At 68.6% G+C, this 55624-nt stretch carries 58 protein-coding genes and 2 tRNA genes (2 of these 60 cut by a window edge); 37 read left to right on the top strand and 23 right to left on the bottom strand.

Annotated elements, in window-relative coordinates; all coding sequences use genetic code 11:
• The 4 genes from SM754_RS12910 to SM754_RS12895 form a co-directional block, all read right to left on the bottom strand.
• On the bottom strand, positions 1-677 hold the 5' portion of the coding sequence (locus SM754_RS12910) for an ABC transporter ATP-binding protein (protein ID WP_323676643.1). 484 nt of this gene lie to the left of the window's left edge; the window shows 677 of its 1161 coding nt (coding positions 1-677); its start codon is at positions 675-677; its stop codon lies off the left edge, out of view.
• A gap of 61 nt (positions 678-738) precedes the next feature.
• Positions 739-1635, bottom strand: coding sequence for a carbohydrate ABC transporter permease (locus tag SM754_RS12905; protein WP_323676642.1), 897 nt, complete (start codon positions 1633-1635; stop codon positions 739-741).
• Positions 1632-2645, bottom strand: a complete 1014-nt coding sequence (locus SM754_RS12900; RefSeq protein ID WP_323676641.1) for a carbohydrate ABC transporter permease — start codon at positions 2643-2645, stop codon at positions 1632-1634. Before SM754_RS12900 ends, SM754_RS12905 begins: the two co-directional genes overlap by 4 nt.
• A gap of 24 nt (positions 2646-2669) precedes the next feature.
• Positions 2670-3965 carry an ABC transporter substrate-binding protein gene (locus SM754_RS12895; RefSeq protein ID WP_323676640.1) on the bottom strand — a complete coding sequence of 432 codons (1296 nt, stop codon included), beginning with the start codon at positions 3963-3965 and terminating at the stop codon, positions 2670-2672.
• Between the two features lie 359 nt (positions 3966-4324).
• Between SM754_RS12895 and SM754_RS12890 the strand changes: the two genes are divergently transcribed.
• The 13 genes from SM754_RS12890 to rpsB all read left to right on the top strand — a co-directional run bounded on the left by SM754_RS12890 (position 4325) and on the right by rpsB (position 10504).
• Positions 4325-4408, top strand: a tRNA-Ser gene (locus SM754_RS12890).
• A 74-nt stretch (positions 4409-4482) separates the two neighbouring features.
• Positions 4483-5001, top strand: a complete 519-nt coding sequence (locus tag SM754_RS12885; RefSeq protein WP_323676639.1) for a 30S ribosomal protein S13 — start codon at positions 4483-4485, stop codon at positions 4999-5001.
• A complete protein-coding gene (locus SM754_RS12880) occupies positions 5001-5522 on the top strand; it encodes a 30S ribosomal protein S4 (protein WP_323676638.1) in 522 nt (173 codons plus the stop codon). The genes SM754_RS12885 and SM754_RS12880 overlap by 1 nt, the downstream gene beginning before the upstream one ends.
• 1 nt (position 5523) lies before the next feature.
• Positions 5524-5916: a 30S ribosomal protein S11 gene (locus SM754_RS12875; protein WP_323676637.1), complete on the top strand. Its 393-nt coding sequence runs from the start codon at positions 5524-5526 to the stop codon at positions 5914-5916.
• Positions 5917-5921: 5 nt separating this feature from the next.
• Positions 5922-6668 (top strand): DNA-directed RNA polymerase subunit D, encoded by a 747-nt coding sequence (locus SM754_RS12870; RefSeq protein ID WP_323676636.1) that lies wholly within the window; start codon positions 5922-5924, stop codon positions 6666-6668.
• A gap of 173 nt (positions 6669-6841) precedes the next feature.
• A tRNA-Leu gene (locus SM754_RS12865) sits at positions 6842-6926 on the top strand.
• Positions 6927-6956: 30 nt separating this feature from the next.
• Complete coding sequence (locus SM754_RS12860; protein WP_227131341.1) at positions 6957-7307, top strand: 50S ribosomal protein L18e; 351 nt, start codon at positions 6957-6959, stop codon at positions 7305-7307.
• Complete coding sequence (locus SM754_RS12855; protein WP_323676635.1) at positions 7304-7741, top strand: 50S ribosomal protein L13; 438 nt, start codon at positions 7304-7306, stop codon at positions 7739-7741. Before SM754_RS12860 ends, SM754_RS12855 begins: the two co-directional genes overlap by 4 nt.
• Positions 7735-8130 (top strand): 30S ribosomal protein S9, encoded by a 396-nt coding sequence (locus SM754_RS12850; protein ID WP_323676634.1) that lies wholly within the window; start codon positions 7735-7737, stop codon positions 8128-8130. The genes SM754_RS12855 and SM754_RS12850 overlap by 7 nt, the downstream gene beginning before the upstream one ends.
• Before the next feature lie 12 nt (positions 8131-8142).
• Positions 8143-8337 (top strand): DNA-directed RNA polymerase subunit N, encoded by a 195-nt coding sequence (locus SM754_RS12845; protein ID WP_323676633.1) that lies wholly within the window; start codon positions 8143-8145, stop codon positions 8335-8337.
• Complete coding sequence (locus SM754_RS12840; RefSeq protein WP_227131337.1) at positions 8337-8525, top strand: DNA-directed RNA polymerase subunit K; 189 nt, start codon at positions 8337-8339, stop codon at positions 8523-8525. The genes SM754_RS12845 and SM754_RS12840 overlap by 1 nt, the downstream gene beginning before the upstream one ends.
• Positions 8526-9731, top strand: a complete 1206-nt coding sequence (gene eno, locus SM754_RS12835) for a phosphopyruvate hydratase (protein ID WP_323676632.1) — start codon at positions 8526-8528, stop codon at positions 9729-9731.
• Positions 9728-10504 carry a 30S ribosomal protein S2 gene (gene rpsB, locus SM754_RS12830; protein WP_323676631.1) on the top strand — a complete coding sequence of 259 codons (777 nt, stop codon included), beginning with the start codon at positions 9728-9730 and terminating at the stop codon, positions 10502-10504. The genes eno and rpsB overlap by 4 nt, the downstream gene beginning before the upstream one ends.
• A 211-nt stretch (positions 10505-10715) precedes the next feature.
• On the opposite strand, the gene SM754_RS12825 is transcribed toward rpsB, so the two are convergent.
• Entirely contained in the window at positions 10716-13187 is a 2472-nt protein-coding gene (locus SM754_RS12825) for a methyl-accepting chemotaxis protein (RefSeq protein WP_323676630.1), read from the bottom strand.
• A gap of 258 nt (positions 13188-13445) precedes the next feature.
• Here SM754_RS12825 and mvk point away from each other — a divergent pair, with 258 nt between their 5' ends.
• The 9 genes from mvk to SM754_RS12780 all read left to right on the top strand — a co-directional run bounded on the left by mvk (position 13446) and on the right by SM754_RS12780 (position 21832).
• Positions 13446-14450: a mevalonate kinase gene (gene mvk / locus SM754_RS12820; protein WP_323676629.1), complete on the top strand. Its 1005-nt coding sequence runs from the start codon at positions 13446-13448 to the stop codon at positions 14448-14450.
• Entirely contained in the window at positions 14447-15226 is a 780-nt protein-coding gene (locus SM754_RS12815; RefSeq protein ID WP_323676628.1) for an isopentenyl phosphate kinase, read from the top strand. The genes mvk and SM754_RS12815 overlap by 4 nt, the downstream gene beginning before the upstream one ends.
• 118 nt (positions 15227-15344) lie before the next feature.
• Positions 15345-16883 carry a glutamate-cysteine ligase family protein gene (locus SM754_RS12810; RefSeq protein ID WP_323676627.1) on the top strand — a complete coding sequence of 513 codons (1539 nt, stop codon included), beginning with the start codon at positions 15345-15347 and terminating at the stop codon, positions 16881-16883.
• 67 nt (positions 16884-16950) lie between these two features.
• Positions 16951-17943, top strand: coding sequence for a 2-phospho-L-lactate transferase (gene cofD / locus SM754_RS12805; RefSeq protein WP_323676626.1), 993 nt, complete (start codon positions 16951-16953; stop codon positions 17941-17943).
• Between the two features lie 117 nt (positions 17944-18060).
• Positions 18061-18813 (top strand): tRNA-dihydrouridine synthase, encoded by a 753-nt coding sequence (locus SM754_RS12800; protein ID WP_323676625.1) that lies wholly within the window; start codon positions 18061-18063, stop codon positions 18811-18813.
• Between the two features lie 100 nt (positions 18814-18913).
• Positions 18914-19774, top strand: coding sequence for a triphosphoribosyl-dephospho-CoA synthase (locus tag SM754_RS12795; RefSeq protein WP_323676624.1), 861 nt, complete (start codon positions 18914-18916; stop codon positions 19772-19774).
• 38 nt (positions 19775-19812) lie between these two features.
• Positions 19813-20424, top strand: a complete 612-nt coding sequence (locus tag SM754_RS12790; RefSeq protein WP_323676658.1) for a DUF447 domain-containing protein — start codon at positions 19813-19815, stop codon at positions 20422-20424.
• 89 nt (positions 20425-20513) lie between these two features.
• The gene (locus tag SM754_RS12785; protein ID WP_323676623.1) at positions 20514-20708 is read left to right on the top strand and encodes a 30S ribosomal protein S17e; all 195 of its coding nucleotides are present in this window, start codon (positions 20514-20516) and stop codon (positions 20706-20708) included.
• Between the two features lie 143 nt (positions 20709-20851).
• The gene (locus SM754_RS12780) at positions 20852-21832 is read left to right on the top strand and encodes an aldo/keto reductase (protein WP_323676622.1); all 981 of its coding nucleotides are present in this window, start codon (positions 20852-20854) and stop codon (positions 21830-21832) included.
• Positions 21833-21871: 39 nt separating this feature from the next.
• Here the strand turns inward: SM754_RS12780 and SM754_RS12775 are convergent, their stop codons facing one another.
• The 3 genes from SM754_RS12775 to SM754_RS12765 all read right to left on the bottom strand — a co-directional run bounded on the left by SM754_RS12775 (position 21872) and on the right by SM754_RS12765 (position 24358).
• Positions 21872-22450, bottom strand: a complete 579-nt coding sequence (locus SM754_RS12775) for an NADPH-dependent FMN reductase (RefSeq protein WP_323676621.1) — start codon at positions 22448-22450, stop codon at positions 21872-21874.
• 144 nt (positions 22451-22594) lie between these two features.
• Positions 22595-23374, bottom strand: coding sequence for a helix-turn-helix transcriptional regulator (locus SM754_RS12770; protein WP_323676620.1), 780 nt, complete (start codon positions 23372-23374; stop codon positions 22595-22597).
• Between the two features lie 51 nt (positions 23375-23425).
• Complete coding sequence (locus SM754_RS12765; protein WP_323676619.1) at positions 23426-24358, bottom strand: HhH-GPD family protein; 933 nt, start codon at positions 24356-24358, stop codon at positions 23426-23428.
• Between the two features lie 127 nt (positions 24359-24485).
• Here SM754_RS12765 and SM754_RS12760 point away from each other — a divergent pair, with 127 nt between their 5' ends.
• A complete protein-coding gene (locus tag SM754_RS12760) occupies positions 24486-24806 on the top strand; it encodes a ribbon-helix-helix protein (protein ID WP_323676618.1) in 321 nt (106 codons plus the stop codon).
• A 94-nt stretch (positions 24807-24900) separates the two neighbouring features.
• Here the strand turns inward: SM754_RS12760 and SM754_RS12755 are convergent, their stop codons facing one another.
• On the bottom strand, positions 24901-25047 hold the full coding sequence (locus tag SM754_RS12755) for a DUF8555 family protein (RefSeq protein ID WP_323676617.1): 147 nt from the start codon (positions 25045-25047) through the stop codon (positions 24901-24903).
• 185 nt (positions 25048-25232) lie between these two features.
• Between SM754_RS12755 and ligA the strand changes: the two genes are divergently transcribed.
• From ligA to SM754_RS12740, 3 genes are all read left to right on the top strand, one after another.
• Positions 25233-27152: an ATP-dependent DNA ligase LigA gene (ligA, locus tag SM754_RS12750; protein ID WP_323676616.1), complete on the top strand. Its 1920-nt coding sequence runs from the start codon at positions 25233-25235 to the stop codon at positions 27150-27152.
• 113 nt (positions 27153-27265) lie between these two features.
• On the top strand, positions 27266-27727 hold the full coding sequence (locus SM754_RS12745; RefSeq protein WP_323676615.1) for a hypothetical protein: 462 nt from the start codon (positions 27266-27268) through the stop codon (positions 27725-27727).
• Positions 27728-27844: 117 nt separating this feature from the next.
• Positions 27845-28594 (top strand): MBL fold metallo-hydrolase, encoded by a 750-nt coding sequence (locus tag SM754_RS12740; RefSeq protein WP_323676614.1) that lies wholly within the window; start codon positions 27845-27847, stop codon positions 28592-28594.
• A 69-nt stretch (positions 28595-28663) separates the two neighbouring features.
• On the opposite strand, the gene SM754_RS12735 is transcribed toward SM754_RS12740, so the two are convergent.
• From SM754_RS12735 to SM754_RS12725, 3 genes are read right to left on the bottom strand one after another with little or no spacing between them, the layout of a single operon-like run.
• Positions 28664-29377, bottom strand: a complete 714-nt coding sequence (locus SM754_RS12735; RefSeq protein ID WP_323676613.1) for a hypothetical protein — start codon at positions 29375-29377, stop codon at positions 28664-28666.
• A 51-nt stretch (positions 29378-29428) separates the two neighbouring features.
• Positions 29429-30526, bottom strand: a complete 1098-nt coding sequence (locus SM754_RS12730) for a DNA topoisomerase IV subunit A (protein WP_323676612.1) — start codon at positions 30524-30526, stop codon at positions 29429-29431.
• A gap of 2 nt (positions 30527-30528) precedes the next feature.
• Positions 30529-32979 carry a DNA topoisomerase VI subunit B gene (locus SM754_RS12725; protein ID WP_323676611.1) on the bottom strand — a complete coding sequence of 817 codons (2451 nt, stop codon included), beginning with the start codon at positions 32977-32979 and terminating at the stop codon, positions 30529-30531.
• 359 nt (positions 32980-33338) lie between these two features.
• On the opposite strand from SM754_RS12725, the gene gyrB reads away from it, so the two are divergent.
• The 3 genes from gyrB (at position 33339) to SM754_RS12710 (ending at position 39061) form a co-directional block, all read left to right on the top strand.
• Positions 33339-35264 (top strand): DNA topoisomerase (ATP-hydrolyzing) subunit B, encoded by a 1926-nt coding sequence (gyrB, locus tag SM754_RS12720; RefSeq protein WP_323676610.1) that lies wholly within the window; start codon positions 33339-33341, stop codon positions 35262-35264.
• The gene (gyrA, locus tag SM754_RS12715) at positions 35261-37744 is read left to right on the top strand and encodes a DNA gyrase subunit A (RefSeq protein WP_323676609.1); all 2484 of its coding nucleotides are present in this window, start codon (positions 35261-35263) and stop codon (positions 37742-37744) included. The genes gyrB and gyrA overlap by 4 nt, the downstream gene beginning before the upstream one ends.
• A 243-nt stretch (positions 37745-37987) precedes the next feature.
• Entirely contained in the window at positions 37988-39061 is a 1074-nt protein-coding gene (locus SM754_RS12710; protein ID WP_323676608.1) for a ferredoxin--NADP reductase, read from the top strand.
• 18 nt (positions 39062-39079) lie between these two features.
• On the opposite strand, the gene SM754_RS12705 is transcribed toward SM754_RS12710, so the two are convergent.
• Complete coding sequence (locus SM754_RS12705; protein ID WP_323676607.1) at positions 39080-39895, bottom strand: GIDE domain-containing protein; 816 nt, start codon at positions 39893-39895, stop codon at positions 39080-39082.
• Positions 39896-39973: 78 nt separating this feature from the next.
• Positions 39974-40903 carry an arginase gene (rocF, locus tag SM754_RS12700; protein ID WP_323676606.1) on the bottom strand — a complete coding sequence of 310 codons (930 nt, stop codon included), beginning with the start codon at positions 40901-40903 and terminating at the stop codon, positions 39974-39976.
• Between the two features lie 180 nt (positions 40904-41083).
• Between rocF and SM754_RS12695 the strand changes: the two genes are divergently transcribed.
• Together SM754_RS12695 and SM754_RS12690 are read left to right on the top strand one after the other, a co-directional pair.
• Entirely contained in the window at positions 41084-41500 is a 417-nt protein-coding gene (locus SM754_RS12695) for a hypothetical protein (RefSeq protein ID WP_323676605.1), read from the top strand.
• Positions 41501-41652: 152 nt separating this feature from the next.
• Positions 41653-42024 (top strand): hypothetical protein, encoded by a 372-nt coding sequence (locus SM754_RS12690; protein ID WP_323676604.1) that lies wholly within the window; start codon positions 41653-41655, stop codon positions 42022-42024.
• A gap of 31 nt (positions 42025-42055) precedes the next feature.
• On the opposite strand, the gene SM754_RS12685 is transcribed toward SM754_RS12690, so the two are convergent.
• On the bottom strand, positions 42056-42991 hold the full coding sequence (locus SM754_RS12685; protein WP_323676603.1) for an NAD-dependent epimerase/dehydratase family protein: 936 nt from the start codon (positions 42989-42991) through the stop codon (positions 42056-42058).
• A 117-nt stretch (positions 42992-43108) separates the two neighbouring features.
• Between SM754_RS12685 and SM754_RS12680 the strand changes: the two genes are divergently transcribed.
• Positions 43109-43642, top strand: coding sequence for an Rrf2 family transcriptional regulator (locus SM754_RS12680; protein WP_323676602.1), 534 nt, complete (start codon positions 43109-43111; stop codon positions 43640-43642).
• Positions 43643-43752: 110 nt separating this feature from the next.
• Positions 43753-44922: an NAD(P)/FAD-dependent oxidoreductase gene (locus SM754_RS12675; protein ID WP_323676601.1), complete on the top strand. Its 1170-nt coding sequence runs from the start codon at positions 43753-43755 to the stop codon at positions 44920-44922.
• 183 nt (positions 44923-45105) lie between these two features.
• Here SM754_RS12675 and SM754_RS12670 read toward each other — a convergent pair whose 3' ends face one another.
• Positions 45106-45927, bottom strand: coding sequence for a nucleoside phosphorylase (locus SM754_RS12670; protein ID WP_323676600.1), 822 nt, complete (start codon positions 45925-45927; stop codon positions 45106-45108).
• A 75-nt stretch (positions 45928-46002) separates the two neighbouring features.
• Entirely contained in the window at positions 46003-46401 is a 399-nt protein-coding gene (gene cdd / locus SM754_RS12665) for a cytidine deaminase (protein WP_501993783.1), read from the bottom strand.
• A gap of 111 nt (positions 46402-46512) precedes the next feature.
• Between cdd and SM754_RS12660 the strand changes: the two genes are divergently transcribed.
• Positions 46513-47334 carry a hypothetical protein gene (locus SM754_RS12660; RefSeq protein ID WP_323676598.1) on the top strand — a complete coding sequence of 274 codons (822 nt, stop codon included), beginning with the start codon at positions 46513-46515 and terminating at the stop codon, positions 47332-47334.
• Between the two features lie 34 nt (positions 47335-47368).
• On the opposite strand, the gene SM754_RS12655 is transcribed toward SM754_RS12660, so the two are convergent.
• The 5 genes from SM754_RS12655 to SM754_RS12635 form a co-directional block, all read right to left on the bottom strand.
• Entirely contained in the window at positions 47369-48430 is a 1062-nt protein-coding gene (locus tag SM754_RS12655; protein WP_323676597.1) for an ABC transporter permease, read from the bottom strand.
• On the bottom strand, positions 48423-49718 hold the full coding sequence (locus SM754_RS12650; RefSeq protein ID WP_323676596.1) for an ABC transporter permease: 1296 nt from the start codon (positions 49716-49718) through the stop codon (positions 48423-48425). Before SM754_RS12650 ends, SM754_RS12655 begins: the two co-directional genes overlap by 8 nt.
• The gene (locus tag SM754_RS12645) at positions 49715-51271 is read right to left on the bottom strand and encodes an ABC transporter ATP-binding protein (RefSeq protein WP_501993782.1); all 1557 of its coding nucleotides are present in this window, start codon (positions 51269-51271) and stop codon (positions 49715-49717) included. The genes SM754_RS12650 and SM754_RS12645 overlap by 4 nt, the downstream gene beginning before the upstream one ends.
• A gap of 93 nt (positions 51272-51364) precedes the next feature.
• On the bottom strand, positions 51365-52441 hold the full coding sequence (locus SM754_RS12640; RefSeq protein WP_323676594.1) for a BMP family lipoprotein: 1077 nt from the start codon (positions 52439-52441) through the stop codon (positions 51365-51367).
• Between the two features lie 126 nt (positions 52442-52567).
• Positions 52568-53944 (bottom strand): phosphohexomutase domain-containing protein, encoded by a 1377-nt coding sequence (locus tag SM754_RS12635; protein WP_323676593.1) that lies wholly within the window; start codon positions 53942-53944, stop codon positions 52568-52570.
• 130 nt (positions 53945-54074) lie between these two features.
• Here SM754_RS12635 and SM754_RS12630 point away from each other — a divergent pair, with 130 nt between their 5' ends.
• The 3 genes from SM754_RS12630 (at position 54075) to cysE (ending at position 55542) form a co-directional block, all read left to right on the top strand.
• Positions 54075-54716 carry an RAD55 family ATPase gene (locus SM754_RS12630; RefSeq protein ID WP_323676592.1) on the top strand — a complete coding sequence of 214 codons (642 nt, stop codon included), beginning with the start codon at positions 54075-54077 and terminating at the stop codon, positions 54714-54716.
• Between the two features lie 95 nt (positions 54717-54811).
• On the top strand, positions 54812-54967 hold the full coding sequence (locus SM754_RS12625; RefSeq protein ID WP_323676591.1) for a hypothetical protein: 156 nt from the start codon (positions 54812-54814) through the stop codon (positions 54965-54967).
• A gap of 8 nt (positions 54968-54975) precedes the next feature.
• On the top strand, positions 54976-55542 hold the full coding sequence (gene cysE / locus SM754_RS12620) for a serine O-acetyltransferase (RefSeq protein WP_501993790.1): 567 nt from the start codon (positions 54976-54978) through the stop codon (positions 55540-55542).
• A 77-nt stretch (positions 55543-55619) separates the two neighbouring features.
• Here cysE and SM754_RS12615 read toward each other — a convergent pair whose 3' ends face one another.
• Positions 55620-55624 carry the 3' portion of an acyl-CoA dehydrogenase family protein gene (locus tag SM754_RS12615; protein ID WP_323676590.1) on the bottom strand. Its footprint extends 1132 nt past the window's final position, so 5 of the gene's 1137 nt are visible here — the last part of the coding sequence; its start codon lies beyond the right edge, outside the window; it ends in the stop codon at positions 55620-55622.

Here is a 55624-nt window from a genome sequence, read left to right as displayed (position 1 = left end):
TCCAGGGGCGTCCCCGCCTGCTGGAGGCGACCGTCGTCGAGCACCGCGATACGGTCGCTCATCGTCATCGCCTCCGTCTGGTCGTGCGTGACGTACACCGTCGTCACGCCGAGGTCCTCCTGGATGCGCTGGAGCTCCGTCCGCATCGTCGACCGGAGCTTCGCGTCCAGGTTCGACAACGGCTCGTCCATCAGGAATACCTCCGGGTCGCGGACGATCGCGCGACCGAGCGCCACCCGCTGCTGTTGGCCACCGGAGAGCTCCCGGGGCTTCCGGTCCAGCAGCTCCGCGATGTCCATCAGCTCCACCGCCTCCACGACGCGCTCCTCGATCGCGGCGTCGTCCAGGTCCGTGGACTCCTCCAGCCCGAACGCCATGTTCTCGCGGACCGTCATGTGCGGGTAGAGCGCGTACGACTGGAACACCATCGCGATGTTCCGATCCTTCGGCTCCTTGTCGTTCATGACCTCGCCACCCAGCCGGATCTCGCCGTCCGTGATGGTCTCGAGGCCAGCGATCATCCGCAGGGTCGTGGACTTCCCACACCCGGACGGACCGACGAGCACGAGGAACTCACCGTCGTGGATGTCGACCGACACCTCGTCGACCGCCACGATGTGATTCCCGTCGTCCTCGACGAACACCTTGCTAACGTTATCGAGCGTCAGTTCTGCCATACGTAATCACTCCTGTCGTTCGTCTTCGTCCGTTCTCTCGCCGGGACGGTACGTGTTCGGGTCACGTCGCGACCCCCTCCGCGAACTGCTCGCCGAAGAAGATGTACACGAGCAACGTCGGGAGCGCCGTCAGGAACGCCCCGGCCATCTTCAGGCCGATACCGACGCTACTCAGGTTGTTCCCGAGCTGTGCGAGGATGACCGTCACCATCGCGCCGTCACCGCTCCCGACGAGCACGAGCGCGAACAGGACGTCGTTCCAGATTTGCGTGAACTGGTAGATGAGCACCACCGCGAACATCGGTCCCGACAGCGGCAGGACGAGCCGCCGATAGATGCGTGCGATGCTCGCCCCGTCCAGACGCGCCGCCTCGATCATCTCGTCGTTCAGATCCAGGTAGAACGTCCGGAACAGGAGCGTACAGATCGGGAGCCCGTACGCGACGTGCGTGACGATGAGCTCCAAGATGTTGAAGTGGTACTGCTCGATACCCGGCGTCAACAGCCAGATGGGCTCGAACCACGTCTCCAGGGGAACGATGCTCCCCCAGAACTTCGATACCGGGATGAGGACCGCCTGATAGGGGATGAAGATCCCCGCGATGAACAGTGCGAAGATCCCGACCTGGCCCTTCCAGTCGACGTTCGTCAACCCGTACGCCGCCATACTCCCCAGCAGCGCCGACAGCACCGTCGCCGGGATCGTCAGGAGGAACGAGTTCACGAACCCGTGCCCGAGCGCCTCGAACGCCCGCCCGTACTTCGCGGCCGTGAACCCCTCGACGGGCGGGAGGAACGGCGCGTTCGAGAACGGGTCCGCCTTCAGGGACGTCATCAACCCGGTCTCTATCGGGAGGAGGTAGAACGCGACCAGTCCCCCGAGGACCGCGTACAGTGCAACTCGGTCGGTGTCCACGCCGACGTCCGTCTCCTCCGGCGTGACTGTCTCGGTGCTCATAGCTGACCACTCCGGTACTGGTAGGTGAGGTACGGCGCGACGACGCCGAGCGCGAGCAGGAACAGCATGATGCCGATCGCTGCCGCGTACGCGAAGTTCCCGTTACCGAACGCCTCGCGCATCATCAACGTCGCCAAGATGTCCGTGCCCTTGTACGGCAGGTAGGTGCCGCGGAGCGCGTACAGGAAGTCGAACGCCTTCAACGCGAACACCATCAGGACGACCGTCGCGGAGATCGTCGACCCCTTCAGTTGCGGGACGATCACGCGCCAGTACATCTTGATCGTGCTCGCGCCGTCGACGCGCGCGGCCTCGTAGTGCTCGTTCGGGATCGCGCGTAGTCCGGCGAGGTAGACGACCATCGTGTACCCACTGAACTGCCAGATGAGCGCGAAGATGACCGCCGGAAGCGCGAGTTCGGGGTTCGAGAACCAGCGGACCCTGTCGACGAACGGCAGGACGTCCAGGAACAGGTTCACGACGCCGTTATCGAAGTTGTACATCCACAGCCAGAACTGCGCGGTCACGACGAACGACAGGCTCATCGGGAGCAGGTAGATCGTCCTGAACGTGTTCTCGAAGCGGATGTTCCGGTCGACGAGGATGGCGACGACCAGCCCGAGAGCGAGCGACACGAGCGTGAACGCGACGAGGAGCACGAACGTGTTCACTGTCGCGTTCACGAACGCGTCGTTCGAGAACGCCTGGACGTACATCTCGAAGTCCAGGTCCGAGTAATCCGGCGAGCCGAGGCCGACCGGGTCCGTCAACGACAGCGCGAAGTTCCAGATGATGGCACCGTACACGAACAACGCCATCAGCAGGAACGCGGGCAGCCAGAACGGCATCGACTTCCGGAACTGCTGGTTCGCCAGGTTCCGCTTGAGCGCCGCTACCGGACCGCTCCCCTGGGTATCGACGGGCTCACCGCCGTCTGTTCGGACCTCGTCGTCGTCGGACCCGCTCGAACGACCTACGAGGCGTTTCGCGTCTTTTGCTATATCACGCATAAATGAGGGCGTCGGTGAGCCGCCTTAGTTTCCGACGGCACTCATGAACGCCGTCGCGGTGGCGTCCACGGTGTCGGATGTGTGGTCGAACTTGTTGCTGAGCGCCGTCGAGAGCGCGCTGAGCTGGGCCTTCGGGACGGCGAGGCCGTGCGCGAGCGACGGCGGCTGACTGTCCGAGCTCGTGAACTCCTCGAACTGCTGGGTCTGGAACGCCGGGAACTCGTCCATCGAGACGTCGCTTCGCGGCGGAATCGACCCCTTCTTCTTGTTGAAGCGCTTCTGGGCGTCCTTCGACGCGCAGTACTTGAGCCAGTTCTTCGTGCCCTCCGGCGACGGGTTGTTCGTCGGGTACACCCACGAGTCCATGTTCAGCTGGTAGACGCCTTCGGTGCCCGGGTACGGCACGTGGCCCCAGCCCTTCTCGAACTCGAAGCCGCTCCCCTGGAACATCCCGGCGAGCCAGTCGCCCTGATGCATGAACGCCGCGTCGCCGTCCTGCACCATCGTCCCGGCCTCCTGGAAGCTGATCGAGGAGGCGTCGTCGGGCATGTACTCGGCGTACGACGCGAGGGTCTCCAGGGACTTCGCGACCTGGGCCTTCTTGCCGTTCCCGTTGATGAACTTGTCGTACGCGCCCGAGCCGTGCTGGCCGATGAAGACGCTCGCGAACAGCTGGAGGCTCGTCCACGGGCCCTTCAGCGAGTGCGCGTAGCCGACGGCGTCCGTCTCCGACTCGACCGTCTCGAGTGCGTCGACGAGCGCGTTCGGGCTGTCGATCGACGTCGGGTCCACGCCGGCGTCCTCCACGACCGACTTGTTGTAGAACAGGTTGTTGATGCGGTGGATGTTCGTCGGAACCGCGACGAACGTCCCGTCGACCTTCGCCGCGTCCTTCGGTCCCTTGAGGTACGCGTCGCGGACCTCGTCGGTCCAGACGGAGTCGCCGATGTCGCCGAACGCGTCGGCGTCCGTGAACTGCTGGAGGTTCGCGCCGGGCCAGTCGGACCACGAGCTCGGCGGGTCGTCGTTCTTCACGCGCTGCTGGACCTTCGTGTTGAGGGACGTGTTCGCGGACCCACCGATGGCCTGCACGTTGAGTTCCGCGTCGGGGTACTCCTCCTTGAAGCCCTTCTCCATCGAGTCGAACGCGGCCTTGCCGTCGCCACCGCTCCAGCCGTGGAGGAGTTCGATGGTCGAGGTGCCGCCGGTGAGGCTGCTGAGGCAGCCCGAGAGTCCGGTGAGGCCCGCTGCGCCCGCTGCGCCGGTTATCTTGAGGACGGTGCGTCTGGAGACGTCTGCTGTTGAGTCGTGTTCTGTCATGCCACCACGCGTCTCTGTGAGAGACTTACCCATGCATAATTGCGCCCGTCACTTAAGGTTTCCCCAAATTTATTCGCAACCGAGTGAATAACCAAAGTCTGACGCGACGCATCCGTGAGCGACCCGGCAGCGCCGGAGCCGACACACGTTCGATAGGTACTCGCACCAAAGTAAAAACACTGGCCACCAGCACCGCCTGCCGGTTCGAATCGCCAGCCGACGACAGCCAGCGACCGCGTGCGAAGCCACCACAGGCGACCAGCGTTCCGTGGGGCTTAAGTACAAGACCGGAGTAGCAGAGAGTGCAATCGATGTAGGGGCGTCGGCCCCGAGTCCGAGAGGGCGACGATAGACAGCATGTCGTGGTAGCCTAGCCTGGCCCAAGGCGCAGGGTTGCTAACTCTGTGGCGCAAGCCTCCGGGGTTCAAATCCCCGCCACGACGTCGGACTCCACACCACACCAGGCTGGTCGTGGAACTTCAACCGAGAGTGCACCAGCACTCCATACACGCAACACATGAGCGAAGAACAACCACAGGGCGACACCGAGGACGACGAGGACCTTCGATACTTCGTCCGAATCGGCCAGACAGACCTCGACGGCACCAAGTCCGTCGAGCGGTCGCTCATCGAGATGAACGGTATCGGGCGACGCTCGGCGCGAATCATCGCCCACGAGGCGGACGTCGACCGGACGGCGACGTTCGGCCGACTGGACGAGGACGACATCGACGCCGTCGTCGAAACCGTCGAGAACTACGCTGACGAGGTCCCCGACTGGCTCAACAACCGCCAGAAGGCCTTCTACTCCGGCGAGACCACGCACGAGGTCGGGAACGACCTCAACATGTCCCGCCGCCACGACATCAACCGCCTCAAGATGATCGAGGCGTACCGTGGCATCCGCCACAAGCGCGGACAGAAGGTCCGCGGCCAGCGGACGAAGTCCACCGGCCGCACCGAGGGTACCATCGGCGTCAACGTCGAAGAGATCCGCGAAGAACAGGCCGAAGAAGAAGCAGCGGGTGAGGAATAATGGCCACCGGGAACAACACCAAGGGCTACGAGACGCCGAACCACCCGTTCCAGGGCGAGCGCATCGCCGAGGAACACGGTCTCGTCGACACGTACGGCCTGAAGAACAAGGAAGAGCTCTGGCGAGTCCAGTCCCAGCTCCGTTCGTTCCGCCGCGAGGCCCGAGACCTGCTCGGGTCCGTGCAGATGGACGAGAGCGCAGAGGACGAGGACGAGGAGTTCCTCGCTCGACTCAAGCGCATCGGTGTGCTCGACGACGGCGACGAACTCGACGACGTCCTGAGTCTCGAGATCAACGACCTCCTCGAGCGCCGCCTCCAGACCGTCGCGTACCGGAAGGGTCTCGCGAACACGACCCAGCAGGCGCGACAGTTCATCGTGCACGGGCACGTCACAGTGAACGGCGCTCGCGTCACGCGACCGTCGTACACGGTCGACGTGAGCGAGGAGGACGCCATCGAGTTCGACGAGACGAGCGAACTCGCGGACGAACTCCACCCCGAACGCGCGGAGGGTCAGTAACATGGCAGAGCAAGAAGACGACAAGTGGGGCATCGCCCACGTACACGCATCGTACAACAACACCGTGATGACCGTGACGGACCTCACGGGCGCCGAGACCATCGCGAAGTCCTCTGGCGGGACTGCTGTCAAGCAGAACCGCGACGAGGCGTCGCCGTACGCGGCGATGCAGATGGTCGAGAGCCTCGCCGACGAGATCCGTGCGGCCGGTATCGAGGGCCTCCACGTCCGCGTTCGCGGACCCGGTGGCAACCTCCAGAAGTCTCCGGGACCGGGTGCGCAGGCGGCGATTCGCGCACTCGCTCGCGAGGACTTCGAGATCGGTCGCATCGAGGACGTCACACCCATCCCGCACGACGGCTCCCGCGCCCCCAAGGGCAAGGGCGGATTCTAACAAGCATGGACGAGGAATACGACGTCGAGTTCATCGAACGCGAGGAACGGGCCGCGAAGTTCCTCGTACGTGGCGTCACCCCGGCGTTCGCCAACGGTATCCGTCGCGCGATGATCGCGGACGTGCCGACGCTGGCGATCGACGAGGTGCGCTTCATCGAGAACTCGTCGGTGATGTTCGACGAGCAGATCGCGCTGCGGCTCGGACTCGTTCCGCTGTCGACGCCGCCGAACGAGTTCGACGAGGACGACGTCGTGACGCTCTCGCTTGACGTCTCGGGGCCCGCGACCGCGTACTCCGGCGACATCGTGTCGTCGGACGAGATGGTCCAGCCGGCCGAGGAGAACGTCCCGATCATCGACCTCAAGGACGGGCAGCGGCTCGAACTGGAGGCCGACGCAGTGCTCAGCACTGGGAAGGACCACGCGAAACACCAGGGCGGCGTGTCCGTGGGGTACCGACACCTCCAGCGCGTCGAGACCGTGGGTGACCGTGGCGAGTTCGAGGACGTCGACCCCGAGATCTACCGTGGCGTCATCCAGGAGGGTGACGAACTGGTCGACACTGCGGCGTTCGACCACGACCTCACGAATCGGTATCCCGATCAGGAGGTCGCGGTGGAGGACGTCGAGCACGCGTTCGTCTTCAGCGTGGAGACGGACGGGTCGATGTCCGTCGAGGAGCTGTTCACGCGCGCCGTCGAGTCGCTCGACGCGCGCGCCGCTGAACTCGAAGACGCGGTATCGCTATAACGTAACCATGACCCCTTCCAATCACACCCTGACGGCTGGACGAACGCTCGGTCGACGGTCGACCGGCACCGGGAGTGACGACGCCGACCGTGGCGCCGTCCCCCGTTCGCCCGCCGTAATCGAAAGTGGTTTGAAGGGGGGCACGGAACAAACAGGTGCCTACGAGGGCACGCGCAGGGATAGCCAAGTCAGGCCAACGGCGCAGCGTTCAGGGCGCTGTCCTGTAGAGGTCCGCAGGTTCAAATCCTGCTCCCTGCATCCGTTCTTCTCACATTCAGGAGGAAAGTCATGAGTAAGACGAATCCGAGGCTCAGCAGTCTCATCGCCGAGCTGAAGTCGGTGTCTCGCACAGATGACGCCGACGTTTGGAGCGACGTCGCCGACCGCCTCGAGAAGCCCCGCCGCACGCACGCGGAGGTCAATCTCGGGCGGATCGAGCGGTACGCGCAGGAAGACGAGACGGTCGTCGTCCCCGGGAAGGTCCTGGGGAGCGGCGCCCTGCAGAAGTCGGTCACCGTCGCGGCGGTCGACTTCTCGTCGTCTGCCGAGACGAAGATCGAGCAGGTAGGCGAGACGCTCCAACTGGAACAGGCTATCGAACAGAACCCCGAAGGATCGAACGTGCGGGTGATCCGATGAACACGTCCGAGTTCGACGCGGACGTGGTCGTCGACGCCCGTGACTGCATCCTGGGTCGCGTCGCGTCGCAGGTCGCGGAACGGTCGCTCGACGGCGAGTCCGTCGCGGTCGTGAACGCGGAGGATGCCGTCATCACCGGTAACGAGGACGACATCATGTCGACGTTCCGCAAGCGCGCGGAGATCGGGTCCGATCAGGGTCCGGCGACGATCAAGCGACCGGATCGCATCTTCAAGCGATCAATCCGTGGGATGCTCCCCCACAAGTCCGACCGTGGGCGCGAGGCGTTCTCGAACGTCCGCGTCTACGTCGGGAACCCGTTCGACGACGACGGCGAGGTCCTCGACGGGACGTCGCTCGACCGGTTGTCGAACATCAAGTTCCTCCAGCTGTCGGAGATCTCGGAGCAACTGGGTGCTAACGTCACATGGTAACGAACACGTCCGGGAAGAAGAAGACCGCTATCGCGCGGGCGACCGTCTCCGACGGGGAGGGGCTCGTCCGAATCAACTCGAAGCCCGTCGAGCTGGTGGAGCCGGAGATGGCTCGCCTGAAGATGCTGGAGCCGTTCCGCATCGTCGACGGCGTGCGCGACGACGTCGACGTCGACGTCTCCGTGCAGGGTGGCGGGTTCGCCGGGCAGGCGGACGCCGTCCGCACGGCAATCGCGCGCGGTATCGTCCAGCACAGCGGCGACGCGGAGCTTCGCGATGCGTATCGCGAGTTCGACCGGTCGCTGCTCGTGAACGACGTGCGCCAGTCCGAGCCCAAGAAGTGGGGCGGACCGGGTGCGCGTGCGCGCTACCAGAAGTCCTACCGCTAAGGTGATCGAGTCATGATGGTACCAGTCCGGTGTTTCACGTGCGGTAACGTCGTGGGTGAGCACTGGGAGGAGTTCAAGGCGCGTTCGCGCGAGGGTGACGAGGACCCCGAGAAGGTCCTCGACGAGCTCGGTATCGACCGGTACTGCTGCCGGCGGATGCTCGTCAGTCACAAGGACCTCGTGGACATCGTCTCCCCCTACCAGTGATGCCCGGGAAACAGCGCTACAATCGGTACGAGAAGGCCCGTATCCTGGGTGCGCGTGCGCTCCAGGTGTCGTACGGGGCGCCCGTACTGATCGAGACGGATCAGACGGAGCCCATCCTCATCGCGGCAGAGGAGTACGACGCGGGGGCACTACCCTTTACGGTGCGTCGGGGTCGAGGTGACGAGTAGATGACGCGCATCACGGACGTCCGACTGCGGCGCGTGCTCGATTCGCGCGGGAACGCGACCGTGGAAGCTGACGTGTTGACGGAGAGTGGTGGTTTCGGTCGTGCGGCGGCGCCCAGTGGGGCGTCGACGGGCGAGTACGAAGCGATCGAGTTGCCGCCGTCGGAGGCGATCGCGAAGGCTCGCGAGCTCGCCGTCCCTCGACTCGAGGGTGGCGTGTACGCGGGGAATCAGCGTGACGTCGACGGGGCGTTGCATGCGGCTGATGGTACTGATGACTTCGGTGTCATCGGTGCGAACAGTGCGGTTGCGATCTCGATGGCTGCTGGGAAGGCGGGCGCCGACGTGCTCGGCGCGCCGTTGTTCCAGCATCTCGGTGGGGCGTTCCGTGGTGGGTCGTTCCCGACGCCGCTCGGGAACGTCGTCGGTGGTGGCGAGCACGCGGCGGATGCGACGCACATCCAGGAGTTCCTTGCGGCGCCGGTCGGTGCGCCGAGTGTCGCGGATGCGGTGTTCGCGAACGCGGCGGTGCATCAGGCGGTCGCGGACCTCCTCGACGAACGCGATGTCGCTTGCGGGAAGGGCGACGAGGGCGCGTGGGCGCCGAGTATCGACGACGCGGAGGCGTTCGAGATAGTCGACGAGGCGACGAGTACGGTCGCTGACGAGTTCGGGTTCGAGATCGGGTTCGGGCTCGACGTTGCCGGTGCGGAGTTGTACGACGCCGAGGAGGACGTCTACGTGTACGGCGACGAGTTGCGGTCCACCGAGGAGCAGGTCGAGTACATCGCTGGGCTCGTCGACGAGTACGATCTCGTGTACGTCGAGGATCCGCTCGACGAGGACGCCTACGACGCGTTCGCGGAACTCACGGACCGCGTCGGTGACCGCACGCTCGTGTGCGGTGACGACCTGTTCGTGACGAACACCGAGCGCTTGTCTGAGGGTATCGACGCCGGAGCTGGGAACAGTATCCTCGTGAAACCGAACCAGATCGGGACGTTGTCGGACGCGTTCGACGCGATCGAACTCGCGGTCCGACACGGGTACGATCCCGTCGTCTCCCATCGGAGTGGCGAGACGGAGGATACGACCATCGCACACCTCGCCGTGGCGACCGACGCGCCGTTCATCAAGACGGGCGCGGTCGGCGGTGAGCGAACCGCGAAGCTGAACGAACTCATCCGAATCGCAGACGACGCATTATGACAGCACAAGACGACGAAGGGCTCGATGCCGCCGAAGAGGAGATCGAGGCGGAGCCCGCGGAGGGCGCCGGTCCGGCGGCCGAAGCGGACGACGTCGAGCCCGTGACTGACGAAGAGAGCGCCGAGGCCGCGGAGGCCGAGGCCGAGACAGACGCGGGCCCCGCGCTCGACGACGACGTCATGGGCGACGAGGAGGCGGACCTCCTCATCCCCGTCGAGGATTACCTCGGCGCTGGTGTCCACATCGGGACCCAGCAGAAGACGAAGGACATGGAGCGGTTCATTCACCGCGTCCGAACGGACGGCCTGTACGTCCTGGACGTGGCGAAGACGGACTCTCGTATCCGGACGGCCGCGGACTTCCTGTCGAACTACGCGCCCGAGCAGATCCTCGTGACGAGTTCGCGCCAGTACGGTCGCTTCCCCGCGGAGAAGTTCGCGGAAGCGGTCGGCGCTCGCGCTCGCACGGGCCGGTTCATCCCGGGGACGCTCACGAACCCGAAGTACGACGGCTATATCGAGCCGGACGTGCTCGTCGTGACTGACCCGATCGGTGACGCGCAGGCGGTGAAGGAAGCTATCACGGTCGGTATCCCCGTCATCGCGATGTGTGACTCGAACAACCAGACCAGTAACGTCGACCTCGTCGTGCCGACGAACAACAAGGGTCGGAAGGCGCTGTCGGTCGTGTACTGGCTGCTCGCGAACGAGACGCTCGACCGCCGCGGGGCGGAGCCGGCGTACTCGCTCGACGACTTCGAGTCCGGTATCTGAACCGCTCGGGTTCTCGTTTCTCGCGTTCGTTACTCGTGTAGCGCCGCGGCCGTTGGACGTTTGGGTCGGTTCCGTCGATGTGTCGGTCGCGTCGGTGCCGCCAGTGCGTCAGTCGCGTTGGTCGTGCTTTGTTGGATTGTGTGCCGGGGTTCGTTCGGGAGTGCTGGTGCTGGTTGGTGGCTGAGAGAGAGAGGAGAGGCCGCGAGTTCGGTCAGTCGTCGCCGTCGTCGAGGCTGGCGTCGAGGTCGGTGTCGTTCTCCGGGTCGTCGTTGTCGGTCGGGTCGGCGTCTGCGTCGGCGAGTTCGTCGAGTGCGGCGTCGGGGTCGTCGGGCATCGGGTCGGCGGTGTCGTCGGTGAGCGCACTCGGTTGTTCGCCGGGGAGTTCAGCGTGGTCGTCCGGCGTTTCGTCGGTGCTGGCGTCGGTCGTGAAGCGGTCGAGGGCCTCGCTGAGCGTGCTCGCGTTCGTCGCCAGGTTGCTCGCACTCCGCGAGACCTCGGTGAGTGCGGTGGTCTGCTCCTCGGCGGCGGCGGCGACGTTCTCGGATTCCGCGGTGGTCTCCTCGCTGATGGTGGCGGCGTCGTCGACCATCGCGACGACCTCCTGCGTGCTCGCGGCCTGCTGTTCGGTGGCCGCCGAGATCTCTTGGACGCCCGTGTTCGTCTCCTGGGCGTAGTCCGCGATCTCGTCGAGTGCCGCGACCGCGCTCTCGATGCTGCCGGCGTTCTCTTCGACGCGTTCGCTCGTCCGCTGGACCTCGTGGGCGGTTCGTTCGGTCTGCTCCTGGATGCGTTCGAGGCGGCCCTCGATGTCCTCGGCGGCGTCCTTCGCTTCGCTCGCGAGGTCCTTGACCTCCTGCGCGACGACCGCGAACCCGTCGCCGCCCGCGTCGCCGGCAGCGCCGCCGCGGGACGCTTCGATGTTCGCGTTCAGCGCGAGCATGTTCGTCTCCTTCGCGATGTCGCCGATGAACTCGATGAGCTCGTCGATCTCGCTCATCTCGCTCTCGAGGTCCTCGATGGCGTCGACGGCGTCCGTGGAGTCAGCTTGGAGCTCCCGCATCCCTTCGATCGCGGTCTCGGCGGCTTCCCGGCCCTCGCGACCAGTCTCGGCGGTGCGTTCGGCGAGGTCCGCGACCTCGTTCGAGGCCGCCGCGATCTCCTCGGTGGTCGTCGACAGCTGCTCCATCTCGCCGCTGACGGACTGCAGGCTCTCGTTCTGGCGTTCCGCGCCGTCGCTGATCTCCTGGATGGACTCCGTGACCTGTTCGCTCGCCGACCGGACCTCCTCGCTGGAGGCGGTGACCTGCTCGCTGGCGGTCGCGACCTCGCCCGCGAACGCCTTCACCTCGGCGGTGGTCGACTCGATCTCGGCGACCATCTCGTTGAACTCGACGGCGATGGACTCCATCGCGTCGCTCTCAGACTCTGGACGCATCCGCTCGGTGAGGTCGCCGTCGGCGCACGCCTGCATGACGGTGGCGTACTCGTCGGCCTTCCGTTCCAGGTGAGCGGTGAGGGATTCGGCGTCGGTGCGCGCTTCTTCGGCGTCGGCGCGCGCTTCCTGGGCTTCGCGGATCTGGGTGCGTAGCGAGTTCCGCATGCTGTCGAAGCCGTCGTAGAGCCGGCCGTACTCGTCGATGCGGTCGTGCGTGAGCGAGACGCTGAGGTCGCCGTCCTCCATCGCGGCGGCCTTGTCGCGCAGGTGCTGGAGCGGACGGGTGGTCTGCCGGACGATGACGCTCCCGACGACGAGCAGCGAGACGAGGGCGGCGGCGACGAGCGCGCCGACGTTCGTCGCGACGGTGTCGCGGACGGCGAACGCGGACGCGGCGGGCTGCGAGCTGACGACCACCCAGTCGGTGCTGGGGACGGGTGCGTACGCCTGGACGGCGTCGCCGCGCTCGCGGAACGCGGGCTGGCCGGCGACGGCGTCCTGGAAGCCGCTGTCGACGACGGCGGGCTGGTCGCCGACGACGGGTTCGCGGTCGGACGTGAGGACGTCCGTGGTCTGGTCGCCGGGCGCGCGGAGGTCGGTGACGAAGTCCTCGAAGCTGCCGACGACGACCACGGCGAGGTCCTCGTTCCCGGGGACGGGACTGGCGTACGCCATGACGGCCTGGTTGTCGAACGCGGGGAGGTACGTCCGCTCGGTCGCCCAGACGTCGTCGGCCGACCGGAAGTCGTCGGGTTCGAGGCTGTTCCAGTTGCCGTCCGCCGCGTCGAGCCCCTGATTCCGCAGGGAGGTGGAGGTCGTGGTGACGAGTTCGTTCTCGGCGACGTTCACGACGTGGACGTTCGCGATGACCGCGCGACCGCCGGTGTTGTACCGCGATTTCTCGGTCTTGGCGTAGTCGAGGATGGCGTCGGTGCTCGCGGCGCCGTCCCGGAGGACGTCGCTGTCGGAGATGGCGGTGGTGCTCGCGCGCCTGTCGGCGCTCCACTCGTTGATGGCGTCGGCGTGCATCGTCGCGGTCGCTTTGAGGTTCTCCTCGGTCTGGGTCTGCACCGTCTGTTCGGTCTGCCAGTAGCTGAGCCCGCCGGCGGCGACGACGACGGCGAGGACGAGGAGCAGGAGCAAGAAGAGCTTCAGTCCGAATCGTCTGCGGAGGAAGTTCGGTGCGATGCGTGCGCGCAGGCTCGGTCCGTTCGATGCGTCGTCTTGCTGCCTGTCCCCACTTGACATGCGTTCGTGGTGTATAGTCCGATACTATGTATAAACCCTTGGGCTGTAAAGGGACAGTTTATTGTCGTCTATCAGTACGGTCCGTGACGCACCGCGTCGCTCGGGGGAGTGAGTCGGGCATCGGTCCGTGTCGACTCGTCGGTCGGTGCGTGCTCGCGCGGCGACGCGACGCCGAGAGGTCGCGCGAGACGGTCGAGTCTCGCGGTTGTCGCGTGGGGAACTGGCAACACTCTTTTTCCCGGGTGCGAATGGTCGGGTATGGTAACTGCGAGTGCACCCGGGAAGGTCTACTGTTTCGGGGAGCACGCCGTCGTCTACGGGGAACCCGCGGTGCCCTGCGCTATCGAACGCCGGGCGACCGTGACCGTCGACCGTCGGGACGACGCGCGACTCCGCGTCGAGTCCGAGGACCTCCACATCTCCGGGTTCACCGTCGAGTACGACGCCGTGGGTGGGAAGGCACCGGACGTGAACGCGCCGACGCCGCTCCTCGAGGCGGCGACGGGGTACGTCGACGCTGCAATCGAGCAGGCGCGGGACGCCGCCGACGCCCCGGACGCGGGGTTCGACGTGCACGTCGAGAGCGCGATTCCGCTCGGTGGTGGGCTCGGGTCGTCCGCGGCGGTCGTGGTGGCGACCATCGCCGCGGCGACCGCGGCCCTCGGCGTGGACGTCGACGACCGCGAGCTCGCCGAACGCGCGTACCGGGCGGAGAGCACGGTCCAGGACGGCGAGGCGTCGCGCGCGGACACGTTCTGCTCGACGATGGGTGGGGCGGTTCGCGTGGCGGGCGACGACTGTCGCACGCTCGGGAACCCGGACCTGCCGTTCGTCGTCGGCTACGACGGCGGTGCGGGTGACACCGGCGAGCTCGTCGCCGGGGTGCGCGCGCTCCGGGACGAGTACGACTTCGCGGCGGACACGGTCTCGACGATCGGGGACGTCGTCCGCCGCGGTGAGACGCTCATCGCGGACGCGGCCGCCGAACCGACCGAGGAGACGCTCGCGGAGCTCGGCGCGCTGATGAACTTCAATCACGGCCTGCTGGAGGCGCTCGGCGTGTCCTCACGGTCGCTCGACGAGATGGTGTGGGCGGCGCGGGAGGCCGGTGCGGCTGGCGCAAAGCTCACGGGCGCTGGCGGTGGCGGGTGCGTGGTCGCGCTCGACGCCGACGACGGGACGGAGACCGCGCTCGAACTGACGCCGGGGTGCGAGGACGTCTTCCGTGCGGAGCTCGCGACCGAGGGGGTGCGACTCGAATGATCGTCCTCAAGCTCGGCGGGAGCGTCGTCACAGAGAAGGACCGCGACGAGACCGTCGACGGCGCGGCGCTGGACCGCGCCGCGAGCGCGGTCGCGACGGCCCGGGCGAGCGGTGCGGTCGACGACCTCGTGGTCGTCCACGGCGGCGGGTCGTTCGGCCATCCTCACGCCGAGACGTGGGGGGCGAGCACGACCGACGGCGTCCACGACGTCGACGGCGTCACCGCCATCCACGGCGCGATGACGACCCTGAACAGGTTCGTGCTGCGCGCGCTCCAGGACGCGGACGTCCCCGCGGTCCCCGTCCATCCGTTCTCCGCAGCGCACCGCGACCGCGACGGCGCGCTCTCGCTCCCCAGCGGGCAGGTCGGGACCCTCCTCGACGAGGGGTTCGTTCCCGTCCTCCACGGCGACCTCGTCGCGCACGCCGGCGAGGGCGCGACCGTCCTCAGCGGGGACGAGATAGTCACGAGCCTCGCGGCCTCCCTCGACGCGGACCGCGTCGGCGTCTGCTCGACGGTCCCCGGCGTCCTCGACGCCGACGACGGCGTCGTCGACGAGATACGGCGCTTCGACGACGTCGCGGACGTGCTCGGCGGGAGCGCGGCGACGGACGTCTCCGGCGGCATGGCCGGCAAGGTTCGGGAGCTCCTCGCACTCGGCGCGCCCGCGAGCGTCTTCGACCTCGACGCCCTCCCCGCGTTCCTCGACGGCGACCAGCCGGGGACGACCGTCCACGGGGACGGATCCGGGACGGCCGTCGACGGCGGCCACTGACGGCCGCGTCCGGCGTCCGCGAGGCCCGCTCCGTGGGGGCGACCGGTCGTGGCGGTGCGCACGGCTGCCAACGTATCTGACCATGGGATTGATACGGGTCGGCGTCGCCGTATCGGGCATGCCATCGGACGACCTCGCGTCGCGCGTCGAGGATGCGCTCGCTGTCGACACGGTCGCGTTCGAGGAGCAGGTTCGCGAGGACGCGGCGGTCCTCAAGGAGGAACTCCGCGAGGGGACGTTCGACAACCCGCAGGCGATCGTCGGGTTCGAGTACGAGTTCTACGCGGTGAACGACGAGTCGACGGCGCTGATGCGGGTGCCCCGTCGGCTCCTGGAGTTCATCGGGTTCGAGAAGGAACTCGGCCTGCACAACGCGGAGATGTCGACGAGCCCGCAGCCGTTCAACGAGCACGGCCTGCGCGCCCAGGAGTCGGAGGTGCTCGCGCGGCTCCAGACCGCCCAGGAGTGCGCGAGCGCCGAGGGGATGCGGCTCGTAAGCGACGGGATGTGGACGATTCCGCCCGAGGGCGAGACCGCGACGGGGTACCTCACGGACAGCGTGGAGGACCGCGGCGTCAGGGTCGCGACGAACATGAGCGATAGCGCGCGGTATCACGCGATGGCGAACGCCGGCGACGCGGCGGTGCAGGCGGGGATGCGGCTGGACGCACCGCACGTCGACCTCGCGGCGGACACCGTGATGCCCGAGAGCCTCATCACGAGCATCCAGCCGCACTACCAGGTGCCGCACGCCGCGGACCTCCCGGAGTACTTCCAGTACGCGCTCCGCATCGCGGGGCCGCTGCTCGCGCTCGGCGTGAACTCGCCGTTCTTCCCGCCGGACTGTTACGACGCCGACGTCGACGCCGAGACCATCCTCGACGACGCCTGGATGGGGCATCGCATCGGCGTCTTCGAGACGGTGCTGAACGCGGAGACCGACACCACGGGGAAGGTCCGGTTCCCGCGGGACGTCGAGAGCGTCGAACAGGCCGTCGACCGCATCGCGGCCGACGACACGTTCGTCCCGATGCCCGTCGAGTCCTCGAACCGGTTCGACGACAAGTTCGCCGCGTTCCGCATGAAGCACGGGACGTACTGGCGGTGGGTCCGGCCGGTGTTCGGCGGGCCGACGCGGTCGTCCGCGAACGCTCGCATCGAGTTCCGCCCCATCGCGGGCCAGCCGACGGTCCGGGACGGTATCGCGTTCCAGGCGGTGTTCGCCGGCCTCATGGAGGCGCTGCCGAAGGTCGAACATCCCGTGCTGGACCTCGACTGGTCGGTGGCGCGGGACAACTTCTACGGCGCGATGCGCGAGGGGCTGGCCGCGGACACGGTCTGGATCACGAACGACGGCCAGCACACGCGCGACCTCGCGCGCACCTACGAGGACCTGCTCGCGCACGCCGAGGAGGGCCTCCAGATGCGGGGGCTCGGCGAGGACGAGGCGGCACGGTACACGCACCCGTTGAAGGCTCGCGTGCGGCGACGGATGACGCCCGCGCGCTGGAAGCACGAGCGGGTCGCCGCGGCCGTGGACGACGGGGCGTCGTTCGCGGCGGCGGTCGAGGACGCACAGCGGTCGTACGTGGACGCCCAGCGGAAGACGCTGCTGTCGGCGAGCTTCGCGGAGTGGCTGCAGGACCGCCGGCAGTGACGAGGGCTCACCGGCCGGCGGTTGGCGGGCCGGAACCGTTTAGACGAGCGGGGCGGAACGGGCTGGCATGGTGACGTTTCTCTCCGGTGGCACCGGCACACCGAAACTGCTGGACGGGGCCGCGGGTGCGTTCTCGCCGGACGAGACGACGGTCGTCGCGAACACGGGCGACGACGTCGAGCTCGGTGGGCTCATGGTGTGTCCGGACGTGGACACGCTCGTCTTCCAGGGCGGTGGCGTACTGGACCGCGACCGCTGGTGGGGTATCCGCGGGGATACGACGCGGACGCACGACGCGCTCATGGACGTCGCGAACGCCGCGGACCTCGACACCGGCCCGCAGTTCCTCCCCGACGAGAAGCAGACCGAGGGGCGAGCGCTCGCGCGCTGGCGGCGGTTCTCCGGGGTCGCGGAGTTCATGGAGATCGGCGACCGCGACCGCGCGGTCCACGTGACGCGCACGAGCCTGCTCGATTCGGGGTACACGCTCACCGAGGTCACGGACCGTCTCGCGAGCGGGTTCGGCCTCGAACTCGACCTGCTCCCGATGACGAACGACCCGGTGGCGAGTCTCATCCACACGCCCGAGGGCGTGATGCACTTCCAGGAGTTCTGGGTGGGGCGCGGCGGCGAGCCGACCGTCGAGAACGTCGAGTTCCGCGGGTCGTCGAACGCCGAGCCGGCACCGGGCGTGCTGGACGCTCTGTCCGACGTGGTCGTCATCGGCCCGTCGAACCCGGTGACGAGCATCGGGCCGATGCTGTCGGTGCCCGGTATCGGCGCGGCGCTCCAAGACGCGACGGTGATCGCGGTGTCGCCGTTCCTCGGCGACGAGGCGTTCAGCGGCCCGGTCGCGCAACTCATGGACGCCGTCGGCGGCGAACCGAGCACGCAGGGGCTGGCTGGCGCGTATCCGTTCGCGGACGCGTTCGTCGTCGACGAGGACGACGACGCGACCTTCGACGTGCACACCGAGCGGACGGACGTCCGCATCGACGGGCGCGAGGACGCGAAACGCGTCGTGCAGGCGGTGACGCGCGCTATCGACGCGGTCCAGTGAGACGGCCGCCGGACGCGATGGCGGTGCTTCGAGCCGGTGGGCCGCTCGACGCGATAGCTGGGCTGCGCGTCGGTAGAATCGACGCAGTCGAGTGACTGGCCGCGCGTACGGTTCGGTATGGACGGTCCGTTCGACCCGCCGCTCGCGCTCGCGAGCCTCTCCGGCGACGCTGACGCCGAGTGGGCGCGAGCGGGTGCGCCGTACGCGGGGGCGGCGTTCCTCGGTGGTATCGCGCTCGACGAGCGGTCGCGGGCGGCGGCTCGCGACCTGGTGGCGCGCGACCGGAGCGAGTTCCTCCCCGAGGACCCGTTCGCGTGGATCGACGACCAGCTCGCCGCGCTCGCGGACGTCGACGTCCGCGCGGGCGTGAACGTCCGCGCGACCCGCCCCGAGCCGGTCCGCGAGGCGGCCGCGGTCTGTGCGAGTCACGACGCCATCGTCGAGGTGAACGCGCACTGCCGCCAGGACGAACTCCGCGCGGTCGGCTGCGGGGAGACGCTGCTCGCGGACACGCCACGCCTCCGCGAGTACGTCGCCGCAGCGTCCGAGACGGGTGCGACGGTGTCCGTGAAGGTCCGCGCGGGCGTCGACGGCGTCGACCTCCCGGCGACCGCTCGCGCCGTCGCCGACGCGGGCGCGACCGTCCTCCACGTCGACGCGATGGACAGCGAGCCCGCGGTCGCGAGCGTCGTCGACGCCGCGCCGTCGCTGTTCGTCGTCGCGAACAACGAGGTCAGGGACGAGGCGAGCGTCCGCGAGTACCTCGAGTACGGCGCGGACGCGGTCAGCGTCGGTCGGCCGAGCACGGACCCGGTCGTCCTCGACCGCGTCCTGACCGCCCTGGAGTCCGTGCGTGCGTCGTCCACCTGAACCGAGCCTGCGCTGCTGTCAGGAAGTCGCCGGGACGGGTAGGCGGCAGGCGGTGCCGATACCCGCCGGAGTTTTTCGCGTTGGGCGCGAACAACCGGGCGTGCATTCGACTGCCGCGAACGCCGAGCTCGCGCTCCTCCTCGAGGTCGCGGGCACGCCGAAGCCAGGGAACGTCGACCGCGAGCGCGACCTCGCGGACCTCCGCTTCGAGCAGTTCCTCGCCGGCGCCGTCGGCGCGCGCCCCGGCCTCGACGCGTGCTGCGACCCGAACTTCGCGCTCGGTGACGGGTTCGAGCGCGCGGTCGCCGGGATGAGCGACCGGGCCGGGTCGAACACGCAGTTCGGCGCGCTCCTGGTGCTCGCGCCGCTTGTCCGGACCGCGGCGACCGGCGAACTGTGCCGGGACCGCGTCCGCGAGGTCGTCGCCGCGACGACGGTCGCCGACGCGGCCGGGTTCTATCGCGCGTTCGACCACGTCGACGTCTTCGTCGGGGACCCGCCGGCTGACGCGCCCGACCTCGACGTCCGCCGGGGGAGCGACGCCGTTCCCGCCGTCGAGGACCGCGACCTCACGCTCGCCGCGCTCATGCGCGACAGCGCGGACCGGGACGGCGTCGCCGCGGAGTGGGCGAACGGGTTCGAGCGGACGTTCGCCGCCGGGGACCGAATCGCCGCGGGCGACGGCCCGCTCGCCGACCGCGCCGCCGACGCCTTCCTCGCGCTCCTCGCGGCCGAACCCGACACGCTCGTCGCCGAGAAGCACGGCGACGACGTCGCACGCGACGTCACCGAGCGCGCCGCCGCCCTCCGGAATGACGCGCCCGCCGACGGTCCTGACCCCGACGCCGTCAGCGCGTTCGCCGAGGACCTCGTCGACCGCGGCGTCAACCCCGGGACGACAGCTGACCTCACCGCCGGCGCGCTGTTCGTCGCGCTCGAACGCTACGGGGTGACGCCGTGACCGCCAGCGACCCACCGGTCGACCGTGGCGCGTGGCCGATGCGCCTCCGCGGTGTCACCGAGACGGTGGTGGCGACGCTCGGCCCGAACGACCGCTGGAACCAGGCCGCGCTCGGCGTGCACGCCGACGGCCCCGCGTCGACGCGCGACGACGACCGGCTACACGCGGTCACGGCGTTCACGTACGGGAACACGCGCACGCGTCGGAACCTCCACGGGCGCGGCGAGGGCGTCGTCCAGTTCACGACCGACGCGCTCGACTTCGCGAACGCCGCGCTCGACGTCTTCGAGACGGACGCCCCCGTCCTCGAGTCGGCGGACGCGTGGGTGCGCGTCGACGCGACGCAGGTCGACGCGCGCGACGAGGACGGGACGCGCATCGAGACGTGGCGGCTCGACCCCGTCGAGTCGACCGTCCGCCGGCGCGTCGTCCCGGTCGTCAACCGCGGGCACGCCGCGGTCGTCGACGCGACCGTCGCCGCCTCCCGCCTCGGCGTCGACGGGTTCGACGACGACGCGCTCCGCGAGCGCCTGGAGCGCGCCGTCGACGTCGTCTCGACGTGCGGCGGGGACCGCGAACGCGCCGCCATCCGTCGCTGCGCGGCGCTCACCGCCGACTGGTCGCCCACCAGCGACCTCCCGGAGGACTGACCGCGGACGACCCGCCCGAGCGAACCGTCGAACGCGTCCGACGCCCGGAGAACGAACCCTTTTTGGGGGCGAACGGGGAACGAATCGGTATGGCCATCAAACCCGATTACGTCAAGAAGACGGGTACCATCCTCCTCGAGCGGTACCCGAAGGCGTTCACGACCGAGTTCGAGACGAACAAGGACAGCGTCGCGAAGCTCACGAACATCGAATCCAAGGGCGTCCGCAACCGCGTCGCCGGCTACGTCACGCGCAAGAAGAACACCGCCGCCGCGCAAGCCTGACGCGCCGATTCTGCCGAGCTCTCTCCACAGATAGCGACAGCGCAGCGAGTGACCGGCGTCTCTCAACCGCTGCCTCCGCCCGACGTCCCCCGAAGCCTGCCGCGGGCGACACGCTTACGCGACGAGGGACGCTCGCCTGCCGCATGGACGAACGACCGCTCGGGTCGACGGGCGACTCGGTCACGGAAGTTGGACTGGGGACCTGGCAGATCGGCGGTGACTGGGGCGACGTCCCCGCGGAGCAGGGACGCGACGTCGTCCGCGCGGCACTCGACGCGGGCGTCACGTTCCTCGATACCGCGGACGTCTACGGGGACGGCCGGAGCGAGTCACTCATCGCTGACGTGCTCGCCGAACGCGACGCCGACCCGTTCGTCGCGACGAAGGCCGGCCGCCGTCTCGACCCGCACCGCGCCGCGGACTACGACCTCGCGCACCTCCGCGAGTTCGTCGACCGGTCGCGCGAGAACCTCGACGCGGAGACGCTCGACCTCCTCCAGCTGCACTGTCCACCGACGGACGTCTACTACCAGCCGGAGACGTTCGACGCGCTCGACGCGCTCGTCGACGAGGACCGCATCGCGCACTACGGCGTCAGCGTCGAACGCGTCGAGGAGGGCCTGAAAGCTGTCGAGTACGACGGCGTCGAGTCCGTCCAGCTGATCTTCAACCCGTTCCGCCAGCGCCCCGCCGAACACCTCTTCGACCGTGCCGTCGACGAGGACGTCGGCGTCATCGTCCGCGTCCCGTTCGCGTCCGGCCTCCTCACCGGTGCGCTCTCGGCCGACGACGAGTTCCCGGAGAACGACCACCGGAACTTCAACCGCGACGGCGAGGCGTTCGACGTCGGCGAGACGTTCGCCGGCGTCCCCTTCGAGACTGGGCTCGACGCCGTCGACGCCCTCCAGCGCCGCACCGGCGTCGACGACCCGGCCGCGTTCACGCTCCGGTGGATCCTCGACCACGACGCCGTCACGACCGTCATCCCGGGGACGACGACGCCCGCGCACGTCCGCTCGAACGTCGCCGCCGCCGACCGCGCCGCCCCCACCGCCGAGGAACGCGCCGCCGTCGACGCCGTCTACGACGAGTACGTCCGCGAGCACGTCCACCACCGCTGGTGAGGCGCTCCGCGGCGGCGGTCCGGCCCCCACGGCCGTCGCTCAGCGCGCGCCGACGTTCTCCTGGCTCTCGAAGGAGTCCGGGTCCGGTTCGATGTTCGCGTACTGGACCGCCTGCCGGCCGAGCGTCCGCACGCGCTCCGCGAGCCCGTCGTCGACGAACGCACCGTCCTCGAACGCGTCGTACGCGCTCGGTACCGCGGCCTGATGCGGGATGACCCACGCGTCGAGCGCTCGACACACCGACCGCAGATGCTCGAGCGCGGTGACGGGGAATCCGCCGCCGGCGACGGCGAGCAGCCCGACGGTCTTGTCCTCGAACTCGTCGAACCCGCAGTAGTCGAGTGCGGTCTTCAGCGGCGACGAGTACGACCCGTGGTACATCGGCGTTCCAAGGAGGATGGCGTCCGCGCCCGCGACCGTCGCCCGGAGGTCGGCGGCGTCGCCCGCGCCGTCGGCGTCCGCGTCGAACACCGGCAGGTCGAGCGCGCGCAGGTCGACGAGTTCGGTGCTCGCGCCCGCCGCGCTTGCCGCGTCCAGCGCGACCTCGAGCGCGGTCCGCGTGTGACTTCCGTCCCTGAGACTCCCGCACAGCGCGACGACGTGCACGTCAGAGGTCATGTCCGCTCCGACGGCCGGCCGCGAGAAAAAACCACGTCCCGCAGGTCGAGACGACGCGACCGCGAACGACCTCCGGTATCAGCCGGCCGGTCAGAGCGGAATCCGGTCGCCGGTCGGTCAGAGGGGAATCCGGTCGCCGGCCGGTCAGAGGGGAATCCGGTCGCCGGCCGCGTACCGGTCGTCGACGAGGTCGCGCGCCCACGCCACGGCGCTCGGGTCGTCGTTCGTCACGACCGCGTCCAGGCCCGCGCCGTCGTGGACGCCCATCGCGGCCACGGTCGGGGCGTCCGCACGCTCCATGACGACGAGTCCCGCCGACGGGAGGTCATCGACGCGGTGGACGGTCACGCGACCCGTGTTCGCGGCGCGGACGATGGCGTCCCGGTGCGTGGTCGTCAGTTCAGTGAGCGCCTCGTCGCTGAACGCCAGCTCCGCCGTCAGTCCGTCCTCGACGACGCCGCGCTCGAACGCGTCGACGTACGCGCCGTACGCCGTCGGCGAGAACCCGCGTGCGTGGGTCGCCTCCGCGACGAGGTCGACGAACGCACGCACCGGGCGGTCGGGCGCGGAGACCGTCGCGCGCACGACGTCCGCTCCGTCGAAGAACGCGGGGTCGGCCAGGTCGGGGCCGGGGAGGTCGGCGAGGACGTCGCGCGCGTCCCATACCGCGTCCAGACGCGTCGCGAACTCCCCGTACACGTCCAGCGCGAGCGCGCCCGCCGTCGTCAACGCCACGCCCTCCTGACCGCGTTCGGCGAGTCCCTTCGCCTCGAGCTGGCGGACCGCGCGGTCGACCGTCGACCGGGCGACGTCCAGCTCCCGGGCCAGCACGGGCTTGTGGACCGGTTCGTCGTCGATCGCTTCGAGGATGGCGCGACGCCGGGTGAGGGTCTCGACGAGGTCGGTTCGATCACCCGGTTCCATACCACCGTGATTCGCCGGGTCGTGCTTACGCCTTATGGCAGACGCCGCCGGCTACCGGCGGAGGCTCGCGACCGTCTCGCCGTCGCGTTCGGCGAGCGCGACGAGGCCGTCGTCGTCGAGGTCCGCGAGGAGGCCGCGCAGCCACTCGCGGCCGTACTCGCCGTCCGGCGCGTAGTCGACACGGATGCGTGGGCCGAGCTCGTCCAGGCCCAGTTCGTCGTGACTCCCGAGGACGTTCACGACGCGCCCGCGGAACTGCCGCCTGCTCCCCTCGAAGCTCGGCTGCGTCGGGACGTCCGGCGCCGTGAAGTCCCCGGTCTCGTACGCGTGACACCAGGTACGCCACGGACAGCCCGCCTCGTCGCACTTCGGGGTCTTCTCGCACGCCACCCCACCGAGCTCCATGACGGCGTTGTTCCACACGCGCGACTCGCCCGCCGGCAGCAGCTCGCTCGCCGCGGCCTCGAACGCGTCGTCGTCGTCCGGGACGTCGAACGCCCGGTACAGTACGCGCTTGACGTTCGTGTCCACGACCGCGTCCCCCTGGTTGAACGCGAAGCTCGCGACCGCGTTCGCCGTGTACGGCCCGACGCCCATCAGCTCCTGGAGGCCCTCGGGGGTCTCCGGGAACGTGCCGTCGTGCTCGGCCACTACCTGGTTCGCCGCCTCGTGGAGGTACTTCGCGCGGTTGTTGTACCCGAGGGAGTGACTCGTCCAGAACGCGACGACGTCCCCGCGGTCCGCGTCCGCGAGCGCGTCGACGTCCGGCCAGCGGTCGAGGAAGTCCGCCCACGCGTCGACGACGCGGTCGAGCTGGGTCTGCTGGCTCATCACCTCCGAGACGAGTATCTCGTACGCGTCCTCCGTCCGCCGCCACGGGTAATCGCGGTGGTCGTCCTCGTACCACGCGACGAGCGCGTCCCGGACCGCCGCGACGTCCGCCGGCAGCGACCACGACACCTCAGCGTCGTTGCCTGCACTCATCTATCCCCACTCGGGAACCGACCGACAAGGGAGTGCCGGTCTCGACACCGCGAACGCGGCGAGCGACCCGGCCGTGTAACCGGGAGAGAGCGAAAGGCGTAGGCGTCCACGGCACCCACCTGACGCTATGACTCTCGACGACCTCGCCGACGACGTGCAGGAGACCGCCGACGACCTTGAGACCGAGACGTTCCACCTCGACGCCGAGGCCCGGACCGAGCTCGCGATGCTCGCGGCGGCGGTCGACAACGACGACCCGAGCACGCTCGTCGAACGCGCCATCCACGCGCTCTTCGAACAGACCGTCGAAACCGGGAAGCTCGACTTCCACCTGCGCGCGAACTACGACGTCACGTACGACGAGTACCTCTCCGGGATGACCTACGACGAGATGGCCGGCGGGTCGACGTACCCGACCGACGACGGCGACCGCCGCTACCAGTTCTGAGCCGGGTGCGACGACGGCGACCGCCGCTACCGGTTCCGAGCGCCGCCACGACCGGCACCGCCGCTGGCGCGTCGGTCCCCGACTCCCCGAGCGGTCACATGTGTTCCTCTTCGAGCACCCACCCGATAGCGCGCTTGTAGTACGTGAACATCTGCTTGACGCCCTCGTGGTTCATGTCCTCGTCCTCGAGTTGCTCCTTGAGGAACTCGTACTGCTCGCGGACTTCGTCCTCGTCTCGCATACGCTCGGGTTACGGTCGCGGGGACAAAAGTCCAACCACGCTACCGCGTCGAGCTCGCCACGCCGCTACCGACTCGGTGACGCGAACCCGAGTTGTGGTCGGTGCCGATGCGAACCTGAGAGCTGGCGTCCGTGCCGACGCGAACCCGCGAGGCTTTTGCGGTCGCCGCCGGTAGACCGAGGCGAATGGAGTTCGCTGCGTTCGCAGACCGGGCTCGCGCCATCGAGGAGACCGACGCGGACCTCGCGGTGGTCGCGGCGGTCGCGGAGCTGTTCGCCGAGGCCGACGCCGACGACCTAGAGACGCTCGCGCGGTTCGTGCAGGGACGAGCGTTCCCGGCGTGGGACGACCGGAAGCTCGACGTCGGCCCGTCGCTGTGTCACGAGGCGCTCGCGCGCGCCGCCGGCCCGAACGTCACCGCGGCCGACGTCGAGGACCGCCTCGCGGAGGTCGGCGAGATCGGCGCGGTCGCCGCGAGCCTCGACCTGGACGGCCAACAGGGATTGAGTGCGTTCGGCGCGGGCGGCGGCGACGACCTCACGGTCGCGGACGTCCACGACGCGTTCGTCGCCATCGCGACGGCGACCGGGAGCGGGTCGGCGGGCGCGAAGGCCGACCACCTCTTCGGGTTGTTCAACCGCGCCAGCCCCGCGGAGGCGCGGTTCGTCGCGCGACTCGTCCTCGGTGAGATGCGTATCGGTGTCGGCGACGGCACCGTCCGGGACGCCATCGCCGCCGCGTTCCTCGCGGAGGACGACGACGACGAGGACGGGGACGTCGAGACTGGTAGCAGTGAGGACGAGGACGAGGAGGCAGGTCCCGACGGCGCGCAGTTGACGCTCTCGGCCCTCGGCGACGGAGCGGACGCGGGCGACCACGAGAGCGATGAGGACGCAGACGACGCCGATACCGACGGAGACGGCGCCGATGTCGACGGAGAGGCGGCCGACCCAGACGCGGACGACGGGTTCGGGCGGCCGCCGGCGGACGCGGTGGCGGCGGTCGGACGCGCGCTCCAGGTGTCGAACGACGCGGGGCGGGTCGCGGCGGTGGCGCGCGACGCGGGCCGGGACGGGCTCGCGGACGTCCACCTCGATGTCGGGCGTCCCGTGGGCGCGATGCTCGCACAGGCCGGGACGATAACGGACGCGGTCGAGGCGTGGGACGCCGTGGCGGTGGAGACGAAGTACGACGGGGCGCGCGTCCAGGTGCATCACGACCCCGACGGCGACACGCGACTGTTCTCCCGGAACATGGAGGACGTCACGGAGGCGCTCCCGGAACTCGTCGCGTTCGTCCGCGAGCGCGTCGACGTGCCGGTCATCCTCGACGGCGAGGCGCTCGCGGTCGACGACGACGGCGACCCGCTCCCCTTCCAGCGCGTCCTCGAGCGCTTCCGGCGGAAGCACGACGTCGCGCGCGCCGCCGAGGACGTCGCCGTGGAACTGCGCGCGTTCGACTGCCTGCATCACGGCGGCGAGGACCTCCTCGACGCACCGCTCACCGAGCGCCAGGCGAGACTGGAGCGCGTGCTCGAGGACGGCGTCTCCGAGTCGTTCCTGACCAGCGACGCGGACGCGATCGGCGCGTTCGAGGCCGAGGTCCTCGACGCCGGCCACGAGGGCATCATGCTGAAGGACCCGGCGTCGACGTACTCGGCGGGCAAGCGCGGCCAGGAGTGGTTGAAGCGCAAACCGGACGTGGAGACGCTCGACGTCGTCGTCACGGGCGCGGAGTGGGGCGAAGGCCGGCGCGCGAACGTCTTCGGGACGTTCGAAGTCGGCGTCCGCGCACCGGAGCGCGCCGATGAGTCTGGGAACGCCGGCGGGTACGCGACCGTCGGGAAGGTCGCGACCGGTATCACGGACGCCGAACTCGACGCGCTCACCGAGCGACTGCGAGCGCATGTCACGACCGAGACCGGCCAGACGGTGCGGTTCGAGCCCGCGGTCGTGTTCGAGGTCGGCTACGAGGAGATCCAGGCGTCGCCGACGTACGACTCCGGGTACGCGCTCCGGTTCCCGCGGTACGTCGCCGTCCGCGAGGACAAGGCGCCCGCCGACGCCGACACCCTGGAGCGCGTCGAGGCGCTCGCCGACGACTGACCCTCGCTCGCCCTCGCACGACGAGGCAGTGTGGTGCGGTGTGATGCGTCAGCACGCCTCGAACGGCCACAATCGTAATGTGGCCGGCTATCGGGATTCCTACCCAGAGAGGTATGAGTCCGGGGGAGACACTCGACGGCCGCGACCGGGGGGTCGCGGCCGTCGTCGATGGGGGAGCCAAGCATCGTGAGGCAGCGAGACGACTGGCGCGAGCGTTCGACGCGCACCTCGACCGCGAGAACCTCGCCGACTGCTCGCGGGTCGTCGTCCACGAGACACGGTCGTCGCGGTACGAGTACGTCGACGGCGTGCACTACGTCACGGGCGTCGACGACGCCGTCCGGGACCGCATCGAGGCGTTCGTCGACGCGCGCGACCTCGAGGTCGTGATGGACGGCCACGTCGGGTTCGCGTTCAGGCACTCGCGGCCCCGCGGGCCGGCGGACGCGCACGTCGCGGGCGCCGTCGTCGCGCTCGCGTTCGACGCCACGTTCACGGACCTCGACGACGTCGTCGAGGTCGTCGACGGGGCGACCGAGATATCCTGGACGGAACTCGACGCCCGCCCCGCCTGACGCGACGGCCTGTTCGACGACAGCACGCAGTCGTCGACGGCACTCAGTCGTCGACGGCAACCGGTCGTCGAGTGTCGTCCGTCAACCCTATCGGCGCCACTCGAGTACGGTCACGGGATGACAGTCACGCACGACGACCTGACCGTCGAGTGGCTCGGGTACGCGACGCTCAGGGTCGTGGACGCCGACGAGGACACCGTCGTCTACTTCGACCCCGGCCGATACGGCGTCTTCACCGGCGAGTGGACGCCGGACACGCCCGGCGTCTCCCATCCACCAGCCAGAGACTACCGCCCCGAGGACGCGGACGTCGTCTGCGTCACGCACGACCACCACTACGACCCCGACGGCATCCGTCGGGTCGCGGGCGGGGACGCGACGCTCGTCGTCTTCGACGGCGTGAACACGCACCGTATCGAGCGCGTCGACGACCGCCCCGTCGACCTCGACGTCGACGTCCGGTGGGTTGACGCCGAAGCGGACTTCGCCATCGGCGACGCCATCCTCCGCACGATTCCCGCGTACAACACGCCCGACGGCCACACGCGACCGGACGGCGACCCGTACCACCCGGAGGGACGCGGGTGCGGGTTCCTGCTGACGCTCGACGGGACGACCGTCTGTTGGCCGGGCGACACCGACGTCCTCGACGGTCACGCGATGCTCGACGTCGACGTCCTCTGCCCGCCCATCGGCGGGAGCTTCACCATGGACCGCCACGAGGCCGCCGACCTCGCCGCGGACATGAATCCCGAGGTCGTCGTCCCCATCCACTACAACACGTTCGGGGCACTCGAGACGGACTCGACGGCGTTCGTCGACGACCTCGAGTCTCGCGGGGTCGAGGTCGTACTCGACGAGAGCTAACTGCTCGCAGGAGCATACGGCGACCGTCAGGTCGCCGTTTCTGACGAGTAGGGGTCTCTGTATCGCTCCTCAGTTCTCCTCGTAGGCGACGAGCGTGAGCGACATCTCGAGGGTGCCGTCCTCGCCGTAGTACGCGGCGTAGGGTGCGAGTCCGAGGTCGGGCGAGAAGCACGCTTCGTGGAAGACGCTGCCGTTGACGCGCATCTCGCTCGTCCAGCAGTCGACGCCCGCGATGGTGTCGGTGCCGGTGACCGCGAAGCTCGCGGAGCCCTGTGGCGTCGAGTACGACCACTTCGTGCCCGTACTGAGGTCGCGGCCCTCGTACCACGCCGACGGCTGGGACATCGTCGTCACGAGCACGGCTCCGCCGGGGTTCGTGTAGAACTGCTGGACGACGGTGTCCTTCGTGCCGGTGGCGGTCGTCTCGTAGCGCTCGCCGTTCATCTCGTAGACGAGCGTGACGGTGTACTCGCCGTCGTCGACGGACTCGACGTCCCACACGATGGTCCCCTCGCCGTCGCCTTCCATGAACACCTCGTACTCGTAGCGCGCCGGCGTCTCGAACGCGAACGGCTCCCACTCGCCGCTCGCGGCGTCGGTGCTATCGGACGTATCGTCACCGCTCGCGCCGTCACCGCTCCCGTCACCACCGTCGGCGCTCGCACCGCCACCGTTCGCACCGTCGGTTCCGACGGTCGTGGATTCGGGGGCACCACCGCCGCCGGTGAGGCAGCCTGCTGTGAGGACGAGCACTGCGACGACGAGGACGAACCTGGCCTGCATACGGGCTAGACGACCTGCGAAAAGATAGTAATGCGTACGCTACTGGCCGCGTCAGATGATACCCATCGTGTCGAGGCGCTCCGGGAGGTACGTCTCCGTCACGAAGTCCAGACCGCGCGCTGCCAGCGCCTGCTGCTCGGCCTTCTTCCCGATGTCGAGCTGGAGCTCTATCTGCTCCGTCCAGAACTCGTCCTGGAACCGCGGGTCCTCGAGTTCGCTCTCCAGGGCGTTCTCGTCCGAGTCCGCGAGCGGGTCCGTCGGCAGGTCGTACTCGACGATATCCTCCGGACGGATACCGACGAACCGCGCCTCGGGCGTCGCGAGGTACTCCGAGAGGTGCGCGGACTTGATGGAACCGTACGAGACGGACCCGAAGATGCGGTACGACCACGGGTCGCCGTCCGTGAACACCATCACGGGCAGGTCGAGTTCGTCGTGCAGGCGCTTCGTGATGCGCCGCGTCGCCCGCGCCGGCTGGCCCTTCAGGTGGACGACGAGACAGTTGTACTCCGTGTCGAACCCGTTCTCGACGAGCCGGTCGCGCATCCCGCCGGTCTCCACGCACAGCACGAAGTCGATGTCGTGGTCGATGAACTCGATGGTGTCCGGGTTGTTCGGGATCTGGTAGCCGCCCTCGCCGACGTCCTTCTGGCAGTGGATGACGCGCTCACCGCGCCGCGTCTGCTCGCGCAACTCGAGGGGGCCGATGAGCGTCGCCCCGGACTCCTCGGGCCGCATGTGGAAGTCCTCGCGCTTCACGTCGCTCACGATCTCGAGGTCCTCCACGAGCTTGTTCGACTCGTCCTGCCCGTTGAACTGCGCCTCCTCGTTGTCCCACGACTCCGAGAGGTAGTACAGTTCACGCAGCGTCGACGACCGGTCCTCCTCGAGCTGGCGCGCGAGGAACTCGATCGTGTACGCCGCCTTCAGGAGCTTCCGCGCACCACGCACGGAGTTCGCCGACCGCGTCGACGTCCGGTCGCCGTACACCCACACCTGCTTGTCCTCGTCGAAGACGATGTTGCTCTTCGTCCGCGTCGGCAGCGTCATCTCCGGGATGTCGCCGCGCTCGAACTGGTCGTAGAACTCCGCCGCCAGGTCCACGAGCTTCTGGCGGGCCTCCGCGTTCGAATCCTGTGTATCGCTCATTGTCAGTCACTCACCGTCAGCTTCGGGCCCTCGACCTCCGACACCGACAGGTCCAGGGTCGCGTCCGTCTCGACCGTGTACGTCAGGCGGGCCTCCTCGCCCGCCGGCACGTCCGGCGTCCACTTCACGAACCACTCGCCGTCCATCTCCACGACGTTCGCACCGTCGCTCACGTCGCGGGGCTCGCGGTCGACGATGTCCGTCACGTCCGGGGACTCCGACCGGTCGGAGTGATTCTCGACCACCACCGTCACCGTCTGCTCGCCGTCGCCGTCGCTCACCTCGCGCTCCACGAGGACGTTGTTCATGATGCGCGCCAACGCATCTCCGATGTCCGGGTCGGGACGCCCCGTCACGTCCGCGACCTTCTTCGCCATCACCGGGAGGATGTCCGCGAGGACGTTCTGCTTCTTCTGGCGCTTGCGCATCGACTGCTGCTTCTTCAGGTAGGACTTGAGTTCGCGCGCCGCCTCGCGGACCGCGAGCTCGATCTCGTCCTCCATCGCCTCGACGCTCGCCACCGCGTCCTTGGACTCGCTCGTGAACGGGACGTTCGTCGACGCGACGTGCACCATGATCACGACCGGCCCGTTCGGGATGCCGGACCCGCCGGGCTGGTCGAGGTTGTAGTTCCGCCACCCGATGCCCTTGATCGTCTGCGTGATCGCACAGCCACCGCGCTTGTAGACGAGCGGCACGCGGTTCGCGAACCGCAGCAGGTCCGCCTGCCCTTCGGCCTGGATGTCGCCGCCGTACGCGATCCCGGCCTCCGCGATGAACGGATCGCCGGCGTGCACGTCGGCGTCGCGCGACGACGACGCGTAGAACTCCGCGTCGTACTCCTTGCGCAACCCGGCCTCCACGAGGTCCGCGCTGATGGGCGAGAGACACGACGTCGGCGGTGCGATGATGTCCGTCTCCCGCATCCCGTTGACGAGCCGACTGACCGCGTCGCGGTCGCCGACGAGGTCGCTCACGAGCGGCGCGTCGTCGGGGACCGTCCGCATCACGCGCCAGAACGCGTCCGTGACGTTCTCGCGAGCGGTGTCGCCGAACGTCGCGTCCTCGCGCTCCTCGGTCATGTCCGCCGAGCGGTCGACGAACTCGCGGACCGCCGCCCGCGTGTACCGGCCGCGCCACGCGTCCGCGTCAGCCGGCTCGGGGACGAACTTCGCCGCGAGCCGCTCCGCGAAGGCACGCACGGTCTCGTCGTCCTTCCGCTTCGACGTCGCCTCGTCGGCCAGCGCGTACGCGTCCGCGATCAGGTGCTCGCTCGCGCCCTGCTCGGGGTCGTCCGGGTCGAACCCCGTGATGGCGCGCCACGCCGCTTCGACGGCGTTCTCGCGCACCGTCTCCCCGAAGTTCTTCCCGTACTCCTCCTCGACGCTATCGGCCTCCTCGTCGACGAACCGCCGGACGTGCTGGTGCGCAACGCGGTCCATCTCGTCGACGCGCCCGGCGACCGCGTCCGCGAACGCCGCCGTCGCGTCCGCGCCCTTGTTCGACACCGCAGCGGAGACGGCGCGCGCCACGTCACCGTCCTCGTGACCCGCCGGCGGCGTCCACGCCATCTCCCGCCCGAAGTGCCGGTCGCGGAACGCGTCGATGACCTTGTCCGCCGTCTTCTTCCCGACGCGCGTGAACTCCGTCTGCAGGAACCCCGACACCGTCTGCGAGTTCGTCGCGTCCAGCATCTTCAGGACGTTCCCCAGCTCCACGCCGTGAGGATGCGGTTTTATCTCCTCCGTCTCCTCGGGAAGCTCGTCCGTCGCGCGCTCGAACTTGAAGTGCTCCTGGGGCTCCTTCAGCTCCAGCCGAGCGTGAGGGTTCACGACTGCCGTATGCTTCACGTAGTCGTGGAGCTGCTGGCGAGCGCGCATGTTCCCCTCCATCTCCAGCTCGATGCGCGTCCCGTGCGGGCGGTCCCACGACGCCTCCGACTCGTCGCGGATCTCCGGCTCGTTCGTGTCCGTGTCGATGACGAGCTCGAAGTACTGCGCGGTGTCGCTGCCCTGCGTGCGACTCGTCACCTTCGCGGGCTTCCCCGACGTCAACTGCGAGTACAGCACCGCCGCGGAGATCCCGATCCCCTGCTGTCCGCGACTCTGCTCGCGAGCGTGGAAGCGACTCCCGTACAGGAGCTTCCCGAAGATCTTCGGTATCTGTTCCTTCGTGATGCCGGGGCCGTTGTCCTCGACGACGAGCCTGTAGTAGTCGCCGGCCTCCTCGATCTCGACGTAGATGTCCGGGAGGTGCCCGGCTTCCTCGGTCGCGTCGAGCGCGTTGTCGACGGCCTCCTTGACGGCCGTGACGAGCGCTCGGGCGCCCGAGTTGAACCCGAGCATCTGCTTGTTCTTCTCGAAGAACTCGGCGATGGAGATGGCGCGCTGGTTCTCCGCCAGTTCGGCGGCCATCCCCTCGTCCTCGCCGAGTGTCGACTGGAACGAGGTCATTCTGTATCGCTCCATACCTCCCGCGGGATTAAAAGCCGTTCCCTACCCGAGTGAAAGTGAAATCGCCGACGGCGTCGCCCCGAACGGTCCGTCGCTGCGAGCCGCCGACGCACGGCTCGGCGCCCTCGGACTCCCCGTGGTGCGACCGTCGACTTCCCCGACTTCCCCGACCGCTGACCGTTCTCACCGTCGCGCCAGCGGACCGACTCGAACGCCGCCGAACGTCGCCGGTCGACACCGGCGAGCACCGACTCCAACAGGCACCCGGCGTCCGCATTCTCGCGGGACCCACGCGCGTGGGCGAGCGCGCACACGGTATCTTTATCAGTAGGTATCGTCTATGCCAGGACAGGTATTACATGTCCGAAGAAAGTGACTACAGCGCCGGGCAGATTCAGGTCCTCGAGGGCTTGGAGGCCGTCCGCAAGCGTCCGGCGATGTACATCGGCTCTACAGATTCTAGGGGGTTACACCATCTGGTGTACGAGGTGGTGGACAACTCCATCGACGAGGCTCTCGCCGGGTACTGCGACTCCATCGACGTGCGCATCCACGAGGACGGGTCGGTGACCGTCAGCGACGACGGCCGCGGCATCCCCGTGGACACGCACGCCGAGTACGACCGACCGGCGCTCGAGGTCATCATGACCGTCCTCCACGCGGGCGGGAAGTTCGACAACAAGTCCTACCAGGTCTCCGGTGGCCTGCACGGCGTCGGCGTGAGCGTCGTGAACGCCCTCGCCATGCGCCTCGAGGTGGAGGTCAAGCGCGAGGGTGCGGTGTGGACGCACGCGTTCGAGCGCGGCGAACCGCAGGGCGACATGGAGCGCGTCCGCGACATGCGCGACGGCGAGGAGAACGGGACGAGCATCCGGTTCTGGCCGGACACGGACATCTTCGACGCGACCGAGTACAAGTTCTCGACGCTCGCGAACCGTCTCCGCGAGCTCGCGTTCCTGAACTCCGGGGTCGCCATCACGCTCGACGACGAGCGCAGCGACAAGTACCAGACCTTCGAGTACGAGGGCGGTATCCGCGAGTTCGTCGAGTACCTCAACGAGACGAAGACGCCGCTGCACGACGACGTCATCTACTTCGACGACGAGGAGGCGGTCGACGACGGCGTCATCCAGGTCGAGGTGGCGATGCAGGCGACGGACGAACTCCAGGGTTCCATCCACGCGTTCGCGAACAACATCAACACGCGAGAGGGCGGGACGCACCTCACCGGGTTCAAGACGGCGCTGACGCGGGTCGTGAACGACTACGCGACCGACCAGGGGATGCTGAAGGACATCGACGAGAACCTCAAGGGCGACGACATCCGCGAGGGCCTCACCGCGGTCATCTCCATCAAGCATCCGGACCCGCAGTTCGAGGGGCAGACGAAGACGAAGCTGGGGAACGGCGAGGTGCGTGGCGTCGTCGAGTCGGCGATGCACGACAACCTCGACACGTACTTCGAGGAGCACCCCGACAGCGCGAAGCAGATCGTGCGGAAGGCGGTGGAGGCGGCGAAGGCGCGGAAGGCCGCGAAGAAGGCCGAGGAGCTCACGCGACGGAAGTCCGCGCTCGACTCGACGAGCCTCCCCGGGAAGCTCGCGGACTGCCAGACGAAGGACCCGAGCGAGTCCGAGATATTCATCACGGAGGGCGACTCCGCGGGCGGGTCCGCGAAGCAGGGCCGGAATCCGGAGTTCCAGGCGATCCTGCCGCTCGGCGGGAAGATCCTGAACGTGGAGAAGCATCGCCTGGACCGCGTGCTGGAGAACGAGGAGATCCGGAACATGATCACGGCGCTCGGGACGGGCGTCGGCGACGAGTTCGACGCGGACGACGTCCGCTACGAGAAGATCATCTTCATGTGCGACGCGGACGTCGACGGGGCGCACATCCGCACGCTCCTGTTGACGCTGTTCTACCGGTACATGCGGCCGTTGATCGAGGCCGGGTACGTGTACGCCGCGCAGCCGCCGCTGTACCGCATCCGGTACAACGGGGAGACGTACGACGTGATGACCGAAGCGGAGCGCGACGAGGTCGTCGAGGAGAAGTGCAACGGGAACCCGACGCAGGTCCAGCGGTTCAAGGGCCTCGGGGAGATGAACCCCCAGCAGCTCTGGGAGACGACGATGAACCCGGAGAACCGCGTGCTGAAGCAGATCACGATCGAGGACGCGGCGGCCGCCGACAAGATGTTCAGCGTGCTGATGGGTGACGCGGTCGGGCCGCGCAAGCAGTTCATCAAGGATCACGCCGCCGAGGCGGAGTGGGTGGACATATGAGCTCGGAACCGGTCGACGACCCCGACATCCCGGCGGACCACGTGGAGAACGTCCGCATCGAGGACGAGATGGAGCAGAGCTACATCGACTACGCGATGAGCGTCATCGCGGGCCGTGCGCTCCCGGACGTCCGGGACGGCCTGAAGCCCGTGCATCGCCGTATCCTGTACGCGATGCACGAGATGGGCGTCTCCAGTCGCTCCTCGCACCGCAAGTCGTCCTCCATCGTCGGGGAGACGATGGGGGACTACCATCCCCACGGCGACCAGGCGATCTACGACACCCTGGTGGGGATGGCCCAGGACTTCTCGATGCGGAACCCCCTCGTGGACGGCCAGGGGAACTTCGGGTCGATGGACGGCGACCCGGCGGCGGCGATGCGGTACACGGAGGCGCGGATGGCGCCGATCGCCGAGGAGCTCCTGGAGGACATCGAGAAGGACACCGTCGACTTCTCGTCGAACTACGACGACCGCCTGACGGAGCCGAGCGTGCTGCCGTCGGCGTACCCGAACCTGCTCGTGAACGGGAGTACGGGTATCGCGGTCGGGATGTCGACGAAGATACCGCCTCATAATCTCGGGGAGGTCATCGACGCGACGATCGAGGTCATCGAGAACCCCGAGTGCGACGTCTCGGACCTCATGGAGCACGTGAAGGGGCCGGACTTCCCGACGGGCGCGAATATCGTGGGGAAGAACGCGGTCCGGAAGGCGTACGCGACCGGCCGCGGTCGGCTGCGCGTTCGCGCGGAGTACGAGGTCGAGGAGTGGAAGAACGGCCGCGAGCGCATCATCGTCACCGAGCTGCCGTTCCAGGAGAACAAGGCGCGGATGGTCGAGCGCATCGCGAACGACGTCAACGACGGGAAGCTCGAGGGCATCACGGACCTCCGCGACGAGTCCGACCGGAACGGCGTGCGCGTCGTCATCGAGCTGAAGCGCGGTGCGAACGCGGACGTCGTCGAGAACATGCTCCTCGAGCACCACCTGGAGAAGACGTTCGGCGTCATCAACCTCGCGCTCGTCGACGGGCAACCGCAGGTCCTGACGCTCAAGGAGACCCTCGAGCACTACGTCGAGCACCGGAAGGAGGTCGTGACGCGGCGCTCGCAGTTCGAGCTCGACGAGGCCGAGGACCGCGCGCACATCCTCGAAGGCCGTCTGAAGGCCCTGAAGAACGTCGACGACGTCGTCGACCTCATCCAGGACAGCGAGGACCGAGACAGCGCGAAGACCAACCTCCGCGAGGCGTACGACTTCAGCGAGTCCCAGGCCGAGCACATCGTCCGGATGCAGCTCGGGTCGCTCACGTCGATGGAGCGCGCCGAGATAGAGAGCGAGTACGAGGACGTGATGGACACCATCGAGTACCTCGAATCCGTCCTCGGGAGCGAGGAGAAGCTCCTCGAGGTCATCACGGACGAGCTCCGCGAGGTCAAGGACGAGTACGACGACGACCGGCAGACGAGCTTCGTGGAGGACACGGGGACGGTCACGCACGAGGACCTCATCCCGGAGGAGGAGGTCGTCGTGGTCGTCACGGAGGACGACTACGTGAAGCGGATGCCCGTCGACCAGTTCGACGCGCAGAACCGCGGTGGGAAGGGCATCATCGGCGCGGACGTCAAGGAGGGCGACCGCGTGTCGAAGGTGTTCCGCGCGAACACGCACGACTACGTGCTCGCGTTCACGAACCACGGCCAGGTCTACCGGTTGAAGACCTACGAGATTCCGGAGGTCTCCCGGACCGCGCGCGGGAAGTCCGCGGTGAACCTCCTGAAGCTCGACGACGGCGAGGAGATAACCGCCGTCGTCACCACCGACGAGTTCGAGTCCGACGAGTGCGTGACGATGGTGACGCGGAACGGGTACGTGAAGCGCACGACCGGCGAGGACTTCTCGAACATCCTCTCGACGGGTATCATCGCCGCGGACCTCGACGAGGACGACGCGCTCGTCGACGTCGAGGTCACGGACGGGTCGAAGGACCTCGTCGTCGCGACCGAGGGCGGGATGACGATCCGGTTCGACGAGCAGGAGGTGCGGACGATGGGGCGGAACGCACGGGGCGTCCGCGGCATCGACCTCGAGGGCGACGACAGTGTCGCGGGACTGGTCGCGACCGACCACGAGGACGACAAGAGCCTCCTGACCGTCACGGAGAACGGGTACGGGAAGCGGACGCGGCTCGCGAACTACCGCCAGCAGGGCCGGTACGGGAAGGGCCTCATCGACATCAAGACGAACGACCGGAACGGGCGCGTGACGAGCGTGAAGGCCGTCGCGGACGACGACGACCTCGTCGTGATGAGCGACCAGGGCCAGATCATGGTCACGCACGCGAGCGACGTGAGTCTCGTCGGCCGGAACACGATGGGCGTCACCATCATGGACCTCGAGGACGGCGACAACGTCGCGAGCGTCGACGTCCTCCCCGCCGCGACCGGTGCGGCGGACGCCGTCGACGCCGACGACTGACCCGACCGGCGCGGAGCATCGCCTCGGCCGACTGACCGCTTTCTTCGGTCGGCGTCGCTGCGACCGTTCGTCAGAACCCACCGCAGTCGGCGAGCGGGACGGTCGCGGCGAGCGCGAGGACCTGTCGTCGCTGTATCGCCGCGTGATACACGAACGCCGGGTATCTGCTTTGGGTACGAGCCCTCGCGACGCCCTCTTTCCCGGCCCCCGTGGCTTATCATTGCCACGTGAGTACCCGCCGACATGGACGTACCCGAGCACCTCGGGCATCGCGAGGCCGCCGAGGCGCTGCCGCTCGTGACGGAGTCGGCGGTGGTGACCGAGGTGGCGGCGATGGACGAGAACCGGACGGAGGCGGTCGAGGGTGCGCTCGAAGCGCTGTTCGCGCGCAACGGCGTCGGCGACTGGTATCGCGACCCGGCGGGCGAGGACGGCGAGGGCCTGCAGGGCGCGGACGTGGACTGGGACCGGGTCGAGTCGCGCGCCAGGGACGCCGGCTTCCCGAGCGACGACCTGGACGCACTGAGCGACCTCGTGGCGCGCTACGAGCGCCCGTACCCGTCGCTACTCCGAGTTCGCGTCCGCATCGAGGACGACGTCCCCTTGGACTTCGCGCCCGGCCAGTACGCGACCGTGACGTTCGACGGGCACCCGCGACCGTACTCAATCGCGAGCTCGCCGACCGCCGACGAGCTGGAGTTCTGCATCCGGCGCGTCCCCGGCGGGACGCTCACGAGCGACGTCTTCCAGTCCCTCGAGGTCGGCGACGAGGTGACGGTTCGGGGGCCGAACGGCGAGCTGGTTCTGGGGGACCCGAGCGAGCGCGACGTCGCGTTCCTCGCCACCGGCACCGGCGTCGCGCCGTTCAAGAGCATGCTCGACTACGTCTACGAGACCGACCGGCACGTCGTCGACGGCCACGAGCGCGACGTCTGGCTGTTCCTCGGCGCCGCCTACGAGGACGACCTCGCGTACCGCGAGGCGTTCCGCGAACTCGACCGCGAGCACGACGGCTTCCACTTCGTGCCGACGCTCACGCGCGAACGCCACCTCGGCGAGTGGACCGGCGAGACGGCGTACGTCCAGCGCGTCCTCCTCGAGTACGTCGCCGAGGACGCCGTGGACGCGAGCGCGCTCCCGACTGCACTCCGCGAGTACGCGAGCGCCACCCCGGCGCTGGACGTCGACACGCGCATCGACCCCGGGAACGTCGACGTGTACGCGTGCGGCGTCACCGCGATGGTCGACCAGCTCGTCGCCGCGACCCGTGCGATCGGCGTGCCCGACGACCGCACGCGGTTCGAGGGGTTCGGGTAGGTCCTCGACGACCGACCGTCACCCGATGAGTAGCTGCGAGAAGAAGAACAGCGGAATCGACGCGAACAGCGCGCCGAACAGGAGCGTCCCGACACCGAGCTTGAGGTACCGCCGCTGTGCCTCGCCTTCGCCGGCGTCGGCGACCACGAACGGCGCCCCGAGCGCTCGCGCCAGGACGCCACCGTCGTCCGAGCCGGTGACCGTCGGCGACGCGCCGTCGACGGCGGTCGTCGGCTTCGCCCGCCCGGCGACGTACGCGGTCGTCCCGGGGTCGAGTCGGCGTTCCGTGAACCGACGCCGGTCGCCAGTTCCGATGGAGACCGGCCCGAGGTCGAACGACCCCGTGTCGTGGTCAAGGTCGCTCCGCCCCGCGAGGAACTCGCGAACGCGCTCGGGCGGCTGCTCGCTCCGCCCGACGTCGATGCGGTAGTCGCGTTCCACGGAGAGACTCGACTCGGTCGGCACCACGCCGACCTGGCCCGTCCCGTCCTCGATGCGGAACGGCACCGTCTCCGTGCCCTCCACCTCCGTCCGCCAGTTCGAGCCGTCGTCGTCGTGGTGGTACTCCTCGACCTCGAACTCGTAGGCGAGACAGTCCTCGCCCGTGAACGGCGCCTCGACGGTGCGCTCGCCGACCGCGGCCTCCCCCTCGACCTCGACCATCCCCGACCCGACCGCGTGCGCGTCCGTCGGCGTCATCGACCGCAACTGGAGGTACGTCCGGAGGTTCGCCACCCCGTACGCGACGAAGCCGAGTCCGACCAGGAGGAACACGCCGAGGATCGCGACCGGTATGAGCCCGCCGTCGCCGAGCTGTAAGAGCGGTTCGAGCATACGCTCACACTCGACCGTCTGAAAGAAATATGTTCGGGCGCTATCGCGACGCTCCCGCGGCGACGAGCGCCGCGCTACTCAGTCGCGGCCGAGGATGCGCTTCCCGAGCGCGCTCGCGGCGAGCTCGGTCGCGAGACGCGCGGTCTCGTTGTGCTCGTCGAGGATGGGGTTCACCTCGACCGCCTCCATCGACCGCAGCGAGTCGTGCTCGCGGTCGTGCTCCGCGACGATCTCCATCGCCCGATGCGCCTCGCGGTACGTGACGCCGCCGCGGACGGGCGTCCCGACGCCCGGCGCCTCGTTCGGGTCGAGCCAGTCCAGGTCGAGACTGACGTGCACGCCGTCGACGCCGTCGGTCGCGATCGCCATCGCGCGTTCGGCGATGTCGTCGATGCCGTGCTCGTCGATGTCGCTCATCGTGAACGCCGTCCCGGCGCTGTCGCGGACGTCCGCGGCCTCCTGGTCGTCGACGCTCCGCAGGCCGACCCAGACGACGTTCTCCGGGTTCAGGCCGGACGCGGTCGCCCAGTCCACGCCCGCGAAGTCGCGGTGGCCGAGTGCCGCCGCGAGCGGCATCCCGTGGACGTTCCCGCTCGGCGACGTCGACGGTGCGTTGTAGTCGGCGTGCGCGTCGAACCAGACCGCTCCGATGTCCGCGTCCGCGGCCGCACCGCGCAGCGACCCGATGGCGACCGAGTGGTCGCCGCCGACGACCAGCGGCGTCGACCCCTCGGCGATGGCGGACGCGACCTCCTCGGCGAGTTCGTGACTCACGGCCTCGATCTCCTCGACGAACTTCGCCTGGCCCTCCTCGGGCACGCGCTTGTCCGCGTCCTGGGTCTCCGCCGGCGGTGCGGTCACGTCCCCGACGTCGGTACAGGTGACGCCCGCCGCCTCGAGCTGGTCGGCCAGGCCCGCGTACCGGACTGCCGAGGGCCCCATGTCGACGCCTCGCCGGTTCGCGCCGTAGTCGATCGGTGCGCCGATGATGCGCGCTTGCTCGGTCATACCGAGCGCTACTCGCGGTCCCCGTATCAAACCCCTCGTTCCGACCAAGCGGGTCCTCTCGTTCCGGTCGGGCGGCCCCCGGTTCCGACCGAGCGGGTGCGACTCGCGGGGTCGCGTGTGACAACAACGGACGTTTGAGGTACCGAGCCTTTTTAACCACTCTCCGTGGTACGTGGCGTCATGACGACGGCAGGTCGCTACGAGGGGTGGGCGTACGCGCCGCTGCGGTTCGCGGTCTGGGTGCTCGCCGCTATCTACCTCGGTCGCATCGGATACGACAACACGCTATACGACCTCGGAGAGCTCACCGCGCTCCGCGTCGTGGTTCGAACGGTCTCCATCGCCATCACGCTCGCGTTCGTCTACTGGAACCTGTTCATCGTCCCGGGGCAACTCCGGGGCATCATCTGGGCGACGGTCGCCCTCCTCGCCGGCGCCGTCCTCGTCTGGAAGTACATAATCGAGACTGGCGTCGAGTACCACGACGCCCGCGACCCCCTCAATCGCCGCCGGCCCCACGATTCCGACATCGAGTCGCTCGACCTCGGCCGGCGCGTCGCCGGGAAACGACTCGGCGACACCACCGACGACGACTGACACCGGGACCGGCACGGATCGGAGCGGCGCCGTGTCGTGGCCGGACGACGCCGTGTCGGGCCCGAACGACGCCGTCTCGGGCGCGAGGGACGACGGGACGGCTAGCCAGTACGGAACGTGTTTTTACTCTCTGCGCACGAACGCTCCCGTAGATGTCGCACACGTACCGGTACGACGGCTGGGAGTACGCACCGCTTCGACTCGCAGTGTGGATACTCGCCGCCGTCTACCTCGGTCGCGTCCACTACAACAACACGCTCTGGGACCTCCGCCGGCTCTCCGCGTTCGAGATCGCCGTCAAGACCCTCGCTATCGCGGTCGTCCTCGCGTTCGCGTACTGGAACGTCGCGCTCGCCGACCCCGACATCATCGCGATGATCTGGGGCGTCGCGTTGTTCTTCGCCGCGAAGGTCCTCGTCGTCGCCGGCGTCGTCAGGGTCGGCGGCGCGCTCGCGGACCACGAGCAGCGAAAGGAACGACGCCGGTTCGAAGCCGCCACCGCCTCCGACGCCGACGACGACTGACCGCCCGCTCGACGCCGCAGCGAGCCCGCAGTCAGTCCTCGAGGTACGGCTCGCAGACGAGCTCCATCCCCTCGCGGAACGACACCTCGGGCTCCCACCCGGTCGCCTCGTGCATCTTCGAGTAGTCCGCCATCGTGTGCTGGACGAACACGCTCTCGTCGATCGGGTTCTCGACGTGCTCCGGTTCGACGTCAGCCCCGAGGACGTCGTTCAGCGCCTCGACGACCTCGTTCGCCGTGTACTGCTCGCCCGTCCCGAGGTTGTAGATGCCCGTGAGCTCGTTGTCGGCCGCCAGCTCGCACCCGCGAACGATGTCCGAGACGTGCGTGAGGTCCCGCGAGTGCGTCCCGTCACCGTAGATGACCGGTGACTCGCCGCTCGCGATGTCGTCCGCGAACTGCGCGACGATGTTCGCGAACTCGCCCTTGTGCGCCTCCGCGCCACGGTACCCCTGGTACACGGAGAAGAACCGCATGCCGGCCACGGACATGTCGTGGTAGTTCGAGAAGTACTCCGCGTACCGCTCGCGGGCGAGCTTCGACGCCTCGTAGCCCGTGTTCGCCTCGACGGGCATCGTCTCCGGCGACGGCTCGTGCCGCGACCCGTAGATGGACGACGTCGTCGCGTACACGACCGTGTCACAGCCCGCTTGCCGGCACTGCTCGACGGCGTTCGCGAACCCTTCGACGTTCACGCGAAGCCCCTCGATGAGGTTCTCGCGGGAGTCCTCGTGCATCTTCAGCGAGGAGAGCGCCGCGAGGTGGAAGAGCACGTCCACGTCCTCGACCGGGAGGTCGTCGTCGAGCACGCTCGCCTCGACGTACTCGACGTCGTCGTCGAGGTTCTCGGGCGTCCCGAGGTAGCCGTCGTCGAGCGCGACGACGTCGTTGTCCGCCGCGAGATGGTTCGCGAGGTTCGACCCGATGAAACCGCCACCGCCCGTCACCAGAACCCGCTTGTCTTGCATACCGGGAACCGCACTGCGAACGGACAAATGGTTGTCGTTCCGCGCGCATCGACGCGGGCCGCAAGCGGGCGTCGGGGTCCCCACGGTTTTAAGGCCGGACGTGACATACCCGACGCTATGTCGTCGATCGAGCTCACCCCGAGTCAGAAGAACATCTTGCAGGCGCTCATCAACCTGCACCGAGAGAAAGAGGACGCCATCAAAGGCGAGGACATCGCGGAGCAGGTCGACCGGAACGCGGGCACCATCCGGAACCAGATGCAGTCCCTGAAGGCGCTCCAGCTCGTCGAGGGCGTCCCGGGCCCGAAGGGCGGCTACAAGCCGACCGCGGCCGCCTACGAGGCCCTGGAGATCCAGCAGATGGACGAGCCCGCGACGGTTCCGCTCACGCACGAAGGCGAGTCCATCGAGGACGTCATCGTCGACGAGATCGACCTCTCGAGCGTCCACCACCCCGAGCTGTGCCGCGCCGAGATCCACCTGCAGGGGTCGGTTCGCGACATCCACGAGGGCGACGCGGTGACGGTCGGCCCGACGCCGCTCTCGAAGCTCGTCATCGACGGGACCGTCGACGGGAAGGACGACACGAACAACATCATCATCCTCCGCATCGACAACATGGAAGCGCCCGCGGAGGCTCCCGAGCACTGACCGGCTGCCCGCCCGCGACGACACGGACCGCCCGACGACGGGGTGACAACGTATCGCACGACGACTCGCGTTTCAACACCTTTGTACCGGAGGGTTACTGACGAGACGATATGGCCACGAACGTCACCGTGCTCGGCGCCGGCTACGCAGGCGCTGGCGCGGTCAAGGAACTCCAGAAGCGCGCCGGCTCCAACGTCTCCATCACGTGGGTCGCGGACGTCGACTATCACCTCGTTCTCCACGAGTCCCACCGCATCATCCGGGAGCCGTCCGTCGCGGAGAAGATCAAGATTCCCGTGCGGGAGATCGCCGACCACAGCACGGAGTTCGTGCGTGGCGAAGTCGTCGGACTCGACGAGGAGGCGCGCGAGGTCGAACTCGACGACGGCGACACCATCGAGTACGACTACTGTCTCGTCGCCCTCGGCAGCCAGACGGCGTTCTTCGGCATCGACGGGCTCGAAGAGCACTCGCTCACGCTGAAGTCGGCTGACGACGCGCTCGCCATCCACGACGCCGTCAGCGACGCCGCCGCGGACGCGACCCGGAGCGACCCCGCGGACGTCATCGTCGGCGGCGCCGGCCTCTCCGGCATCCAGTCCGCCGCGGAGATCGCGAAGTTCCGCGACGAGAAGCGCGCACCGATCGACGTCCATCTCGTCGAGGGCTTGGACTCCGTCTTCCCGGGGAACGACCCCGAGGTCCAGGGCGCGCTCCGCAAGCGCCTAGAGGCGCTCGACATCAACATCCTCACCGGCGAGTTCATCGGCGAGGTCGACGAGGAGACGGTCTACATCGGCGAGGACGCCGAGATGGACTACGACGTCCTCCTCTGGACGGGCGGCATCACGGGCCGCGACGCGCTCGGGGAGACCGAGGTCGACAAGGAACACAACCGCTTCCAGACCGGGCAGGACTTCCAGACGACGGACGACCGCGTGTTCGCCATCGGCGACTCCGCGATCATCGAACAGCCCGGCGAGGACCCCGCGCCGCCGACCGCGCAGGCCGCGTGGCAGGCCGCGGACGTCGCCGCGGAGAACGTCGTCCGGACCATCGAGGGCCGCCGCCTCACGTCGTGGGTGCACGAGGACAAGGGTACCGTCATCAGCGTCGGCGACAAGGCCGTCGCGCACGACGTCCAGGCGTTCGGCGTGAGCGCGCCCGTGACGACGTTCGGCGGGTTCCCCGCGAAGAACCTCAAGAAGGCCATCGCCGCGCGCTGGATCGCGGACGTCGCCGGCTACGGCCGCGCCGTCTCCGCCTGGAGCATGCTCTAACGCTCGCAGCAGACCACAGCTCTCGCTCTCCGTCTCTCGGACCAAACGTTCAACTGCGGAGCCGCGGCCACACGCGGCGTGCGCTGACCGTTCGCGACGCGAGGGCCGAGGCGGGAGTGCGACGACCCCTCGCGGCGACCGTCTCGTCGCCTGTTCGCCAAGACCTTCCGTCGACGAGCGCCGTCAGTCGAGACTGAGGCCGGGATGCCAGTGGTCGACGCCGGCCTCGGCCTTCACCGCATCCATCTTCCGGAGGAGCTTCACGGCGAGGCTCGCGGTCTCGGCGGCGCGAGACTCGCCCTCGGTCCGGAACTCCCCGGTGACCCGGTTCGCGTACACCGAGCAGACCGCGCCCGCACGGAGCCCGTAGACGTTCGCGAGCGTGAGGATGGCCGCGGCCTCCATCTCGATGTTCTTCACGTTCGCGTCCTGGAGTTCCTCGACGAGCGAGTCCGCGCCAGCGGCCTCGAACCCCTCGAACCCCGGGCGGCCCTGGCCGGCGTAGAAGCTGTCCGCGCTCATCGTCAACCCGGTGTGGTAGTCGTAGCCGAGGCGTTCGGCGGCGGCGACGAGCGCCGCGACGACCTCGTTGTCCGCGACCGCCGGGTAGTCCTCGCGGACGTACTCGTCGCTCGTCCCCTCCTGGCGGACCGCGCCCGTCGTGATGACGAGGTCGCCGACGTCCATCTCCGGCTGGATGGCGCCACACGACCCGACGCGGATGTACGTCTCAACGCCGACGCGAGCGAGCTCCTCGACCGCGATGGCCGCGGACGGCGACCCGATACCCGTCGACGTCACCGAGATATCGGCGTCCTCGTAGTGCCCGGTCGCGGTCCGGTACTCGCGGTGATACGCCTTCTCCTCGTGGTCGTCCCAGAGGTCGACGACCTTGTCGACGCGCTCGGGGTTCCCCGGGAGGAGCACCGCGTCGCTCACGTCCTCGGGGCCGACCTCGACGTGGTACTGGACGTCCGCGTTCGGGTCTTCGCTGTCGCCAGTCATACCCTGCTCGTAGCGCGAGCGACCCTAAAAGGCTGCTGCGTCACGTCCACCGACCGCGTACGGGGTCCGGGACCGCTACCTGTCGAGGGTCTCCCGGCTGATGGTCTCCGGGATGAGGTCGCCGAGCGCGTGCTCTCGCACGTCGCCGTCGCCGGCGTCACAGATGACGCGGAAGTCCTCGTCGCAGAACTCCGCGAGCGTCTGCCGGCACATCCCGCACGGCGTCACGGCGTCCCGTTCGCCGGACGACACCGCGATCTTCGCGAACGATTCGTGGCCGTTCTTCAGCGCTTCGGCGATGGCGACCTCCTCGGCGTGCAGGCTGTTCGAGTAGTTCGCGTTCTCCAGGTTACAGCCCACGTAGACCTCGCCGTCCGCGGTCTCGATCGCTGCGCCGACGGGGTACTCGGAGTACGGCACGTACGCTTCGGACTGGACGGCCCTCGCGGCGTCGACCAGTTCGTCGTCTTCCATACGCGTCCGGACTGACGCCACGGGCAAAGAACCATCCGGTCCGCGGGTCGCGTTTTCTCGGTCCGAAAACACGTCTGAGCGTTTACGTGCTTTGCGGCGCGACGATGAGGTATGACTCGGAACTGGTATCGGTGGACGCTGTTCGCAGGGATCGGCGTCTGGGTCGGTGGCGTGCTCGCGACTCTCCTCGGCGTCGGCGCGGTCGCCCTCGCCCTCGGACCGTGGTGGGCTGGCGTCGCGATCGGGCTCCTCTCGGGGGTCGCCGGCGGGGTCGCCGGCGGCCGGGCGGCCTACGACCGGTCGATGCACGACCGCCTGCACGGGACGCTCGGGGTCGCGTCCTTCGTCGGTATCCCGGTCGTCTTCCTCGCCGTCGTGCTCGCGTACGTCGTCTTCGTGACCGCTCCGTCGGACGCCATCGTGGGGGCGCTCCTCGCCGGCGCGATCGCGTCGACAATCGGTGGGCTCGTCGCGCTCCTCGCGAACGTCCCGCTGTGGAAGTGGAGCGTGCAGGAGGGGTCGACGCTGTACGCGTCGTGGTCGGCGCGGCAACCGCCGACGCAGCGTCGCCACAGCAAGTACGCCGCCGGGATACTCGCCGCGATCGCCATCGCGTGCGTCCCAGCGGCGCTGGTGCTCGACCTCGAACTGGCGTCGACGAACTGGTGGCTCGCCCTCGCGCCGTTTACAGCGGTGGTCGCGAGCATCGACGGCGAACGAACCGTCGAGGTGCGGGACGGCGGCGTCCTCGTCGATTCGTCGCTCGTCGCCTGGCCGGACTTCGATGCCTTCGAGCTCACCGACGACGCGCTCGTCCTGCATCGAGCGAGTCGATACTTCGAGCGCGCGGACCGCTTCGACCGCGAGGACATCGAGGACGTCGACGCGGCGACCGAGGCACTCGAGCGGTTCCTGGACCGTCGAGAGCGGTGAGCGACGGCGAGTGGCCGTCACTCGAGGCCGTCGGTCAGTCGTCGCCGGACTCGTAGTGGTCGCCGGCGGCGTCGGGGATGCGGGTCTTCCCGACGAGCGCGAGGACGACGATGACGGCGACGAACGGCACCATCTGGACGAGCGACGGTGCGATGTTCAGTTCCGCGATCTGCTGGACGCGGAACTGGAGCGCGTTCAGGCCGGCGAACAGGAACGACGACGCGAACGCGCCGATGGGGTTGTAGTTCCCCATCAGGTACGCGGTGATCCCGATCCAGCCGCGGCCGGAGACCATCGTCTGGCCGCTCCCGATGAACTGCCCGACCTGACCGAGCGCGAGACCGGCGCCGCCGATGCCGGAGAAGACGCCGGAGAGGAGGACGCTCGCGTACCGGACGCGTCGAACGTTCACGCCCGCGGTGTCGAGCGCCTTCGGGTTCTCGCCGCTCGCGCGCACCCAGCGGCCGAACGCGGTGCGGTTGAGGACGTACCACGAGACCGGGACTGCGAGCAGCATCAGGTACACCGTCGGGTTCGAGTCGAACACGGCCGGGCCGAGGACGGGTATCTCGACGAGGCCGGGGACGACCCAGTTCTCGAGCGTCGGGACCGCCGGCGAGTTCACCGAGTCCCAGATGATCTGGCTCGCGAACGGCGCGAACCCGAGCGCGACCAGCCAGACCGCCAGCCCGGCGATGATCTGGTCGGCCTCGTACCGGATGGTGACGATCGCGAACAGGAGCGCGAGCAGCGTGCTCGCCAGGACCGCGCCGGCGAACCCGGCCCACGCGGCCGTCGACGGACTGACCGACCCCTGGAGTCCCCACGCGACCGCGATGCTCGTGAACGCGGAGGCGATGAGCAGGCCTTCGAGTCCGATGTTGATGACGCCGGACTTCTCCGCGAAGATTCCGCCGAGCGCCGCGAACCCGATCGGGACGGAGAGACGGAGTGCCGCGGAGAGCAGGCTCGTGTCGAGCTGGTCGACGAGCGCGACCACCCAGTCCACGGGGAACACGAACGCGAACACGAACAACGCGAGCACGACGACCGCGCCGCCTGCGGCGCCCGCGACGTACGCGTTCCGGTCAACCATCGTCCTCACCTCCGTCGGTCGCGACCGCGCGGTCCGCGTCCGGCCCGAGTGGCGTGTAGCGCGCGAGCATCCGGAAGAACTCCGGCATCGCGACGAAGAGGATGACGAGCCCGCGGAGGACGCCGACGAGCTGCTTCGGGACGCCGAGACTGAAGTCGATGGAGAGGCTCCCGGCCTTCATCACGCCGAACAGCAGTGCGGCGGGGATGACGCCGAGCGGGTTGTTCCCGGCGAGGATGGAGACGGTGATGCCGTCGAACCCGAGCGACGGGACGCCCGTCCGGTACCGTGTCATCACCATCATGACGTAGACGGCGCCGCCGACGCCGGCGAGCGCGCCCGACAGCGTCATGCTGGAGACGACGAGCCGCTTCGGGTCGACGCCCGCGTAGTCGGCGGCGGCGGCCTGCAGGCCGCTCGTCCGGACGTCGTACCCGAACGCGGTGTTCGCGAGCACGTAGTACGTCCCGCCGGTGAGCGCGAGTCCGAGCGCGAGTGCGAGGATAGAGAACTGCGCGCCCTCGAAGAACGGAATGATCGGTTTCAGGCGTGCGGCCTCCGGGATGGCGACCGTCTGGACGCTCCCGCTCCCGGGGTCCTGGTAGTACGTCGAGATGAGGAAGAACGCGAGGTTCGTCGCGACGAAGTTCAGCATGATCGTCGTGATGACCTCGTTCGCCTCCGCGTACGCCTTGAGCGCGCCGGGGATGGCGGCGTAGAGGCCGCCGAAGACGGCGCCGACGAACAGCGCGAACGGGACGAGGACGAGCGTCCCGAGGACGCCACCGGGTGCGAGCGGCGCGACGAACACGAGCGCGAGCGCCGTCGCGAGCCCGCCGAGGACGAGCTGCCCTTGCGAGCCGATGTTGAACAGGCCCGCACGGAACGCCACGGCGACCGACAGCCCAGTGAACAGCAGGAGGACGGCCTCCTTCATCACGAGTGCGACGTTGAACCCGCCGATGAACGGGTCGACGAACAGGTAGTAGTAGACGAGGAACGGGTTGTAGCACGACCCGAGGAACCCGCCGCTCGCACAGTCGACGACGAGCCCGGAGAGGTACACGAGGACGCTCCCGACGAGGACGCTCGCGACGAACGCCGCGACGCTGATGAACACGCGCTCCTTGGCGTCCGCGGTGACGATCCGGGACGCCGCGGACTCGGACCACGACGGGATGTCGCGGTCGTCGACCTCGGTGGTCGCCGGCTCGTCGCCGGCGCCCCCGGCAGGTGCGTTCGACGGGTCGGCGTCGTCGCCGGACCGGTCCGGCTGGTCGTCGGTCATGCGTCGTCACCTCGTGCCGGCGCCGCGTCGACGGTAGCGACGGTCTCGCCACCCATGAGGAGTCCGAGCTCCTCCTCGGTCGTCGTCGCCGGGTCGACGACGTCGACGAACTCGCCGTCGTGCACGACCGCGAGCCGATCCGAGAGCGACTGGACCTCGTCGAGCTTCGAGGACACGAGCAGTATCGCCTTCCCGCGCGCTCGCAGGTCGAGCAGTTGCTCGTGGATGAACTCCACGCTCCCGATGTCGACGCCGCGCGTCGGATGCGACGCCACGACGACCTCGGGGTCCTGACTGAACTCGCGACCGACGATGAACTTCTGCTGGTTCCCGCCCGAGAGGCTCTTCGCGCTCGCACTCGGGTCCGGCGGGCGAACGTCGTACTCCTCGATGACGTCGGTCACGTGCCCGTACGTTCCCTCCCAGTCGATGCGGCCGTTCGGCGCGAACTCGGGGTCGTGTTGCTTCCCGAGCAAGCCGTTCTCGACGAGGTCGTAGTCCATCACGAGGCCGCGCTCCTGGCGGTCCTCCGGGACGTACGCCATCCCGCGAGCGATGAGACTCCGACGGGACGCGTCCGTCACGTCCTCGCCGTCGAACGCGACCGTTCCCGACTCGGCGTCCCTGAGGCCCGTGACGGCTTCGACGAGCTCGCTCTGACCGTTCCCGTCCACGCCGGCGATACCGAACACCTCGCCCTCGTGGACGTCGAAACTCACGTCGTCGACCGCGACGACGTCGCGCTCGTCGCGGACCGTCAGGTCCGACACCGAGAGCGCGGACGCACCCGTCGACGTCGACGCCTTGTCGACGTCGAGCAGGACCTCACGGCCGACCATCAGCTCCGCGAGCTCCTCGCGGCTCGTCGCGTCCGCGTCAACCGTCCCGACGTTCACGCCGTCCCGGAGCACGGTGATGTCGTCGGCCGCGCCCATCGCCTCGTCGAGCTTGTGCGAGATGAAGATGATCGTCTTCCCCTGCGACGTCAACTCCTCGAACACCGCGAACAGCTCCTCGACCTCCTGCGGCGTCAGCACGGCCGTCGGCTCGTCGAGGATGAGGACGTCCGCACCGCGGTACAGCGCCTTCAGTATCTCCACGCGCTGCTGTTCCCCGACGCTGATGTCCTCGATGGCGGCATCGGGCTCCACATCGAACCCGTACCGGTCGGCGAGTTCGACGACCGCCTCCCGGGACGCCTCGCGGTCCACCGCGAGCCCGCCCCACTTCCGGGGTTCGTTCCCGAGGACGACGTTCTCCGTCACCGTCATCGGGTCGACGAGCATGAAGTGCTGGTGGATCATGCCGACCCCCGCGTCGATCGCGTCCCGCGGCGAATCGAAGTCCATCGCCTCGCCGTCCAGCCGAACGACGCCCTCCGTCGGCTCGTAGAGCCCGTAGAGGACGTTCATCAGCGTCGTCTTCCCGGCGCCGTTCTCCCCGAGGAGGGCGTGCACCGAGCCCTCCTCGACGCGGAGGTCGACGTCGTCGTTCGCGACCACGCCCGGGAAGCGCTTCGTGATGCCGTCGAGATGCACCGCGAGCGAACTCACGGCCACGTCCCTCCCCGGACTACGCGCGCGTCACTTCCGTGCCTGCCCGTCGTCGTGGATTCGGTCATGAAGGAATCGGTGAGAGGTAACCGCTCAGGCCTTTTCCGGGTTCGTCGGCACCGAGATGTCGCCGTCGACGATACTGGACTTGGACTCCTCGAGTGCGCTCGTGACCTCGCTCGGGATCTCCGACCCGAGCGCCTGTCCGAGCACGGCCTCGACGCCGCCTCGCTCCAGGCCGAGTGCACTCACTTCACCACCCGCGTGCTCGTCGTTCACGACGTTCTCGACGCTCGTGAGGACCGCGGTGTCGACGTGCTTGACCATGCTCGCGAGGATGACGTCCTTGTACTCCTTCGCGGACTTGGACTGGTCGGAGTCGACGCCGATGGCGTACCGACCGCGCTCCTGGGCCGCACCGAAGACGCCCGTCCCGGTTCCGCCCGCGGCGTGGTAGACGATGTCCGCGCCGTTGTCGTACATCGAGAGCGCGATCTCCTTGCCCTTCGCGGGGTCGCTCCACGAGCCCGCGTACGCCGAGCGGACCTTCACGTCGCCGGCGTGCTTCGCGCCGGCGATGAAGCCAGCTTCGAACTTCTTGATGAGCGAGTTCTCCTTCCCGCCGACGAACCCGACCGTCGCCGCGTCCGTGTTCGTCGACGCGTCGGTCATGTCGTCGCCGCCCGTCGAGAAGTCACGCTGCGTGAGCAGGCCCGCCATGTGCCCAACCTGGAACGAGCCGAGTTGCTCCTTGAAGACGTAACTCGCGACGTTGTCGCTCTCGACGACGGAGTCGACGATCATGAACTGCTGGTCGGAGTACTGGTCGGCGTTCTCCGAGAGCGCCTCCGACTGCGCGAACCCGACACAACACACGAGGTCGTAGTCCGGGTTGCTCGAGTCGGCGAACTTCTTCTGGAGCGTCGGGAACTCGCTGTTCCCCGAGGGCTCGGCGCCCTGGTAGTTGATGTCGTGGTCCTCGATGGCCTGGTCGATGCCCTGCTTGGCCATGTCGTTGAACGCCTTGTCGCCGAGACCACCGAGAGCGTACACGACGCCGACGTTCGTGCCGTCACTTCCAGAGCCGCCGAGACTCGAGAGACAGCCAGCGGTTGTCGCCGCGCCGATGCCAGCCGCACTCGCCAGGAACTTCCGCCTGTTCGAAGGCATTACGTCCAATTCATGCAGGATGCCGAATTAAACCCGTCGGAACGCAATCCAATGGTTGCAGCCCCTAACTATATATCCGCCACCGGCTTCGATACTTTATTTAATTCTGAAAAATGGGGAAGAATCTTAGTCTGAGGCGCTTTCGACCGCGGATTCGACGACGCCCCGGGCGCGCTCGACGAGCGCGTCGACGTCGTCCGCTTCCGCGTAGATGCGGACGTACGGCTCCGTCCCGCTCGGCCGCACGAGCACCCACGACCCGTCAGGCCGGTCGACGCGCACGCCGTAATCAGTGTCGACATCACCGTCCGCGAACGCCTCCGGGAGCGCGTCAGCGAGCGTTCCCATCGCCGCGTCCTTCGCCTCGTCCGGACACGAGACGCTGACCTTCCGGTACGGACGCTCCGTGACCGGGGCGCGGAGCGCGTCCAGGCCGCCCTCGGTGGCGACCAGCGCCGACAGCACGCCAGCGCTCGTCACACCGTCGATCCACCCGCCGAACGCCGTGTGCACGTGCTTCCACGGTTCCGCCGCGAACGCCACCTCGGTATCCCCGTCGCCCGCCTCGCGCTCCCGGGCGATACCTTCGTGGAGCGCGCCCAACCGAACGCGCTCGGTCCGACCGCCCGCCGCGTCGACGCGCTCGTCGATGCGTCCCGACGCGTTCGGCGTCGTCACCACCACCGGGTCAGCGGCGTCGCTCTCCCGGACGTAGTGCTCGGCGAGCATCGCGAGGACCGTGTCCTCGTGGACGACGTCGCCGTCGGGCGTCAGCACGACGATGCGGTCCGCGTCACCGTCGTGCGCGAGCCCCACGTCCACGTCCGACTCCGCGAGGAACGCCGAGAACTCGGTGAGCGTCTCCGCGGTCGGCTTCGACGGCCGTGCCGGGAAGTGCCCGTCGACGTTCGCGTTCGTCGCCCGGACGTCCGCGCCGAGCGCGCCGAGCACCTGCGGGGTCGCGACGCTCGCCATCCCCGTTCCGCAGTCCACCGCGACCGTCACCCCCTCCAGGGGCTCGGTCGCCCCGTCGGCGACGGACTCCCGAACGAACGCCACCACCGCCTCCCGGTACGCTTCGAGGACGCTCCCCTCGCGTCCCGACCCGAACGCGTCCCACGCCGCCAACGCCGGCCCCGACTCGACGCGCTCCTCGACGCGCTCCTCGGCCGCCCGGTCGTACTCCTCGCCGTCGACGAACAGCTTGATACCGTTGTCCTCGGGCGGATTGTGGCTCGCCGTCACCATCACGCCCCGACGCCCCCGGGAGGCGTACGCGAGCGCCGGCGTCGGCACCTGCCCGACGCGCTCGACGTCCGCACCCGCGCTCTCCAGCCCCGCTTCGAGAGCCGCCGCGAGCGCCGCGCCGGTCTCCCGGCCGTCGCGACCGACGACGAACTCGGCGCCATCGACCCCCGCTGCCTGCCCAACTCGCAACGCCAACTCAGGCGTGACCCGCGTCGCGACCGGGCCACGGATACCAGCCGTCCCGAACAGTGTCATACCACCCGCTTCCCTCGGCCAGCACTTAGATGATGGCATACGCACGTCGGACGACTCCCATGGGTTTATACAGACGTACACGCAAGTCAACACCAATGCAACCGGCCGTGGGTACGGGTTCGGGGGGCGTATGTACGGAGTAGCGGACTCCCTCCCGGTCGCGGAGGTTCGACCGGGGACGAACCTCCTCGTCATGGGCCCACCGATGACGGGCAAGTACGACCTCCTCTGCGAGGTGCTCGCCGACGGCCACGAACAGGGAGACGCGGGGCTGGTCGTCACCACACAGCACAGCGCTGACCGGCTCCGCGGCGACATCGGCGAACGCCTCCCCGACGACGCCGACCCACAGCTCGGGATCGTCGACTGCGTCTCCCAGGAACGCGGCGTGGGCCAGGAGGAGCATCCGCTGACCCGGTACGTCTCCTCCCCCGGGGACTTCACGGGTATCGGGATGGCGTCCTCGAAGCTCCTGGAGCAGTTCGCGAACCAGGGCTACCAGACGCGGGTGGCGCTGGACTCCATCAGTCAGCTCCTGATGTACGCGGACGTCAAGACCGTGTTCCGGTTCCTCCACATCCTCACGGGTCGTATCAGTGCCGCGGACGCGCTCGGGTTCGGGACGCTCGACGCGGACGCGCACGACGACCAGACCGTCAACACCATCCGCCAGCTGTTCGACGGACTCGTCGAGACGCGAACCGGCGAGCACGGACGTGAACGTCGCGTGCTCGGTCTCCCGGACTCCGTCAGGGAGTGGGAGTCGTTCTGACCGCGAGGAGCCGTCGACGCCACGGCGACCGCCGCCGGCGCGCTCGCGTTCACCGAACCGATTCGTTTTAGACGATGGCTCGGCGATTCCGAGGCATGCCTGTGGTCGTCACCGCGCCCGACCGCATCGCCGTCGAACGCCCCCGTGGTTCGACGCGGCGGTGCTGTCGCGGCCGGTCGCACGCGACCGGTGCGAGCCGGCGGTCCACGAGCGTGCGCGACGGCGACCACGCGTCGCGTGATGCGACGTGATCCGACGAATCCTCCGGCGCGTCCGCGCGGACGCGACCGCCGTCCACGACGCCGACCCGGCCGCGAAGTCGAGACTCGAGGTCCTCCTGTGCTATCCGGGACTGCACGCGGTCTGGGCGCACGCCGTCGCGAACGCCGTCTGGAACGCCGGCTTCCGGCTGTCGGCGCGCGTACTCTCGCAGCTCGTCCGGTTCCTCACCGGCGTCGAGATACATCCCGCGGCGACGGTCGGCCGCCAGGTCGTCGTCGACCACGGGATGGGCGTCGTCGTCGGCGAGACTGCCGAGGTCGGCGACCGCGTCCACATGTACCACGGCGTCACGCTCGGCGGGAACTCGCCCGAACCGGTCAAACGACACCCGACCGTCGAGGACGACGTCACCATCGGCGCGAACGCCACCATCCTCGGCGACCTCACCGTCGGCGAGGGCGCTCGCGTCGGCGCCGGTGCGGTCGTCGCCGACGACGTCCCACCCGGCGCGACTGTCGTCGGCGTCCCAGCCGAACGCGTCGACGACGCGAACCCCACCGACAGCGGCGGCGAGGACGACCGAGCGACCGCGAACGACGACTAGGGAGGCGTCGCGAACGGCAGGGTCGACCGACGCACTCGGGGACTGCGACGACCTGAGCAAGAGGGAGTCCCCGGTCCTCAGT

Source organism: Halorubellus amylolyticus (genome assembly GCF_034808145.1).
Taxonomy (GTDB): Archaea; Halobacteriota; Halobacteria; order Halobacteriales; family Natrialbaceae; genus Halorubellus.
Note: the sequence above shows the minus strand (reverse complement) of the source record. Positions and strands in the feature narration are given on the sequence as shown.

Bases quoted from the DNA above. Each gene is read 5' to 3' on its own strand.
- SM754_RS12660 (WP_323676598.1), top strand. From the start codon at position 46,513: ATGACTCGGAACTGGTATCGGTGGACGCTGTTCGCAGGGATCGGCGTC.
- gyrA (WP_323676609.1), top strand. From the start codon at position 35,261: ATGAGCTCGGAACCGGTCGACGACCCCGACATCCCGGCGGACCACGTG.
- SM754_RS12740 (WP_323676614.1), top strand. From the start codon at position 27,845: ATGACAGTCACGCACGACGACCTGACCGTCGAGTGGCTCGGGTACGCG.
- SM754_RS12880 (WP_323676638.1), top strand. From the start codon at position 5,001: ATGGCCACCGGGAACAACACCAAGGGCTACGAGACGCCGAACCACCCG.
- SM754_RS12685 (WP_323676603.1), bottom strand. From the start codon at position 42,991: ATGCAAGACAAGCGGGTTCTGGTGACGGGCGGTGGCGGTTTCATCGGG.
- SM754_RS12725 (WP_323676611.1), bottom strand. From the start codon at position 32,979: ATGACCTCGTTCCAGTCGACACTCGGCGAGGACGAGGGGATGGCCGCC.
- SM754_RS12760 (WP_323676618.1), top strand. From the start codon at position 24,486: ATGACTCTCGACGACCTCGCCGACGACGTGCAGGAGACCGCCGACGAC.
- SM754_RS12675 (WP_323676601.1), top strand. From the start codon at position 43,753: ATGGCCACGAACGTCACCGTGCTCGGCGCCGGCTACGCAGGCGCTGGC.
- SM754_RS12710 (WP_323676608.1), top strand. From the start codon at position 37,988: ATGGACGTACCCGAGCACCTCGGGCATCGCGAGGCCGCCGAGGCGCTG.
- SM754_RS12845 (WP_323676633.1), top strand. From the start codon at position 8,143: ATGATGGTACCAGTCCGGTGTTTCACGTGCGGTAACGTCGTGGGTGAG.
- SM754_RS12745 (WP_323676615.1), top strand. From the start codon at position 27,266: ATGAGTCCGGGGGAGACACTCGACGGCCGCGACCGGGGGGTCGCGGCC.
- SM754_RS12670 (WP_323676600.1), bottom strand. From the start codon at position 45,927: ATGACTGGCGACAGCGAAGACCCGAACGCGGACGTCCAGTACCACGTC.
- SM754_RS12855 (WP_323676635.1), top strand. From the start codon at position 7,304: ATGAACACGTCCGAGTTCGACGCGGACGTGGTCGTCGACGCCCGTGAC.
- SM754_RS12815 (WP_323676628.1), top strand. From the start codon at position 14,447: ATGATCGTCCTCAAGCTCGGCGGGAGCGTCGTCACAGAGAAGGACCGC.
- SM754_RS12785 (WP_323676623.1), top strand. From the start codon at position 20,514: ATGGCCATCAAACCCGATTACGTCAAGAAGACGGGTACCATCCTCCTC.
- SM754_RS12630 (WP_323676592.1), top strand. From the start codon at position 54,075: ATGTACGGAGTAGCGGACTCCCTCCCGGTCGCGGAGGTTCGACCGGGG.
- SM754_RS12735 (WP_323676613.1), bottom strand. From the start codon at position 29,377: ATGCAGGCCAGGTTCGTCCTCGTCGTCGCAGTGCTCGTCCTCACAGCA.
- SM754_RS12850 (WP_323676634.1), top strand. From the start codon at position 7,735: ATGGTAACGAACACGTCCGGGAAGAAGAAGACCGCTATCGCGCGGGCG.
- gyrB (WP_323676610.1), top strand. From the start codon at position 33,339: ATGTCCGAAGAAAGTGACTACAGCGCCGGGCAGATTCAGGTCCTCGAG.
- SM754_RS12650 (WP_323676596.1), bottom strand. From the start codon at position 49,718: ATGACCGACGACCAGCCGGACCGGTCCGGCGACGACGCCGACCCGTCG.
- SM754_RS12640 (WP_323676594.1), bottom strand. From the start codon at position 52,441: ATGCCTTCGAACAGGCGGAAGTTCCTGGCGAGTGCGGCTGGCATCGGC.
- mvk (WP_323676629.1), top strand. From the start codon at position 13,446: ATGGTAACTGCGAGTGCACCCGGGAAGGTCTACTGTTTCGGGGAGCAC.
- SM754_RS12695 (WP_323676605.1), top strand. From the start codon at position 41,084: ATGACGACGGCAGGTCGCTACGAGGGGTGGGCGTACGCGCCGCTGCGG.
- rocF (WP_323676606.1), bottom strand. From the start codon at position 40,903: ATGACCGAGCAAGCGCGCATCATCGGCGCACCGATCGACTACGGCGCG.
- SM754_RS12790 (WP_323676658.1), top strand. From the start codon at position 19,813: ATGCGCCTCCGCGGTGTCACCGAGACGGTGGTGGCGACGCTCGGCCCG.
- cdd (WP_501993783.1), bottom strand. From the start codon at position 46,401: ATGGAAGACGACGAACTGGTCGACGCCGCGAGGGCCGTCCAGTCCGAA.
- SM754_RS12625 (WP_323676591.1), top strand. From the start codon at position 54,812: ATGCCTGTGGTCGTCACCGCGCCCGACCGCATCGCCGTCGAACGCCCC.
- SM754_RS12780 (WP_323676622.1), top strand. From the start codon at position 20,852: ATGGACGAACGACCGCTCGGGTCGACGGGCGACTCGGTCACGGAAGTT.
- SM754_RS12655 (WP_323676597.1), bottom strand. From the start codon at position 48,430: ATGGTTGACCGGAACGCGTACGTCGCGGGCGCCGCAGGCGGCGCGGTC.
- ligA (WP_323676616.1), top strand. From the start codon at position 25,233: ATGGAGTTCGCTGCGTTCGCAGACCGGGCTCGCGCCATCGAGGAGACC.
- eno (WP_323676632.1), top strand. From the start codon at position 8,526: ATGACGCGCATCACGGACGTCCGACTGCGGCGCGTGCTCGATTCGCGC.
- rpsB (WP_323676631.1), top strand. From the start codon at position 9,728: ATGACAGCACAAGACGACGAAGGGCTCGATGCCGCCGAAGAGGAGATC.
- SM754_RS12680 (WP_323676602.1), top strand. From the start codon at position 43,109: ATGTCGTCGATCGAGCTCACCCCGAGTCAGAAGAACATCTTGCAGGCG.
- SM754_RS12825 (WP_323676630.1), bottom strand. From the start codon at position 13,187: ATGTCAAGTGGGGACAGGCAGCAAGACGACGCATCGAACGGACCGAGC.
- SM754_RS12895 (WP_323676640.1), bottom strand. From the start codon at position 3,965: ATGACAGAACACGACTCAACAGCAGACGTCTCCAGACGCACCGTCCTC.
- SM754_RS12800 (WP_323676625.1), top strand. From the start codon at position 18,061: ATGGACGGTCCGTTCGACCCGCCGCTCGCGCTCGCGAGCCTCTCCGGC.
- SM754_RS12860 (WP_227131341.1), top strand. From the start codon at position 6,957: ATGAGTAAGACGAATCCGAGGCTCAGCAGTCTCATCGCCGAGCTGAAG.
- SM754_RS12810 (WP_323676627.1), top strand. From the start codon at position 15,345: ATGCCATCGGACGACCTCGCGTCGCGCGTCGAGGATGCGCTCGCTGTC.
- SM754_RS12705 (WP_323676607.1), bottom strand. From the start codon at position 39,895: ATGCTCGAACCGCTCTTACAGCTCGGCGACGGCGGGCTCATACCGGTC.
- SM754_RS12775 (WP_323676621.1), bottom strand. From the start codon at position 22,450: ATGACCTCTGACGTGCACGTCGTCGCGCTGTGCGGGAGTCTCAGGGAC.
- SM754_RS12755 (WP_323676617.1), bottom strand. From the start codon at position 25,047: ATGCGAGACGAGGACGAAGTCCGCGAGCAGTACGAGTTCCTCAAGGAG.
- SM754_RS12690 (WP_323676604.1), top strand. From the start codon at position 41,653: ATGTCGCACACGTACCGGTACGACGGCTGGGAGTACGCACCGCTTCGA.
- SM754_RS12905 (WP_323676642.1), bottom strand. From the start codon at position 1,635: ATGAGCACCGAGACAGTCACGCCGGAGGAGACGGACGTCGGCGTGGAC.
- SM754_RS12840 (WP_227131337.1), top strand. From the start codon at position 8,337: ATGCCCGGGAAACAGCGCTACAATCGGTACGAGAAGGCCCGTATCCTG.
- SM754_RS12885 (WP_323676639.1), top strand. From the start codon at position 4,483: ATGAGCGAAGAACAACCACAGGGCGACACCGAGGACGACGAGGACCTT.
- SM754_RS12900 (WP_323676641.1), bottom strand. From the start codon at position 2,645: ATGCGTGATATAGCAAAAGACGCGAAACGCCTCGTAGGTCGTTCGAGC.
- SM754_RS12765 (WP_323676619.1), bottom strand. From the start codon at position 24,358: ATGAGTGCAGGCAACGACGCTGAGGTGTCGTGGTCGCTGCCGGCGGAC.
- cofD (WP_323676626.1), top strand. From the start codon at position 16,951: ATGGTGACGTTTCTCTCCGGTGGCACCGGCACACCGAAACTGCTGGAC.
- SM754_RS12635 (WP_323676593.1), bottom strand. From the start codon at position 53,944: ATGACACTGTTCGGGACGGCTGGTATCCGTGGCCCGGTCGCGACGCGG.
- SM754_RS12870 (WP_323676636.1), top strand. From the start codon at position 5,922: ATGGACGAGGAATACGACGTCGAGTTCATCGAACGCGAGGAACGGGCC.
- SM754_RS12770 (WP_323676620.1), bottom strand. From the start codon at position 23,374: ATGGAACCGGGTGATCGAACCGACCTCGTCGAGACCCTCACCCGGCGT.
- SM754_RS12875 (WP_323676637.1), top strand. From the start codon at position 5,524: ATGGCAGAGCAAGAAGACGACAAGTGGGGCATCGCCCACGTACACGCA.
- SM754_RS12730 (WP_323676612.1), bottom strand. From the start codon at position 30,526: ATGAGCGATACACAGGATTCGAACGCGGAGGCCCGCCAGAAGCTCGTG.